Consider the following 57,671-nt stretch of genomic DNA (forward strand, 5'->3'; position numbering starts at 1 on the left):
AGCATTGGTGAAGGTTAAACTGGATTTATCTACAGTACCTTCGGTAGTTTTGTTGCTAGTTAATGGAATGGTGACATTGGCTGTTGGTTGGGTGTTGAGTACGACATTAAAGGTGGATGTTCCCCCCGCTTCGGTGGTGGTTAAGGGAGTAGTGGGGGTGATGGTAATTCCGGCTGTGTCATTGTCAGCAATTACTAGGGTTTGCTGTTGAGTCCCATTTTCCGTGCCGTTTGTGACTCCAGTGATATCTACAATGACAGTCTCTAGCCCTTCAGCAATCTGATCGTTGACCCCCGTAACCGTTGCTGTTCCACTGGTGCTACCTGCGGGAATGCTGATGGACGTGCTACTCGCTGTGTAGTCAGTCCCACCTCCCGTCGCTGTCCCGGCGTAGCCCAGGTTAACAGTAACAGCTTGAGTGGAAGGGTTTGACAAAGTGGCTGTCAGGGTTGCCGTTCCCCCATTTTCCGCTAGGGGGGAGCCAGTTGCGCCTAAGGTAACGCTGGGCTGGGTTTCATTGTCCGCGATGGTCAATACGGTCGTTGTTTGCGTTCCCAGAACGGCGTTGCTGCCAGCAGCCAGACTCAGATTAATGGTTTCACTACCTTCAAACGTGGCATCGTCGACAACTGGAATAGTAACTGTTTTGCTGCTTTCACCCACCGCAAAATTGACAGTTAATGGGAAACTGCTGCTGGTGTAATCCGTGCCGCTCCCAGTTGCTGTTCCTCCCGTAATGGACACTGTGGCAGTAGCTGCCTGGTTTAGAGCTCCCGTGCGGGTGAGGGTAACGGCATTGCTGGTTCCACTGTTTTCCACTGTACCATAGGTGGCAGCGCCAAACTGGATGTTACTAACGTAATCCGTTGTAGTGACTGCCACCTGACGATCTGGTAAAATATCAAAGCGATCATCACTAGCTGCATCGTTCACGCTAACCGTGATCTTGCTGTTTTGACTACCATCAACGATCCCATCAAAGGGTCCGGTGACAGTGACAATTTGCGGTACATTCCAGTTAGCAGCGGTAAACGTCAAGACACTCGCACTTAGGGTCACTTCGGTCGCGTCACTGGGAGTGAGATTGATCACAACATCGCTTGTGGGGGCTTCTGGCAACGCGACGGTAAAGATACCCGTTGTACCGTCTTCACCCACCGTTAATGTGGTGGGTGAAACGTCTAGTCCGGGGTTCAGGCTGGTATAATAATTAAGGGTCTGGCTGGCACCAGGAGTAAGAGTCCCTACGTCGAAGGTGATGAACATTGCCACATCATTAGTGCTGGTGTAGCCAGTTGCCTGGGGGCTGTCGTATGCTGTTGGATCATACAAGAGTGGGGGAGTAAGACCGGAAATACCAATACCAGTCCGCGCCCGCGAGTCGCTACTGAAAAAAGAAATAGGTGCGTTCGAGCCACCACTTAAAGTTGAGTAAGGCCCTCCTGGTTGCTCAACCGCACGCGCAGCCGCAAACCCCTGAGCCGCCACCGTCCCCAGGATCTCGTTGACTGTTGCACTAGATCCAAAAACATCAGACGTGTTATCTGGATCGAAGGAGCGCATGAAGCGAACAGAATCTAACGTTGATACGCCAAGGTTGGTTAGTGTGACGGTGTTCTTAAAACTTTTATCGTTGACATCAAACGAGATATTTTGAGTAACCCTGAGGTTCCCACCCAGGATGCCTACAACCTGAGCCGAGAGCGTGTTACCGACGGAGTTATTGATAATTGTTGTGCCGGTAAAGTTATTCGTACCACCACTTCGCGCCGCGGTTCCAGTCGTCGCCACACCCCCTATTTTATAACCGGCAACAAAGCGCTCTTCTGGGGTTCCGGGAAGGAAGTAATCGATCCGCAGATCCGTATCCGTACCGAAGCCATCGGTATCGGAAACCATGCCAATACCCGTACCGATCTTCCGACCGAGGAAACCAGTCGGAGTGGTTGCTCCCCCAAAAGCACCATTTGTAGCCAAACCCAGTTCAACAAAGTTGCCCCCTAGATAAACTTCTCCACCTGTGGTGGTGCTGCGAGCTCCGGGTAGGGCTAAAATTCCTCCATAATTATTCCGGGTCGTCTCATCAAAGACTTTAGATGCTGTAATTTCGCCTGTGCTAAATTCTAGCTCCCAGTCGCCCCCTAGAGCGGAGTTCCCCGTCAGGTTTTTACTGGCTCCGATCACCGCTCCTGTTACCTGACTTAGTTGATGAACAAAGCTTTCACCTAAAAAACCCTCTGCTACATTACAGCCATAAAGGAGAATATTTGGAGCATTCCATTGTTGTAGTTGAGTTGCGTAACGGTTGAGGGTCTCTAAACTCAGTTGTGTATTGCCCAGGTGGAGGCTGCCCGGACTGCCGTGGGAGATGATATGAACGGCTTCGACAAAATTAGAGTTGCCCAGAATTTGGGTAATTTGCTCCACCCCATCTCGTTTGGGATCAAGAACCACTGCTTCGATACCGGGAACGACCCCCGCCACGAGCATCTGGTAATCTTCAACGGTAGGGTCGATAAAGGCGATCGCTTTTTTGGTAGTCCCGACAAGGGCTATATCTTCAATCAAGGCTTGAGTAATTTGCTCGATCGCCCTCAAATTGTCATTGAAAATTACAACTTCAGCGGTATCAGCGTTTTGAATCAGGCTTTGATAGTCCTGTAGGTCGGAGTCTACGAAAGTGATTTGCTTGTTCATGTTTGGTACGTTCATAATTGCTGAAATCCTTGATATCTATTGTTGACATTCAAGTCTGGTCGGGGTTTTAACCCCCACCTCGCTTAAGTCCTCGCTATGAGAACTGAATAATTTATTAGTCCTATCGATCGAATAAATCGGGCTGTAAAAGTGTTAGCCCGTTCCGCTGGAGCATTAAATAAATAATCTGGAAACATCAAAGGCATTGCGCCGAATTAGTAGCTCGATGCTGTCCATAATCCAAGCGAGGTTTCTGACACAGCAGATAACTTTGGCTTCGGGAAATAGTTCCAGAATTAATGCCAATTTGCTGCATCACAGGCGATTGGTGTCGGAGATCACTTCTCGATCAGTTGGCGGGTGGTAATAAGCTGTGCCTGTTTTTGTTCAGGGGAAATGAACACGGAAAACTCATTGTCTTCGCTCACTTTCCAGCATTCGATCGACGGGCATCCCCAATAGGGGAAGTCATAGCGCTGTAAAACCGGGGGTTTTGTCGTAGTAGTGCAGCCAGTAAAGTAGAGCCTGAGCGGGGTAGTCCTGATATGAAGTAGGCTTTCACTGGCCTGGCGTGGGAATGAACGCCTATAGCTTAGATGCAACTTTAATGTATCCCCCTAAAGACATATCTTTTATAGCATATTTTTATTTAACATTTCGCAACACAACATCCAGGTTTACGATCTCTTTACAATCTAGACATCGTGGGTTGGCTTTCCCTATCTCTAATCATTGCTTCGGGCCCCTGCCTCTGTAAAGTCGGAAAAGTCGGATCGTAAAGTCGGAAAAGTCGGATCTTTGTCTTGGTGATGAGTAGATAATAAGGTTTACGATATCTTTACAATCTAGATATCGCTGGGTTAATTACTTAGCTATTTTAACCGCAGATATCCGGGGATATATGCGGATATACGCAGATGAAGAGATGTTATTTGATGAGTTCTTCGAGGGATGGAAAAAGCAATTTTTCGGCGCTCACTTTTTCGCAATCACAACCTTGTTGACTTGCGGATATTGCTGATACTTTTCCCAGCAGCAATTGGATGCTTTCGATTAGCAGCGGTAGAGTTAATAAAATAATTGATGCAGAGACTAGCAAGCTAATTAAGCCGTCAGCCCAATTCCAGTGCAGCCACGCTACGGCGATCGCAGCTAAAATTACTCCAGCCGACGAAAAAATGTCGGCGACTGCGTGCAGAAACGCGCTTTTGAGATTCAAGTCACCGTGACAGCAGGAATGCAAACAACAAGCATTGATCGAGTTGATGCTTAAACCGACTATGGCGGTAATTAACATTGGGAACCCTTCTACTTCGGGAGTTGGGGACTGCAAACGGGCGATCGACTCAGCAGCAATCCACAGGGCGATCGCAACTAAACTGATACTATTAATTAAAGCAGCAATGATTTCTCCTCGTTCAGGGATTGACGATTGTGCGATCGTACAATCTACGGATTTACTTTTGCGTTTGACTGAGGAGTACCAAGTCGCTGTCAAAGTTATTGCTAAAGCTGCTACATCTGAAAAAACGTGACCCGCATCTGCTAATAGGGACAAACTATGAGAATTAAGTGCAGCGATTAACTCTGCTACAAAAAAGCTGCTAAGCAATACCAATGCTGTTTGTAAAAGTCGCACTTTGCCAATTCTGGGATTTATATTCTCGCATTGTGCGGTATCCTTGGCGTTTTCAGAGTCAAAATTTTCCTTAACTAGAAATGTCATGCAGCAGCCCTTAAGGTTAAACTCGATTTTAAATTAAACATTAAATTAACTATCAATGACCGATTATATACCAAATCCGCACCAAGATCCGGAAAATTCGATCGCAAATTCCCCAAATTCTCAAATAAACGATCGTCCAATTAGCGACAATCACGCAAATATTTTAACAGGGGAATCTTTGGTTGATTTGCGGAAGTACGATCAATCAAAGTTTGATCGAGGAAAGCCTACTTGGCTAATTTTGCTTTGGTGGTTCGTCCAGGCGATCGCATTTCCCCTCACTCCACACCCTTTTAACGGCATCAGAAGCAGGCTGCTGCGGTTATTTGGAGCGAAAATAGGTCGCGGTGTGATCATTCGCCCCACGGCTCGTTTTACCTATCCTTGGAAAATTGCAATCGGAGACTACAGTTGGATCGGAGATGATGTTGTATTGTACAGTCTCGATCGAATTGTGATCGGCAAACACTGCGTCATTTCTCAAAAAAGCTACCTCTGCACCGGCACTCATGACCTTCAAGACCCAGCCTTTGGCTTAATCACAGCACCTGTGGTCATTAATAACGGCGTTTGGATTGCCGCCGACTGCTTCGTTGGCCCTGGTGTAGAAATCGGTGCTAACGCCTTAATCGGAGCTCGCAGTAGCGTATTTAAACATATGCCCGCTAGCTTTGTTTGCACGGGAACACCTTGTCGTCCCCGCTATCGGCGAGAAATTAACCAAAGTTCATAAGAGACATTGCATCGGGAAACTAAGCAGCTTGAATAGCTTGTGGCCGAATTGGAATTTCAATGACGAATTCTATTCCCTTTCCTTCTGTAGGCTGGCAGTATAATCTGCCCCCATGCTTTTCAACGATAATTTGGTAACTGATAGATAACCCCAACCCAGTTCCCTTACCGATAGGTTTGGTGGTAAAAAAAGGGTCAAATAGTTTCGGTTGTAAACTTTCGCAAACTCCCCGACCGTTGTCACTAATATGAATAGCAACCCAATTCTCGTGAATTACTTTTGTAGAAATTTGAATGCGGTTCGGGTGTTGTTTGATTTCTGCAAACGAACGCTGCTGATTAGATTCATCCAAAGCATCAATGGCATTGGAAATAATATTCATGAACACTTGATTTAATTGTCCGGCATGGCATTCTACTGGTGGAATGTGACCGTAATTTTTTATTATTTCAATCTCAGGATGCTCTGGTTTTGATTTTAAACGATGATGCAGGATGGTGAGTGTACTATCAATTCCTTCATGAATATTTACTGCTTTCACGTCTGCCTCATCTAGGCGAGAAAAGATTCGCATAGACTTGACAATCTCCTGAATGCGCTGCGTTCCTAAGTTGATTGAGTTAAGAACTTTTATAAAATCTTCCTCCACAAATTCTAGTTCTATTTCATCCATAGCTGCTTGAATTCGAGGGGTGGGATTTACATAATCTTCTTGATAGATGTGTATGATTTTTAGTAAGTTATGAGCGTACTCTTGGGCATAACCCAGATTGCCAGAGATGAAATTTATAGGGTTATTTATTTCATGAGCAATCCCAGCCGCCATTTGCCCTAACCCGGACATTTTTTCGCTTTGGATTAACTTAAGTTGCATTTGTTGTAAATCCTCGTAGGCTTGGCTGACTTCTCTAACTTTTTCCTCCAATAAGATGTTTTTTTCTTCTAATTTATCAGCAAGAACATGAAGCTTTAAATGCAGCTTGACGCGAGCTAATACTTCCTCCTGTTGGAAAGGTTTGGTAATATAATCTACAGCCCCAAGCTGAAACCCTTCAACTTTATTTGCCGTATCCGAGAGCGCAGTCATAAATATAATGGGAATCTGTTTAGTTTCTGGATTAGCCTGTAATCGACGACAGGTTTCAAATCCATCAATCTCTGGCATCATGACATCTAACAAGATTAGATCTGGGAGAGCATATTTGACTCGCTCTAGTGCCATCTTTCCAGATTTCGCGACCCGAACTTCAAATCCTTCCTGACTTAAGGCATCAGATAAGACACCCAAGTTGGCTGAATTGTCATCAACTATAAGAATTGTACCATTTGCTTTAATCTCTGAATTCATAAACCTTACTTGTAGGACTGAATAAACGTTAAAATCTCTTCGTCTTGAAAGTCCTTTGCCATCTGATGCAATCTTTTAGCAAAGGGAATATATTGGGGATCTATTTCTTCAAGTAATACCGCCTGCTTAACTATTTCTAGGAAATTTCCTTTCATAGCCAGTTCGTATAGAATTTCCATTTCTTTAGCTGGCGGCGCAATTAGCTCATCGGTGTCTGAGCCGATCGCCAGGGGATCTTCATTAGCTTCATAAACCCATTCTAAATCAAGATACTGTTGTAATTTTTGCAGGAGTTCCGTGGCTTGAACAGGTTTGGGAATAAAAGTGTTGCCTCCTGCTTCTAAACTTCTGTATTGATCGGCTTCAAATACGCTGGCAGAAGAGACAATAATGATGATGTCTTTGAAGTTGTCCGATTCTCTAACCCGCTTAATTAGCTCGAAGCCATCTAGTTCGGGCATTAGTAAGTCGGTAACGATTAAATCTGGCTGTACCTCCAGAATTTTTTCCCAGCCTTCCTGCCCATCGTTTGCTTCAGACACCTCAAAGCCGAGCGGACTGAGCAAATTGCTAACTACCGAACGGTTAGCCCATTTGTCATCAATAACCACAATCTTAGGTTGGCGGTCTTTGATGCCGATAATCTGGCCGCGATGGTCAATTTGAGAAGTTTTCACCCATTCATCGGCTTGAGATAGATTGACATCAAACCAGAAAATACTGCCAACATTCATCTCACTTTGAACCTGAATGGTACTGCCCATTAGTTCTACAATCCTTTGGCTAATTGCCAGTCCTAATCCCGTACCTTCCGTCTGCCGCCTGCGATCTCCTACCTGCTCGAAGGGCTGAAAGATAGCTTGGAGTTGATCTTGGGCAATGCCGGTACCTGTATCGCGTATTTCAAAGCGAATTTTTTCTTCTGTGGCAAAGCTGACTATAAAAGTAACAGTACCCTCATCCGTAAATTTAATAGCGTTACTTAAAAGATTAATTAACACTTGTCGCAAGCGTTTTTCATCCGCACGAATACCGATCGGGAGTTCGGGACTTGATGGAAAATGAAACTGAATTCCCTTTAGTTCAGCTCGGATACGACACATTTCTGCGACACCTTGCAGGAACGCCGGGAAATGAAAATCCGTAGGCATGAGTTCCACTTTCTGTGCTTCAATCTTCGACAAGTCGAGAATATCATTGATTAAGGTCAGTAAATGGGAACCGCACTGATAAATAACATCAATGCGCGATCGCTCTTCTTGATTCAAGGATTTGGAACGCTGAAGAATCTGGGCGTATCCCATGATGCCATTAAGGGGAGTCCGCAACTCGTGGCTCATATTGGCAAGGAATTCACTTTTAGCGCGACTTGCTGCTTCGGCTGCTTCCTTAGCTTTTGCCATTAGGAATTCTGCTTGTTTGCGATCGTGGATATCGCTGCAAGTGCCAACCCACTCCCGGATGCTGTCATCTTCATTCAGAATGGGTACGCCTCTAACTTGAAAATAACGATAGTTTCCATCCGCTGCGCGGATTTGGTATTCTATGTCATACAGGGTTTTCGTTTGCGCTGCTTCCATCCACACCTGAGCGGTTCGTTCGCGATCGTCCGGGTGAATTGCATCTAACCAGCCCAAACCAATTACCTCAGCTTCGGTTTGTCCGGTGTAAGCTCTCCAACTCGGTAGATCCGGGCATCTTCCTTCACCATCCGCTGTCCATACAATTTGGGACGTAGCAGCGATTAGCGAACGATAGCGTTCTTCGCTTTGTTTTATAGCATCTTCGGCTTGTTTGCGATCGTGGATATCGGTGCAAGTGCCAACCCACTCCCGGATGCTGCCATCTTCATTCAGAATAGGTACGCCCCTACCTTGGAAATAACGATAGTTTCCATCCGCTCCCCGGATTCGATATTCTATGTCATACAGGCTTTTCGTTTGCACTGCTTCCATCCACGCCTGAGCGGTTGATTCGCGATCGTCCGGGTGAATTGCATCTAACCAGCCAAAACCAACCACCTCCTCTACGGTTTGTCCAGTGTAAGCTCTCAGAGTCGGCATATCCGGGCATCGCCCCTCAGAATCCCCTGTCCAGACAATTTGGGACGTAGCAAGGATTAGCGAGCGATAGCGTTCTTCGCTTTGTTTGATCGCATCTTCCGCTTGTTTGCGATCGGTAATATCTCGCACCACAGATAACGCATACAGCTTGTCATCCTGCCAATAGGGGGTTGCTGTAACTTCCACATCAATGCACTTGTTATCCTTGTGGACATCAATGGCATGACAGAAGAACTGCTTACCTGCCTTCACAGTTTCTAAGAAGTCCACAAATAGGTGGTAACTATCTGGGTGTATGAAGCCTCCAGGTGGTAGTTGAGCGAACTCCTCATAAGTGTAGCCGTGGATTCTGGCTTGCGCCGGATTGATGGCGACTACTTTTCCGGTTTCTAGTTCTGTGATGATAATGCCATCGTTCACCGACTCAAAAATACTGCGATACTGAGTTTCTTTATGTCGCAACGCTTCTTCCGCTTGTTTGCGATCGGTAATATCTCGCGTTGTGGCGATGAGGCCGAGGATATTGCCATTAGCATCCCGCCAAGGAGCTTTTGTAGTTAAAAAGGTCCTAGGGGTTTCATCATGAGAGATATCTTCCTCGTAACTCTCAGTGATTCCTGTTGCCATGATTTGACGATCTTTTGCCATCATTTCACGGGCAGCGTTAGGCAGTAATTCCCAATCATCTTTGCCGATGATTTCCTCACTTGGCTTGCCCAAGAAGTTTGCCAAATTGGAGTTAATGGCAACATAACGCCCTTCTCGATCTTTAACGACAATGAAGTCGGGTGTACTTTCCAAAATAGAGTTTAGCAGTGCATTACGATCGCGCAGAGCTTCTTCAGCTTGTTTGCGATCGGTAATATCTCGTGCTATGGCGATCATGCCGAGAATATTGCCCTGAGCGTCCCGCCAAGGGGCTTTTGTCGTTAAAAAAGAAGTGGTGATCTTACCATTAGAAACATCTTCTTCGTAGGTTTCAGTAGTGCCTGCTTCCATGATCTCGCGGTCTTTTGCCATTATTGGAACGGCAGCAGCAGGGGGAAGGAGTTCCGAATCATCTTTACCCAGGATCTCCTCAATGGGTTTACCGTAAAAGGAGGTTGCCCCATTGGAATTAAGGGCAACATATCGGCCTTCCCGGTCTTTAACAACTATTATGTCTGGCGTACTTTCCAAGATAGAGCTCAGCAAGACGTTGCGATCGCGCAGCACAGCTTGCTGTTCGCGCAGAGCTTCTTCAGCTTGTTTGCGATCGGTAATATCTGTATTAGCTCCAATCCATTCGCGAATTGAACCATCCGCGTTCAGAATTGGTACACCACGACAACTCATGTACCGATATTCGCCGTCATACCGGCGCATACGTAATTCATCTTCATAGAGCGAGCGATTGGCCACGGCAGCCGACCATATACTACCAACATGAGCGCGATCATCTGGGTGCATGGCATCTAGCCAGCCCCATCCTTTATACTCCTCAAATGTCTGTCCTGTAAATGCACCTAAAGTAGGTTGTTCGCTGGCTAATTCGCCATCAGCATTACCGATCCAAATAATTTGAGCGGTAGCTTCGATTAAAGAACGAAATCGTTCTTCATTTTGTTTGAGGACATCTTCTGCGTTTTTGCGATCGCGAATATCCCGCGTAATAGTGGCAATCCCTACCGGTTCATTAGTCTCTGGATGTCTAATCAAAAATAGGGTGTAATCTACCAGGATGGGTTGACCTGTCTGGAAATGTCTGAAGCGAAAATCACTCCGCCAACTTCCCTCTTGCATTATTGCCGGCATAATAAACTGCTGTACGAAGTCCAAATCTTCTGCCATGAAGAAGTCGGTCATGTGTTTGGTTCGGGCTTCCTCCAAACTACTGAGTCCCACCAAATCCAGACCCGCCTGATTCACTAGCATCGGGCGACCATCCATTGAGGCCACGCCAATAAAGTCACGGCTATTCTCGATCGTTGTAGCGAGCAATTGCCGTTCTTCCTCTGCTTTTTTGCGATCGCGAATATCCCGCACAATAGTGGAAATAAACTCGACTTCACCCGCTGCGGTTTTGTGAACGATCAAAACCTGGGAGACTGGAATTTCTTCCCCATCGCGTGACAAAAACAGGGTTTCACCTGCCCAACTACCCTCTCGCAAGGCGCTGGGAATTATTTCGTTGTGGAACTTTGCTTTTGCCGAGGGAGCTAATGCAGAATCTATAGTAAACGGAGCTCGTGCTTCCTCTGGGGACATCCCCAGCATTTCCTGTCCGGCTTGGTTGAGATAGACGCTATGCCCAGCCGCATCCACAACTCCTACTAAGTCGGAAGTTGCTTCCAAAATTGCCGTCAGTCGTGCCTGCTTTTGTTCTGCCCGCTTGCGATCGGTAATTTCAATCACAAGGGCACCAACACCAAAAACCAGGTCATTTTCGTCCCGCAAAGGATAGTAAGATGCTTGCCAGTAGCGCAGGATGCCCGGTTGTCTCGGAGTTTCACCCACTACTTCATAGTCGAGAATTGGCTTGCCCGTATCCAGAATTTCTTGCAAAATTGGTCCCAGAGTCGCAGCCAATTCTGGCAGCACTTCACACAGCGACCTACCAATATGATCTGCCACACAAATGCCATTGAGCTCTGCCATAGCTTCGTTAATTTGGACGTACCGGAGTTGGCGGTCTAAAATCATCAGTCCGGCATTCGCTGCAGCAAAAAAAGCCTCGAAGTGAGCCTGTCGCAATACCTGTGCTGTTGTGTTCTCTTGCTGGGGCGGTTGGTTTTTATGTGGTGGGAATGTGCTCATGTTGGCTCGTGCATTTCAGCTATAATTTTAGAACTTCTTTCCAAATACGGGTTCGTAAGGTTTTCCTTTTTTCCTATTTGGGTACTGAATAAAACGTTCAGTAGGGCGACAATTAGGCTTTCAATCGGCGATATATGTATCCCTGGCGACAATATTTCCGTTAATTCTTCGGATGTATCGCCAAGCAGTTCTATTGCTCATCAATTCTATTCCTAATCAATCCTATGGGTAGTACATTGGTGACAACATAAGCTAGGGAAGTGTTTGTCAATCAGCAATTATGCTCAGCATTTACTCAGATTTGGGGGGAAACTTAGATGTGGGCGATCGAGCAATCATGGCGATCGCCATATTGATGACCACCTACCCCCAAATCGCCAATTTTCCACTCCTCAACAAGCAGTATTTTCAGTAAAATTACGGATTGACAAATGCGATTAAATTATAGTTTGTCCCCCATGTCAGTAGAATGCCAAGTATTCTTGGAACGTTATCAATTTTAGCTAGATGCGTTAAATTTTCACTTAGATATACACAAGAGGGACGCAACTGGCAGAGTAATAGCAATATCTCTCCCACCAGTCAAAATCATTGTAATACTTGGATATTTGACTTGTCCACTTAAATAGTCATTGAATAATCCCTGCTTAAGTTGATAACGGGACTTCACAAAAAAATAGTGGAGAGTATGATAAACTCGAATCGAGTTAATGTTGACTAAAGTTAGTAGAGCGATCGCTTTAACAATAGATGAGTCGGCTCTCTGATCGCGAAAAAGTGGCACACTAACCACAGGCCTGCGAAGACCAGGTATCCGAAAAATTGGCAAGAGGGATAACTGCGTATTATGAGGAACCACATCTCTATCTAACGACTTCACTTTTTTACTCTAAAAACAGGTTAAAATTTATGATAACTATCTCAGTATTGTATTTTGACATTGGGTACTGAGAACTTTATTTTTTACTACTTTCCTTAAAAAATGACCACACAAAAAACCTTCTTCCCTGAATTTAAATTGAATACAATCCCCGAAGAAGTATTGACACAGATATCGCAAATATTTACAGCTACCCTATTTAAAATAGGTGAAAATCCAGTATCGTTGCAGTCACTGGTGGAACTGATTGTATTGTTTATGGCTATCCTTGTCATAGCACGCTCTTTTACAAACTTTCTTAAGGAACGCTTGCTAGTCAGACTGGGAATTGACGAGGGAAACCGGGAAGCGATCGCAGTAATTATTGGGTATTTGATAGTAGCTTTGGGGGTGATAGTCGCCATCCAAAGCATCGGTTTCAACCTCGCTTCTTTTGCAGTAGTTGCGGGGGGATTGGGAGTCGGAATTGGCTTCGGAATCCAAGATTTAACAACTAATTTTGTCAGCGGCTTAACGCTGCTTTTAGACAGACCTGTGAAAGTCGGAGACTTTGTGGAATTAGAAGGATTAATGGGAATCGTCAAAAAAATCTCGATTCGATCTACCATCCTCCAAACCACTGAGGACTCAAGCGTCATAGTTCCCAACAGCAAAATGATTAGCAACAAAATTGTTAACTGGAGTTACGAAAACTCCCTACTCTGTCTGCGAGTTCCCGTAGAAGTAGCCGAGAATAGTAACCCGCTGTTAGTGACAGAAACTCTATTAAATATTGCTTACAAAGAAGCAGGAGTTTTGTACGAACCGAATCCGAAAGTATTGTTTGTCGAGTTTGGTGATGATAGTTTTAAATTTGAACTTTTAGTTTGGACGGACAAGCCGACTGAAAGAGAAATAATTAAAAGTTCTTTAAATTTTGCAATTGAATACAATTTCCGCCACCAAAAGATAGAATTTCCGTTCAATGACAGAGAAATTTATTTGCAAAACCCCGAAGTTCTGTTGTCAATGTTCAACAAAAAAGAAACTGCAATTGACCTCCCGAACAGTTACTCGGAAAATGAGCCAAAACCGCCAATTTTTGCAGAGAAACTGAAAAAGCCATCGTCGCTTAGCTGTTTGCTGCGAGAGGTGGAATACTTTGAAAATCTGACTGATCTTGAATTGCGGCAATTGATTGAAGTTGGATACCGCAAACGGCTGCGATCGCAAGAATATTTGTTTCACGAAAACGACCCCGGAGATGCTTTTTACATGATTCTTTCAGGTTCAGTAGAAGTTTTTGTAGAAGCTATTGACAAACATCTGAATAACCTCGGTACTGGTCAGTTTTTCGGGGAACTTTCTTTGATGTTGGGCATTCCCAGAACTGCTTCGGTAAGAGCTTTGGAAGAAACAATTTTGTTTGCCATCAATAAAGAAGGTTTCCAAAAAGTTTTAACGGAACGACCGGATTTATCTGAACAGATTATTCAAGAAATAGTCAAACACAAAGAAGAACTCCACGAGAGACAGCAATTATTGCGAGAAATGGAATTGGTAGATGCAGCAGAAGAGGAGGAAAATCCTGTAGAATGGGTGAGAAAACGGCTAAAAAATCTATTTAGCGTTTGAAATAATTTCTATGACGCGATTTATTCACGATCTCTTTGCCAAAGAATTTCTGGAAGAGTTGCTGTCCCCGATTGGAACGGTTAATGTCGGCCGCGATGTGACTTCGGAAGTCCGAGAAATCGATGTTTACTTCACTCCCAGCACCGCAATTCCCGAATACTCAGAAACCCTGGGATTGTTGGGAAAAATGGCAAGCACAACTGCAATTTTTGAACCGTTTCGCAATCCGGCAAACGTCAGCGAAATTTGTAGCTGCCTGGGCAAGTTATTGGACGTGCGAGGTGAATTGGAGCGAAAATTTAGGAGAGAAAATACTCGCTATGATGATGCTCAGTTACCCAAACTGTGGATTTTGATGCCCACAGCATCGAAAGCATTGGTAGATAGCTTTAATGCGATACCAGACACAGAGAATTGGATGCAGGGAATTTATTTTTTCGGTGAATCTTTGCGAACTGCAATTGTGGCGATTCACCAGTTGCCAGAAACTCCAGAAACCCTGTGGTTGAGGATTTTGGGCAAAGGGGGAGTGCAGCAAAGGGCTATTTCCCAATTAAGCGCTTTAGCAACAGACGATCCGTTGCGGATTATCGCGCTAGAATTGCTGTATCGGTTACAGTCAAATTTAGTAACCGATGCGCCACAAGAATTAGAGCCAGAAGAGCGGGAGTTAATTATGGCCATTGCACCACTTTTTCAACAACAAATACAAGCAGCACAGCAACAAGCTAGAGAAGAAGGACTAGAAGAAGGACTAGAACAAGGGCTAGAACAAGGACTAGAACGAGGCAGACAAGAACAACAGCGCTTAATCTTAGAAAACTTTCTGCGAGTTAGATTTGGAGAATTAAGCCCCAAAATGACTGTTTTTCTATCTCCAATATCCAAGTTGGCGGCGACAGAATTTACAGTGCTGTTGCTGGCAATCTCAATGCTGACAGTTGATGAAACAGGGCGCGAAGCAGCGGTTAAATTGTTAGCTGAAAGTGCGTTGCAAATGCGATCGCCTGAATTGGGTGATATTCTGCCTACAGCCGTTACTAATTTATTGGCATTGCCTGTGGCAGAATTGACATTGTTTGTAGAACAACTGCCACAGTTATCGGCGGAGGAATTGAGGGACAGGTTAGGAAAAACACCTGACTAAAACCTGCGATCGCAGCCATAAAGGGATCTCGCTCTTTATGGCATTTAAATCATTCTCAAATAAAATTCCTAGATTCTGTCGATCGCACTTAGGAATTGGACTGCGGGCCTAAAATCAAGTGCAGCAGACCATCGATCAGTCGATCGCGCTCCATTGGGATAATCTCTTTACCGTGCATCATATGCTGCATTAACTGAAAATATACCAAAGCTCCGATAAAAATCCGCGCAGTGGCCTCGGGATCGGGCAATTTTAACTCTGGATGCGATGCCAAATATTCCGCTAGCCGCTCGATACCCGGTTTAGCTAAGTTTTTCACAAAAGTCTGCGCTAGCTGGGGAAAACGCCCTGATTCGGCAATCACTAACCTCACAAAATTGAGATATTCTGGTTCCTGGGTCGCCTGATCCAATATAGTTGTGGCAGCGAATCGCAGCGCTACGGCCGGCTCTTCATCCAGAACTGTAAAATGGACTTTTTCTCGCGCCAGCCGCTGTACCAAAGCCGCGAATAATCCTTCTTTATCTGCAAAATAACTGTAAACCGTGGCTTTGGAAACTCCGCCCGTCTTCGCTACCTTGTCCATACTCGTCCCCGCGTAGCCGTGGGCTAAAAATTCTTGCATCGCACCTTGCAGGATTTGCTCGCTCTTGTCCCCTCCTGCTGCGTCTGCTTCGATCGGTTTTGTCCTTGCCATACCTTGCTTCTGTAATTTTTATTTGGGCTCTTGACATCATTATACTAAACGGTTTAGTATTAAAAGATATCGGAACTAAACGGTTTAGTATTATTTTCTCACAAAGAGGTATGTCATGGTACACCAACCAACAGCGGAGGGCTTATCCTCAAATCCATCCCTAGTTAAACAACTCCTAGTTGTGGCAGCAGTAGCAACCCTGGGGGCAGCAGGAACCACAGGCTACACGATCTGGCGATCGCGCATACCCGATCCCAATGCAGTAGCCGCAGCAGCAGCCGTCGCAGCATCCCAATTAAGGACTGTTACAGCCTTGGGACGACTGGAACCCAGAGGAGAAGTAATTAAAATCTCTGCCTCCGGTGCCGCGGAAGGAAACCGGATCGATCGACTTTTGGTGAAAGAGGGAGACACAGTGAAAACAGGCCAGGCGATCGCAATTTTGGACAGCCGCGATCGCCTGCAAGCCGCTCTCGACCAAGCTCAAGAACAAGTGCGCGTCGCCGAGGCAAACCTAGCAAAAGTCAAAGCTGGAGCCAAAAACGGCGAAATTCAAGCCCAGAAAGCAACTATTAGCCGCCTAGAAGCCGATCGCAGCAACGAGATCGCAGCGCAACAGGCGATCGTCAGCCGCCTAGAAGTCGATCGCAGCACCGAAATAGCAGCGCAACAAGCCACAATTGCCCGCATCAGGGCCGAACAGCAAGGGGAAATTCAAACTCAAAAAGCCGCAATTGCCCGCCTACAAGCCGAACTCCGCAACGCTCAAAGCGAGGATCGGCGGTACTCCCAACTCTATGAACAGGGAGCAATTTCCGCCTCAACTAGCGACAGCAAAAGCCTCGCCGCCGAAACAACTCAACAGCAACTCAACGAAGGAAAGTCAAAACTAAATCAAATTCAGGAATCCCGCCAACAGCAGATTAACGAAGCCCAAGCCAAATTGAATCAAATTCAGCAATCTCGCCAACAGCAAATTAACGAAGCGCAAGCAAAACTCAGCCAAGTTGAGCAATCTCGACAACAGCAGATTAATGAAGCGGTGGCAAATCTCGATCGCATCGCCGAAGTGCGTCCCGTTGACATAGCAGCAGCCGCCGCCGAAGTCAGTTCCGCTGCTTCAGCAGCCAAACAAGCCAAAGCCAATCTGGATCTAGCTTACATCCGTGCTCCCAGAGACGCCCAAGTCCTGAAAATTCACACGCATCCGGGCGAAAGGGTAGGAAACGACGGCATTGTCGAACTCGGACAAACTCGCGAGATGCTGGCTGTTGCGGAAATCTACGAAAGCGATGTGGACAAAGTACGCCTCGGACAAACCGCCAAAATTACTAGCGATGCTTTGACCGGCGAATTGCGGGGAACAGTCGAACATATTGGTTTGCAAGTGCAGCGGCAAAACATTGTTAACACCGATCCTTCTGCGAATATTGATAGTCGAATTGTGGAAGTAAAAGTGCGCTTAGATGAAGCTTCCAGCCAGAAAGTAGCGGGATTCACCAATTTACAAGTCAAAGTGGCGATCGGGGAATTTAAAGATTAAGAAGACTTAAACCGCCGGGTCGCTTTCTTCAATCCAAAATCACCAATCTAAAATCTAAAATCCTATGCTTGGACTCATCCAACCCTTACAACAATTAAGACGCAGAACTTCCCTCGGATGGCTGCAACTGAGCCACGACAAAGGGCGAATGGCCGTTGCAGTAGCAGGAATTGCCTTTGCTGACGTTTTGATGTTCATGCAGTTAGGCTTCCAAAATGCGCTTTACACCAGCAATACGCGGCTGCATCAAGCCTTGGAAACAGACTTAGTTTTGATTCACCCCCAAGCGCGAAATTTGATTAATTTGTCTTCCTTCCCCAGGCGCAGATTGTATCAAGCAATGAACGTACCGGGTGTGAAATCAGCCGAGCCGCTTTACGTGAAAATTGCTAACTGGAAAAATCCCGAAACTCGGCGCGAAACGTCGCTGATGGTGGTGGGTTTCAATCCGAATCACCCTGCGTTTGCGCTTCCCGAAGTCAACCAAAATTTGAGCGCGATTAAATTGCCAGATACTGTGTTGTTCGATCGCGCTTCTAGGGGAGATTACCAAGGGACGATCGCGCAACTCGATCAAGGAAAGTCTGTTAAAGCTGAGGTCGAGCGGCGCAAGATTACCGTCAGCGGTTTATTCACAGTTGGAGCATCTTTTGCCGCCGACGGTATTTTGATGACTAGCGATCAAAATTACCTGCGCCTGTTTGCGAGACAAAACGCCGCGAGTGTTAATGCCGGGTTAATTCAACTGCAACCGGGTGCTGACCCCGTGGAAGTTCAACAAGTTTTGAAAGCATATTTACCGCCGGATGTCAAGGTATTAACCAAACAAGAATTTATCGATTTTGAGAAAAACTATTGGGCTAAGAATACTGCGATCGGCTTTGTGTTTAATTTAGGCGTCGCGATGGGTTTTGTAGTTGGTGTCATTATTGTTTATCAAGTTCTCTCAACCGATGTCAGCGACCACATGGGAGAATACGCTACTTTCAAAGCGATGGGTTACCGCAATGTTTATTTACTGGGAATCGTTTTTGAAGAAGCTCTAATTCTTTCCGTCCTTGGTTTTTTGCCGGGAGTAGGAGTCTCTTTCGGACTCTACTCTTTAACTCGCAAAGCTACAAATTTACCCCTTTATATGACGCTGATTCGAGCGGTTGCAATATTAATTTTGAACGTGATTATGTGCACTATTTCGGGATCAATTGCCACTCGCAAACTGCAAGCAGCCGATCCAGCAGATATGTTTTAAGGGGAAATGAACAATAGAGTTTGAAGGACGCTAAATTCTGGTTATAAACCTCTTTCTAAGACTCGGCGGTTGAAACCGCTACTACACAAAGGAACGCCGCCTCTGCGGACTAAAGAATAAAGGGTGTATTAAAGCCAGATTTTGTATAAACTCCTGACTAACGACAGATTTTTTGTAATCATTCTCTTGTTTTTTCTCTGCATTCTCGACGAAGAAAGCGGTTTATTCTTAAATCTCAAACCTCAAACCAAGAAGTTATGAATTCTACTACTCTCTACCAGACAACCAACGCCTTAGAGATTCCAGCACCTATAATTTCCGCACACCAACTCGACCACTACTTCGGTCAAGGTCAACTGCGAAAACAGGTACTTTTTGACATTAATCTCGAAATTAAAGCAGGTGAAATTGTGCTAATGACGGGGCCTTCCGGTTCGGGAAAAACTACGCTTTTAACTTTGATTGGCGGGCTGAGATCAGGTCAATCGGGAAGTCTCAAAATTATCGGTCAAGAAATGTGCCATGCGAGTGCAGACCAATTGGTAAAGGCGCGGCGCAAAATTGGTTATATTTTTCAGGCGCACAACTTGCACCGCAGTTTGACGGCGCTGCAAAACGTGCAGATGGGTTTGGAAGTTCACGGGAATTTGTCGCGTTCCCAAATGCGCGATCGCTCTGCAAAAATGCTAGAGTTAGTGGGACTGGAACAGCGGATTAACTATTATCCAGATGATTTGTCGGGAGGGCAGAAACAAAGAGTTGCGATCGCCCGCGCTTTGGTCAGTCAACCGCAAATTGTTTTAGCTGACGAACCCACAGCCGCCCTGGACAGCAAATCCGGTCGCGAAGTGGTGAATTTGATGCAGCAACTAGCCAAAGAACAGGGTTGTACTATTTTGTTAGTAACCCACGATAACCGAATTTTGGATATTGCCGATCGCATCCTTCACATGGAAGATGGAAAATTAGCCTAATTTTTAAATTTCCCCAGAATAGACATCACCCATAACTCCCCCATTTTCAATTTTGGATGTCAAAATTTAAAGCCGAAAACTTGCCGATATTTTAATATTCGCACTCACTACAATCCTAACACCTCACTCCTCCCCTGTCAAGAGGTTTTTGATAATTGCTCCCTGATTATTTTGAGTGATTGCTAACTGGCTAAAGCTCAAACCTCCGGTTAGTGCGATCGCCTCCATGTGATGGCCTAGCCTATAGTTTCTTCCCCAGCAATTTTACAAGAAAGAGCTACTCTTAAAAGCAGTTGGATTCACATTATAAACCAATCCCAAGTAGTCATTCCCAGATTTAATCGCCGTTGCAGTTAGAGGCATCACCCCATCTACGATGACATTAACCGACTCAAAGGTTAGTTGACTGAAATTGGCACCAATCAACTTGATTTTATCGTCGGCAGTAGAGAAGTCAGTAATCACATCAGCTTGAGATGGGTCAGTAGCCGTATATTGTAAGACAAAGGTATCAGGCCCCAAGCCACCGGTGAGTACATCGAAACCTTGATCGCCCCATAACTTATCATCCCCATTCCCACCAATCAAGACATCATTTCCCTTCCCCCCGTGTAAGAGATCATGATCATTGCCACCAATGAGAGTATCATTGTCATTATTTCCACTCAAGAAGTCATCCGCATTACCACCAGAAAATTGGTCCGATCCTTTACCCCCAAAAAATTGATCGTTCCCATTACCACCATCAATGGTATCAGCGCCTCTGTTACCATGAATCGTATCATTACCGTCACTTCCCGTCAAGTTATCATTACCTGATAACGCGAATATCGGTTTGCCAAAGGCTGATTGTGGGATACTGGTATCATCATCATCAGTCAGTAGATTGTTGCCATCTACTTCTTGATTTTGTGGTAAATTAGTTGGTTCACCGCGATCGATATTACTGACTGATGGCGTGTTAATGGCGATCGTTATGGGTGTCGGTGTCGGTGTTTCTGTGGGAGTTGGTGTCGGTGTTGGTGTTTCCGTTGGTGTCGGTATCGGTGTTTCCGTTGGTGTTGGTGTTTCCGTTGGTGGTGTCGGTGTTTCTGTGGGAGTTGGTGTCGGTGTTGGTGTTTCCGTTGGTGTTGGTGTTTCCGTTGGTGTTGTCGGTGTTTCTGTGGGAGTTGGTGTCACCGTTGGTGTCGGTGTTACCGGTGGAATTGGTATGGGCGTTGGTGGGAAAACCGGCACCGCAATATTAACGTTAAAACTCCCTAAACTGGTAGCCGCATTGAAATTGCCAAGACTATCTTTAACTTGACTTGCTTGCAACTCAACAGTATAAGTTCCATTGTCAGTATTATCCCAACTTCCCCGAGGCGGAATAAACGAATAAGTTGCTGTCCGAGGCGTACCATTACTATTAGTATCGGCACTGACAAATTTGGCAGGAATGTCACCGCCAGACCAATTTATCAAAATATCAGAACTGTCCAAACTTGTAACATCGACAGCATTATTATCGCTGAAAGTAACTGTCAAACTTTGACTGGTTCCTCCGGCTGTCGTAATATCAGCAACAGGATTTATGGTGACGGTGGGTGCAACGGCATCGACTAATACGCCTGTGGTGCTACCGACGCTATTTAAAGTTAGGATCGCGTTGGCCTTGGTGGCATTTTGAATGGTAGCATCCGTGGGTAAAGTTAAGGCCGTACCAACTGTGATGCCGTCGGTATCTAGGTTGCCAGAAGCAACAGTATAGCGGAAGGTATGGGTGGTGGCAGAGGCTCCTGTACCATTGAGGGTAGCGTTGAGGGTGCCGCCAGTATCTAGAGTAATCGGTAAGTTGGCACCGCCAGTGATGGTTACGGGTTCGTTGAAGGTAACGGTAAAGTCCAGGTTTTCTCCAACTCCATAGGTGTTATTGGTGGGTGCGCTGACACTGGTGATGGTGGGGGCGGGGTTGACGGTAATATTGGCAGTTTCGTCAGCCACGCTGAATACGCTGGATGTGCTGTTATTGGTTAAGTCTGCTCCTGTGTCTGCGGTGCCGCCGTTGGTGCCGGTGATTTGGTCCCAGGCTTTGAAGGTAAAGGCGTTAGTGACAGTACCATTGTAGCTGGCATTGGGGACAAAGCGGATTTTGGTATTGGCATCGGAGGCTAGGAGACGTGCATTGATGGGCGAGGCGGTAAATGTATTCCAAGTTGTGCCATCAGTGGTGTATTGCCAAGTGCCGTTAGTTGTGTCCACGCTGGTGATCGCGATGCCTTGTTTGGCATCGGTGTCACTGTCGGTGATTTTTGTTCCCCCCAGATTCGCGATCATTGTGCTAATTAGTGTGCCGGTACTGGCGCTGTCTCCTTGGTTTTGGGCGGTGAGGGTGGGGGTGCCACTGGTATCTAATAGGGGGGAGTCGTTGACGAGGACGTTGATGGTGATGGGAGTGCTGACACCGCTACTGTCTTTGGCGGTGTAGGTGAAGGTGTCTACGCCGTTGAAATTGGCGTTAGGGGTGTAGAGGATGTTTTTTTTCGGGTCGATCGCGATCGCATTGATGACAGAACACCCAAACGGGTTAGCTGTGGCGTTAAAGGTAGTATCAACCGCCCCAGTAGTCGGGTTGAACTTCGCAACCTTGGCAGATAGGCTCATGAAAGACCAGCCACCAACTATGGAGTTGTCACTGCTATCGAAAGCGATCGCATTGAATTGAACACCCACATTGGGGTTAAAGGTAGTATCAGTCGCCCCAGTAGTTGGGTTTAACTTCGCACTTCGGAAGGGAGGATGACCGGCGTGTAACCCCCCGGAAAGCCAGCCACCGACAATGAGGTTGCCACTGCTATGGAGGGCGATCGCCGTGACAATCCAAAAACCCGCATCATTGGGGTTAAAGGTAGTATCAGCAGCCCCAGTAGTGGGGTCTAACTTGGCAATGTGGTTGCGAGTTTGGTCACCGATGGTGGTGAAGTCGCCACCGACATAGGGGTTTCCACTGCTATCGAGAGCGATCGCTCCGACCTCACGATTCGCATTCGGGTTAAAGGTAGTATCAGCAGCCCCAGTAATCGGGTCTAACTTGGCAATGTTGTTGCGAGATTGACCGCCGATTTGGGTGAACCAGCCACCGACATAGGGGTTTCCACTGCTATCGAGAGCGATCGCCCGGATCAAATTATCCGCATTGGGGTTAAAGGTAGTATCAGCAGCCCCAGTAATCGGGTCTAACTTGGCAATGTGGTTGCGAGTTTGGTCACCGATGGTGGTGAAGTCGCCACCGACATAGGGGTTGCCACTGCTATCGATGGCGATCGCCCGGACCCAACCACTCGCATTGGGGTTAAAGGTAGTATCAGCAGCCCCAGTAATCGGGTCTAACTTGGCAATGTGGTTGCGAGTTTGGCCACCGATGGTGGTGAACTCGCCACCGACATAGGGGTTGCCACTGCTATCGATGGCGATCGCGTTGACAGAAGGAGAATTATTACCATCCGCATTCGGGTTAAAGCTAGTATCAACAGTCCCATCAGAGTTTAACTTCGCAATGGAGTTGCGAGTTTGACCGCCGATGCGGGTGAAACTGCCACCGACATAGATCGAATCACCAATAATCGCGGTGCCGTGGCTAGGGCCGGTGACAATACTATCAACACTGAGTCTGCCGGTTCCCGTGTCGTTCGCTAAAACATCGATCGCGGTGGAAGTAGGGATAGCAGTAACATTGATGGCTTTGCTATCTGCGGTGCCAGTGAGTCCGGCTAAAGTGTAGTCATAATTGGGAAAATTCAGGGGTTGGGTTTCAATTTCCCCAAATTTCACTTCTAACTCCCCGTCGCCGCCAAAGGCCGCAGAACCTGTTAAGTCGTTAGAAGCTGCTACATCTGCGCCTGTTATTTCGCTGAGATGTTTGACAAAATTGAGGCCAGTTTCTCCCGCGCCCACATCGCATCCATATAATAGGATATCGCCGTTTTCAGTTAGGGCATTTCCCCACTGTTTTATCTGACTGCTGAAATTTTCTAGGTTATTCTGATTGAGTATGTCAGAACCGAGTTTTAAACTACCTTCGCTACCGTGGGAAAGGATGTGTACGGCTGCAACATCTTTTTGATCTGCCAAGGCTTGAGTAATTTGTGCGATCGCGCTCGAATTTTCATTTAAAATCACAATTTGAGCGGAATTGACATTTTGAATCAGGCTTTGATAATCTTGTATTGACGAGTCAACGAAAATGATTTCCTTGTTCATGGTAATCACCTATTGGTTTTTGTTAAGTCTAGGACTTACACATTCAGCGCAATTACCCACAATAAATGAGGCTTTTGGTGATCCCAAAAGCCGAGAACAACGAAATCTCGGATCAGTGCGTAAGTTCTAACTCATTCACTGCAAAAGTTTTTGCTTACCGGATGATTATTTCATCTAATCAATCACCACTTTTGCCTACTCAGTAAATAATTATGCTATACTGCTATTCAAGCATTTACTACAAAATCAAGAGTGATTTATTTACTTAAATTCATGAAATTTAAATTATCTTAAAAGAGTTTGTAAATATTAATCCATTAGTGTTCAACAATGACGATCGCACCGGAGGGAAAGGAAGCGGCTGGCGGCTGGGTGCGGTGATTAATTCTCGGATTTTCTCAATGCGAGCAAAACATAGGTGCTCAGCCAGAAACCAACAGAATCTAGGCTTTTTGGCGAATCTTTGATCGCGCAATGGGACTTTACTGTACGAACGCCTCTATTTAAGCTCAAAATATCAACTTTGGCTAGACAATTTGCTAGCTGCGGGTGGGCAACATCCAGGTTACGATCGCCTATATATTCCAAGAATCGGCTATACTACAGGAGATATCGACATTCACGATATCGCAGTAGATAAAAATCATCAAATCATTACTCTCTGACGTGCAAATAATTCCCGCAGCGCCAAAACCAATGGCTTTAGGTTTTCCAACGGAAGAAATTGCTCAGTTAGTTACGTTGGAATTTTTACCGCAGATGGCATATTTGGGAATTTTTACGGCAGATGGTAGCGGATATACGCAGATTAACGCAGATAAATGTTGATTGAGGACGAAAGTCCTCACTACCAACCTGACTTTTAACTTATGAAATCCACTAATATCAGCACGACAACTAACAAATTACCGATTTGTGAGCCTGTAATTTCTCTGCACCAACTCGACCACTACTTCGGTCAAGGTCAACTGCGAAAACAGGTACTTTTTGACATTAATCTCGAAATTGATGCAGGTGAAATTGTGCTGATGACCGGGCCTTCCGGTTCGGGAAAAACTACGCTTTTAACTTTGATTGGCGGACTGCGTTCAGGTCAATCTGGAAGTCTCAAAATTCTCGGTCAAGAGATGTGCCATGCGAGTTCAGATAAATTGGTAAAGGCGCGACGCAAAATTGGCTATATTTTTCAGGCGCACAACTTGCACCGCAGTTTGACGGCGCTGCAAAACGTGCAGATGGGTTTGGAAGTTCACGGGAATTTATCGCGTTCCCAAATGCGCGATCGCTCTGCAAAAATGCTAGAGTTAGTAGGACTGGAACAGCGGATTAACTATTATCCAGACGATTTGTCGGGAGGACAGAAACAAAGAGTTGCGATCGCCCGCGCTTTGGTCAGTCAACCGCAAATTGTTTTAGCTGACGAACCCACAGCCGCCCTGGACAGCAAATCCGGTCGCGAAGTGGTGAATTTGATGCAGCAACTAGCCAAAGAACAGGGTTGTACTATTTTGTTAGTAACCCACGATAACCGAATTTTGGATATTGCCGATCGCATCCTTCACATGGAAGATGGAAAATTAGCCTAATTTTTAAATTTCCGAAGAATAGACATCACCCATAACTCCCTCATTTTCAATTTTGGATGTCAAAATTTAATCCCAAATTGCCCAACCCCAATCTAAACTCGTCCTTGAACTTTTGACTAATTGCTAACAACCAATCCTTGCCGGTAAATCCCCAAATTTTGCAGGTACATTGCTTCGAGTTTGGGCATCGATGATTCTACAGAACCGCCATAACGCCGAAAAGAAGGCCAGATGTAAGCGAGTTTTCTGACTGCTGACTCCAATCGACCCGCTTCTATATCTTCTAATGCACCTTTTTCTCGGATTAACTCTATAGCCATCAAATCTTGATTTTCTGGGCTGAAATCGGGGACGCCAAATTTTTTGGCAAATCTGTCCCAAGTGGTGCTGAGAAACTGATATCGCCCCGCTGCGTCGGAACAGAGTTTTTTGCCGTAGCGACGGCCGCACCTCATTTCTCTGGGATGATCTTGAAAGCTGACAAATTTCGTGCCGGTGTACTGGGTGCGGTAGCCGTCGGGGCTAGCGGTTCCTTCGGCGGCGGCAATCGTGTCGAGAAAGGCTTTGACTCGACGTTCGGGGCTGATGCTATCGAGTCTGCTATCCTGTCTGGGATCTGGTGAATTCAGGGTTGCTGTTTTGGGCGATCGATCGCGATCGATGTTATCCTCTCGTTTGTCTGGTGAATCGAGCGCCGCCACTTCCGGCAGGCGTTTCGGGGCGGGCGAGCTTCCTGCCGAGACCGATTGTCCCCACAGCAGCCTCGGCGTCATTCGACCTAAGAAAAAGCACAAACAGATTAAGAAACCCCAAGAGAGTTGAAAACGAAGGAGTTTGGAGTGATTCCGGCGCAGAACCGGCCACCGGTGAAGGGGGAGTGTTGCGGGCAAAATTTTCGTTTGCTGGCCGAAGGCGAACAGCGATTTCAGCGCTAGCAAGGTTTGCTGGTAGAAACGCGGTGGAAGTTTCCGAGCTCTCATCGCTGCGGCGAAAGTCTCCACATCTGTCAGAGTAACTTGTGCCAGCGGTTTTGCGACAAACACTCGAAAATGGTTGGCCGCCTGCCAGCTAAAGCGCCGGTTGCGGGGGGATTTGCGGTTTACCCACAGGCGAATTAGCTCCATGTCTGACATAGGGAGCAGGTGGCTTCCCAGATGTTTTGATGCGTACAAAAGTACCTCCTGATATCAGTTCAGGTTGAAATATCCCAGTTTGTGGACTTGAGATTGGTTTCACCGTTGAAATTGGGGACTGGCAAGGAAACAAATCTCTTTCGGGGCGATCGCAAACTTCAAATTTTTCGGTCATCACCGAAGGGCAGCGATAGGGATCAAGATAAACTGGTTTCAACCATATCCAGTGATACTACTAAGTGTTCGCCCGGTCAAGTTCACGGGCAGATTTGGCGATGGGTTGAGTCTAAAATTTAGTGATTCGACAGGCCTCGCCGTCCCAACTGACATAGGTTTCAAGGTACTGGCATCCGGCTGGCTCAAAAGCGAGCGATCGCATTTTTGTCTATCTAATATTAAGAATTCTACCGGTGTTTGGACCCGGAGGATTCCTCAGCTTGAATGCTGAGCAAATTTTTGCGTTTTGCCAGCATCAGGGAACCGTAGCGGTTAGCCCAAACTTGAGTAAACTCAGCACCTAAGAAGAGAATCTGAGCCGAATAATTGATCCAAAGTAAGATAATCACGAACGAGCCAGCAGCACCGTAGGTAGAGGCAATACCGCTACCACCTAGGTAAACTCCAATTAAGGATTTGCCGATCGTAAATAGCACTGAGGTGATGGCGGCGCCGATCCAAACATCATTCCAGGCAAGATTGACATCGGGCAAAAGTTTGTAAATTAAGGCAAAAAGCAGCGTAACTACGCCAAAGGAGAGAGCAAAGTCCACAATCTGCCAAATGCCGACTGGTAAGTGCAGCAAGCCGTTCAACCAATAGCTAACGGCGGCTAAGATGGCACTAATTACTAAAGATACTAGCAGTAGAAAGCCTATGCCTAAAATCATTGCAAAAGACAATACGCGATCTTGCAGAAATCCCCAGATCCCGCGTCCGGGAGGCGGTGAAACATTCCAAATAGTATTGAGGGCTTCTTTGAGATTAGTAAACACATTGGAAGCCCCCCACAAAAGTGTAGCGATACCGACTAAAGTAGCAATCATTCCCGACTTTGGTTCGGAGGCTTTGAGGATTAGTTCTTGGACGGTTTCGGCGCCATCTTTGCCGATTAAGCTTTGGAGTTGGGCGACGATTTGACCTTGGGCTGCGTCTGCACCAAAGACTAAACCGGCGATCGCAATTACGATAATTAGCAGCGGGGCCAGGGAGAAGACTGTGTAATAGGCTAGGGCGGCGGCTAAGGTTGGGGCTTTATCTTCTTGCCATTCAGTAAAAGTTTCTTTGAGCAGCGATATGACTGTTTTTAATTTCACGGCATTTGGTTTCCTTATACTTTAAGTATAAGGAATTATACAAGGTTAAGAGTTTTTTAGCCTCAGCCACAAGATAGATTTATCGATTAGCAAATTCGGAAGATTATTTTTATGTCAGATTCCCACACAACAGTTAACAACACCGAGGTAAAAATGTCCAAAAAAGCAATTTCTTGGGCCAAAATGAGCGCATTAGTAGCGGTGGTCAATTTTTTGCTGGTGCTTTTCCATTTCAGTTACCTTCAGTTGCGTCCTGTTTATCAGAGCTATTTTCCGGGGTTAGTTAAAATTTATGACCCGATTAAAGGCATTGATTCGAGTTTGCAAAATCCCGCATATTTGAAAAGCGCTGACCAGTTTTGGCGAATAGATACGTTTTTTATTTGTTTTTTTGGTGCGGAATTTTTGATTAAAAGTCTGTTCCACACCCGCCGTAAACCGGGGGTAACTTGGTTTAATTTTGTGCTGAGGCGCTGGTACGAAGTGTTTCTGGTGATCCCGATTTGGCAGGGGTGGCGGATTCTGCCGGTATTGGTGCGGCTGCACAAGTCGGGTTTGGTAAATCTCGATCGCGTAGTTGCTCAAGTTACCTACGAACCGGTGGCTTATTTAGCCAATACGATGTCGGAATACATGATGGTGCGGTTTATCAATCAAGCTAAAAGTTCGATCAAACAGGGCGACGCGGCGCAGATGTTGCTGGCGCAGCAGCCGTACCTTCACGTCAATCAAGAAAATACGATCGAACAAATTACCAAGCGGATTTTGGATCTGACAATTTACAAAGTTTTGCCGCAAGTGCAACCGGATTTGGAAGATTTGCTGCACCACAATTTGGAAACAACAATCAAACAGTCGGATTTCTATCAAATCCTGCAAACTTTCTCTCCGATTAACATTTTGCCGACGGAGATGACGGAACAGTTAGCGAATTATTTGGCTCAAACTGCTGTTGATGTGGTAGCTACTACTTATGAAGACGATAAAGGTAGAAAAATTCTCGATAATTTCAGCCAAGAATTTAATCAAAGTTTGCGGCGGGAATTGCAAGATGAGAAAACTCTCGCGGAATTGCAGTCGCTGCTGTCGGATTTGTTAGAAGAAGTGAAGTTGAATTACATTCAAGGCGGGTTGAAGTCCGATCCGGTGCAGACTTTTACGGAAATTAACTCGCTCCGGGGAGTAAGGGAGAGTTGATACAGCAATGAGTTGCCGTGTTGTGAATTAGATTCTTTTTTTAACTCACATCTTGCACCATTGTCAAGAACAGGCAAGATGCCTGTTCCACAAAAAAATCATCTCTTGTGGAACAGGCATCTTGCCTGTTCCTAAACAAGTAATTGAGAATCGTGCAATATCTCAGTTAAAACGAACCACGAAGACGCCAAGGGCGCGAAGGAAGAGAGGAAAAAGAGTTCACAAGTTCTACGGGTAAGGTGTGCCTCGGCGCACCTACGAATAAGGGTAGTGGGGATATCCGAAATGTCGGGGAATAAAGCTATCTGAATCCAAGCTAAAATAAAAGAATTAAGCTAAAACCTCTATCATATTAGATATCTATCTTGAACAACCTTACTTGCCTGGAAATAGAAGTCGCTCAAACAATGCTGAGATTAGCAATGTTGGTGGGCTTAACACTTTTAATTGCCTTTTTTGTGGCGTCAGAACTAGCATTAGTATCAGCCGATCGCCATCAAATCCGCCAACTTGCCCACTTGGACGATCGCCCAACCGCTAAAACCGCCGAACTCGTCCACCAAGCTCAGAACAACATACCGCATTACCTGTCTGTGACTCAAACTGGCACAACAGCAGGGAGTTTGCTGTTGGGTTGGTTGGGTGAGGGAGCGACTGTACACTGGATCGAACCGTGGATCGACAAATTGCCGATCGGTCATTTGCCGGCCGTGCTGACTGCTCATTCGATCGCAGTTCCCGCAGCTTTTATCTTAGTAACTTACGTAGAAATAGTCTTAGGAGAACTCATCCCCAAAGTATTAGCAACCCACGCCCCAGAACGCACTGCTTTGCTGCTGATGCCAGCCCTCGAACTCTGCTCAAAATTACTGTGGCCGCTGCTAGCAATTCTCAACGGTACCGTGCGGCTGCTGACTGGTTGGATTACCAGTAAAGAGTCTCAACCGCTGCTGTCACCTTCCCAGGCCACTCTCGTCCAAAAAGATGCTCATTCGGCACTAATTTCTGGCCTATGGGAAGTGACAGCAGTGAACGAAAAACTAGGGTTAAACCTGCCAACTAACCAAGCTTACCAAACAATCGCCGGATTCGTGATCCACAATTTAGGTAAAATTCCCAATCAAGGCGATCGGCTATTGTGGGGTGAGTTGGAAATAGAAGCAGAAAATGTAGTAGAAGGCAGTTTAGAAACAGTGCTGCTGCGTCAGGTAACTCGTCCCTTGTTTGAGACTCAGCAGCCAGAACTTGTGTTAAATTGAATTACTACGGCTAGGGACAATGATTTCTCCAATCTTTCTCTTCCCTTCTATTCTCTTCCTTCGTGTCATAAGCGTCTTCGCGGTTCGTTTCCATCCTGAGATTTGAGATTAGCAACTAATCCCAAATCTCAAAACCTGCGCCTTTCATCACCCAACAGCCACCTTAACCGCACCCCCAGCCAACTGCTCGTAATCCTCCAACAACCACGCAGGCAAACAAGTCTTCGCATCCTGAACCCGCAACTGTCCAGGGCGACAATACAGCATCGCCGCCAACAAATTATTCACAGCTTGAGGCGTTCCAAACCCTTTACTCAACTCAACAACCAAGGACTTAAAAAACGCGCGCTCGCTCTCATTCTGCGGCTCGTTAATAAACCCGCTGCCCAACATTGCTTTGTAACCCTTGCCAAAATCGCTCCGGTACAAAACTTCTACTTGTTCGCCGGAAACGCTCAGCCACAAATCGGCAATTTGCTTACGAATTTGTCGCAAATCTGCTATTACCAATTCAGCCGTAGGGTCAATTTCATAGAGATTGACGGCAGCAGTTAATTCATTGAGAAACTGCGGCATATAATCTTGTTTGACCACTGTTTGTTCTGTGGTCGCAAATGCGCTTTCAAACACCTTTTCATAATCTTCAAGCAACCACTGCGGCAAGCGGGTGCGAGCATCGGGAACCCGCATTTTACCAGGAACAAAATACAGCATCGCCCCCAGCAGAGCATTGATAGCTTGAGGCTGCACCAACCCTTTGCTCATTTCAGTCAATTTGTGCAAAAACTGCTGTTCGACTTCAGTCATCGATTCTGCTTGCAAGCCGCAGCTAAGAAGTGCTTGATATCCCTTGCGAACTTGTCCTAGGTAAAAATTTTCTAGTTTCTCTGAAGGAACAGTCAGCCAAAAATCAGCCATTTGTTTTCTGATTTGGCGGAGTTCCAAAACTACCGATTCGTCTGACGGATCGATGCGGTAAAGATTGACGCATCCTAACAGTTGATTCACAAATTGCGGCGATTGAATGTATTGAGCGAGCAAGTCAGAAGTTGAATCAGACTTGACGGCGGCTTCACTCTCAAAAACTTGTTCGTAATCCCCAATTAACCAGTGCGGCAAACGGTTGCGAGCGTCGGGAATTCGCATAGTTTCCGGCGGGAAATATAGCATCGCGGCAAGCAAGGCGTTGACAGCTTTGGGATGGACTAATCCTTTGCTAATCTGGGTTAATTGCTGCAAAAACATTTGTTCGCTTTCCATCATCGGTTGACGTTGGAAATCGCTCTTTAGCAGAATTTGATAGCTGTTACCTGAAGCACTTTTGTAGGCGGTTTCGAGATTTTCCGTGGGAACGTTCAGCCAAAAATCAGCGATTTGTTTGCGGATTTGACGCAGTTCGGATATTGCTGAGATGTTTGATGAGTTTCGTTGGTAAAGCTTGAGGGCATTCGAGAGCATCTCGCCCAAATCTGTCTGCTTGGGAATGCTATCCTGTAAGCTGCGGGATGCTTCCAGGTGGCTGGCTTGCCATTTGCCAAAGAGTTCTTGGAATAATTTGCCGATCGCCCCAGAGTATGCCACACTGTCAAAACAAGCCGGATTAGCTTGCATTTTCTGCTGAATTTCCTGCCGATAGCGCTGCCGGAGTTCAGGATTAGTGCCGAGAGTAACTGCTAGTTGAATGTAAGATGCTTCGCTATTGGCAATTAAATCGGGCATAGAGAGCGATCGTACCACCGCAGCCCCCATTCTCGATCGCAAAGTATCGCCATCCCTAACCACAGTTGGAAGTCCCACCTCTAACGGATCTACAAGCGAAGTAGTCCCCGCATAGGGATAGGAATCCAAATAAACATCTCCCAACTTCAAAACTTCTTTAACATCCGCACGGTTAGGAAAACTCTTCAACACCCGCAAACGATTACTCTCAATGCCATACTTAGCAAAAACGGCTTTCATATTATTTACAAAAGCCCCCCCAGGATAATGATTAGTCCAGCTAGGGCCGAAGGGCATTAAAAACAGCACCGAATTAGGAACAGCAGCAATAATCTTTGCCCATGTTTCCCTTAACTCCGGCAGTAGCTTATACAAATTAGCACTTGAAATAAAGACAACCGATTCCTCGGAAATGCCGATACTATTTCTGGTGAAATTAATGTTAGGAGTGTAAGGTTCGAGGGTATAGCTAAAACAGCAGCCAGGCCCGTCAATAGTTGCTAATTCCTCGCGATAATGCTCCTGTCCTTCAGGTGCAGGTTCCATCAACTTACCAGCAATGTAATAGTCAATGTGTCTAATTCCTGTGGTAACGGGAGAATTAAAACAGGTAGTTTGTACCCGCGCCAATCGATGCAGCGCCAGTAAACTAATCGGATGAGTAACCGCAGTAATATTGGTAGCAATCAGCAGAATATCTAAATCATCAGCGCGGATTGTCTGAACTTGAGTTGGCAAGTCATTAGACAGTTTAACCAGTCTGTCAGCGCGACTCTGACAATACTGTTCTAGTTTATTCCCGTCGAGATTGAGAGCGTATAAAATAATTTCAAATTGCTCTCGATTCAGATATTCAAAAGCGGGTAACGTGGCGAAAGTTTCCGTCATCGCCGCAAAATGTTTAGTCAGGACACCGAGGCGAATTTTCTGCCTGTTTGCAGGTCGAGCCGGAAAAATGCAATCAATCGCAGCCCCACGATTTTTCACGGCATATTCAATAATATCTGCCCGCTTTGTGTAGATATCCTTGAGATTTTTACTGTTGAAGTACAGAGGAATAAAGTTAGCACTTTGAGTGAAAAACCAAGCGATGTCCTGCCAAACTTGTGAGTTTGGGTTCTTGAAGATATTGCTATGCAAATAACTGACCCATCCCTGGACATACCGGCAATAATTGTCAGCCTCTCCTATTTCTTGAAAGAGAGTAGGCGCAGCAAACATAAATTTGAGATAGTCGTTGACAAACCAATTAGGTATAGCTGCCTTTTCATAGTTCAGCAGTAACTGATCTGCACGACGATAGAGGGCGGCTGCCAGTAGGTAGTTAATATCTTTGGGAGTTTTAACTCCCTGGGAGAGATGTGCTGCTAGTTGATCGATAACAGTCTTTTCGGCATCTGTCAGCGCTTCATCTTTGATATTGCTGTTTAGCAGTAGCTGCTGCGCCTTACCAGCATCACCGCCATAGGCATTTGCCACTTGTTCTGCAGGCAGATTCAGCCAATAATTGGCAAGTTGCTGCCGGGATTGGCGGAGGTTAGCGAGGTTTACTTCATTAGCTTGGTCTTTTTGATACTCTCCCACATATTGGGACAGCAAAGTTAAAAATTGTTCGGGTTTGTTAAATTCCACTAATTCATTAGCAATTAAATTGCCGTGTTGCTGCAAAGTTTGCTGTGACCAACGCACTTCTTCTGGTTTGTAAAGTTGAGAGTGTAGGTGAATAATTGTGGCTCTCATTAAGTCTAATTTTGGGCGATCGCCTGCCATTTTTTGGGTTCTGCTAGAGCCGTCGCCGTGCTGCCTGTAATAGAGATAAGGCTTAGGTAATCGATCGCCTAACCAGCCTTTTTTATAGGCAGAAATCCAAAATTCCCAATCTTCGCATCCCAGCTTCATCACTTTTTTCAACCCGCCTACTTGCTCGTAAATCTCCCTTCTAAAGAGCGAAGTAGCAGGGGCTTGATTGTCTCTCAAAAACCGATTAGCATCAAAGTCACCGTGAACAACTAAATCGCAGTTTGCTCCGAAATGTTGCACATCTGTATAGACAAAACCAACCTTGGGCTTTGCTAATAAAATTTCCACGCACTCCTCTAAAAATTTGGGATGAATTTTATCATCAGCATCTAGGAATAAAATAAACTTTCCTGACGACTGCTGAACGCCAAGATTTCTCGAATCAGCGGGTCCCGTGTTGGGTTTATCTATGAGGCGAAGCGATTTTTGAGGATACAGTTTAATTAAATATTTTCCGAAGTTGCTGGTATCATCAGTGCTGCCATCATTGACAATGATGCACTCCCAGTTTGGATAAGTTTGACTGACAACACTTTCAACAGCTTCTCTGAGTAAAGTTGCGTGATTGTAGCAGGGAATGATTACGCTGACGAGTGTTTCTGCGGAGGTGCGGAAGGGCATGGCATTTAGTTGTGATGGAGAGATTGAAACAGGTAATGTAGTGGCTGGTTTTACACCTCGGCTGGTGATCCCATATTCATCCCATATTTGCCGAGTTTCTTGCTGCGATATTGGCGATGAATGTTCCAAGCCTTGTGGATTTTCGCAGTACAAGCCGAGAATTTCTGGCAAGTGGACAATATTTTCGCTTTTGCCAATCCGCAGCCAAAATTCGTAATCGCCAGCAGCCGTAAATTCGGTTCGGAAATAGCCGTATTTTTCGTGCAGCGATTGTCTCCACATCGGCTGGGGGCCAATAATGCAGCGCCGTTCGAGTTCGCTGTAGTCAAAGGCTGGCCAATTCCAGCGCTTTTCTGCTTGGGTTTTGACAAAAGTATCGTTGGCTGTGCTGGTGATTAATTGGTCAGCATAAACCAGACTTACTTCGGCATTTTCATCCAAGTATTTCGCCATGATTTCTAGGGCATCGGGGCGGTGTCTGTCATCGGTATTAGCATTAGTCATGTAAGCTCCGCGCGACATCTTAATGCCTCGATTCCAGGCTGCATATAATGTCTCGCGTTCAGAAGTGCGATCGTACACAATATTCGGATATTTCGCTTGAAATTCCCGCACAACAGACTGTTCATTTTCTTGGGAACCGCTGTCAATTACTATGATTTCGAGTTGACCTTGTTTGTACAGCGTTTGCTCTACCAAGTCCTGCAAGCAGCCGCGGATAAATTTTTCGGAATTGTAAGTAGAAACGATCGCAGATACTTTAAAAGCTGACGGGACAGGCTGGGAGTTCTCACCATTCCCTAATTCCCCCTGCAAGGCTGCATCAGTTGGCTGTTGAATGGAAGCATTCTCCGAATGTGCGCGCTCAGCTACTTGAACCAAAACTGAGCTAACAATTGCAGCCATTTTCGACCACGAAAACTTCTTAGCTTGCTCTAACCCCGCCACAATTAATGAGTTGCGGACACCGGGATTCTGTATTTCGCCCAAAGCATTGACAAGCCCAATAACATCATCCCCGTTTACATAAACCGCTGCTTTTCCTGCTACTTCAGGAATCGAACCGTTTGGACAGGTGATGACTGGACAACCGCAAGCCATTGCCTCAAGGACTGGCAACCCAAAGCCTTCATATTTCGACGGATAAACTAACACGGAAGCACCAGAATAAGCAGCTCTCAGTTCGCTGTCGCTTAGTTGCAGCGTGTGGACAGTATTCCCAGAACAGTACAATTCCAGCTCTGGTTCTAATATAGGTTTGCCACCTGCACAGACTATATCAAAGTCAAACTTGTTGGCAAGTTGAGAAAAGGCTTTGAAGAATAATATCCCGTTCTTGTAACCATGCCAGCCTACCCTTTCGCCTACCAAAAGAAAATAGGGCTTGGTAATGCTGTATTTTGACTTAAAGCCTGAAATTTCTTCTCTATCGGCTGGCGAAAAATTGGCATCAATGCCACAGTGCGCTACAGCGACAGAACTTGAAGGAATATGAGGAAAAACCTTAACTAAATCGCGGGCTGTATTTTCGGAAATGGTGATGTAAGCCCAGGCATGGCGGATACCGTTATGCTTTTCTCTCCACTCGGGATGACCAATATTTTGTCCCATCAACTCTGGGATCATGTCATAGGCCATGAATACCGATGGCGTTGAAATTGGTGTCGTGTAGTAAGTAGAAATAAATAAATCGGCTTTTTCTTCATCGCAGATTTGTTGGAGCATCGCGCGATCGCGATCGGTATTACCATAATCGTAAAGAGGAATAGTTCGATAACGGATACCGGGAATTCTTGGGGCAGTTCCGTTTCGATCTAAAATGATAACATTTTGAGCAAACTTCGTATTGGCCCATTCTTGCCAGAGGGATTTCCAAACGCGAGCAATGCCTGTATTATTATGTTGAAAAAATACACCATCAACCAGTATTGTTAACCCGCTTCGCGAGTCACCATCCTCTTCTATTTCAGAAGGCGGTATCTTTGCTTCTTGTTGAATATTAGTAATTTTTCTACTAGCTTTTAAGAAGTCTTTCGGTAAAAACGACTCCTTATTAACCGCCGCTAATTCTCCTTTTGCCAATTGCTCAAATAAATCTTCCGGCAAGTGTTTTTCTGTTAGTAAATGAAGAGACGAACCATTTGAGTAGAAGTTGAGATTAAACTTGGCAGCAAGGATTGAAAGAGATTTAGCTGTATAAAGAGAAATGTGCTGACCTTCGTGAAGCACATAGTACCACCATTCATTAGGTTTAGGATTGCTTTGTGGCAGCAATTCTGTACTCAGTAAAATATTTCGGGAAATCTTTAACAATTCTTCCAGCTCATCTATGGGGTGAACCAGATGCTCAAATACTTCAAATGCCGTGACTAATTCAAATTGGTTATTTGCGGCTGCATCAATCTCAAATCCTTGAGCAAATATATTTTGACAAAACTTGTCTAGCCAGTAAAAGTCAAATCCCGCATCTCTCATCAGCCTGACAAATAGACCATAGCCACCGCCGTAGTCGAGAAATCTTGCTTGATGATTAAAGAAGTTAAATAATAAATTTTTGGTTATTTGTGAAAATGACAAATTTCTGAACGCTAAGCCTACATCACTGCTAGCTATTGGCTGAGAATAAGCTTCGTCTAACCAGTAGGGTTCCTCAGTTTGAACAAATCCGCAGTTTGAACATTGAAAATAATCTACATCATATTTTCCCATGACTTTACCCTGGGCAAAATGATGGGAATCGGATTCGCAAACTTTGCATTTCAGGGGCATATGATATAGTAAATTCTTAACTTGAGAAAGGAGAGATTGATGATTCCATCGGTCTATAGTTAGCTGCCTAATATCTGGCAAATAAAAATGGGGCATTCCATCTTTCTCATTTACTGAGCTATAGATGCGAACCTTTTCTTGCCTCTGCGATTCACTTTTAATTAATAAGTCTAAATGATACACGCACAAGTCTAACAATCTTTCGCCCGGTTTCGTGAGCCCGTGAATGGTTTCGTGAATCTGACCGCTATAAGTTAGAGACTGGTTATATCTAAATATCCGGCGCTGCCAGTCAGGATAATGGGGAGGGCTTGATACATAATGATTTTTGCTAAAGGGGCTAATCCATTTACGAGTAATCCAAAAGTTATCTGTTTTTGCGGTACTCCCATTTAATTTTAACTGCTGTAGGAAGTCTAAAGTTTTTTGATCTATAAATTCATCGGAATCAATTACCAATACCCAGTCTGTTTTAACTTCTTGTAAGTAAATATTTCGTTGCTGAGAGTGATTTTCTGGCCACGGTGAATGTATAATTCTAGCTCCATAAGAGGTAGCTATTTGACAAGTTGAGTCTGTGCTGCCGCCATCAACTATTATTAATTCGTCATAAATTTTTCCCAGAGATTCCAATGCTAGAACTAAAGTTTTTTCGGAATTTTGCACCATCATGCAAACAGAAAGGGTTTGTGTTGAGGAGGGTAATGACATACCACATTGAAGGTTTTGGGAATCACTCTCATTAGAGGTTTGAACCACAGCCTTCCCATCGCTTACTTTCTCCCTGGAATCCTCCTGATTACTTGTCTCATTTTGTTCAGTTTCATTAGTTGCCAAAAATAATGATGCTGGCTTTTCTTTTTCGGGTTTTTCCAAAATAGCAAGAATACCGTTGTTAGTAAATTGAGTTCGACCCGGATAAAGCTTTTCTAAATTTTGTTGAGTATTGTTTTCGATTGGGATTAAACCAATAGGTTTTAGCCGCTTTACTATGAATGAACTTTGGTTGATAAATTCTACATAATCTTCAGTAAAAAACCGATTAATGTGGGGAGCGTTGTACACATAATATGCGATCGCATCTGCTGTTTCCTTATCGGTATGCTGATACAAGTAACGGCACAGTTCTGGGGGTCTCATCAGTAAATGTCCCCAGGGCGGAATCGGAGAATTCTGAAAGTTGAAAGTTTTTCCCTGGTTAGGTTCAGTTATGGGGGGTAAGTGATGGCCGTCATGAGCTGACCAAATTGGTGTAAATATAGAAAATAGCTGACCTCCGGGCTTCAGAGCCAAAAACATTTTTTCTAAAGCTAAAGGAAATTTATGGATGTGTTCAAAAGCAGCGATTGAGAAAATTAAATCGTATTTTTGGTAGTACGCGGGAGGTAATTCTTCGATGTAGCCCGCAAAAAAGTTATAATTACTCAGCTCTCTCTCGGTAAAACCAAAAGCAGAATAGTCTACTTTGCCAAGCTTAGAACCTTCAGCAGCACTGGCAACTCTATCTAGGTAAACTTCAAAATCTGGGGCTTCTAGGGCAGACCACGATTTAACATTTAGATAATCTAGTACAAACTCTTTAGGTAAGCTTCCCCCTACTTCGAGAACATCCTTACCTTCAAATCCAATAATTTGTTGACACAAATGAGCAAAGGGAACGTGATAGCTGAGGTTGAACTTTGCTTGACACTCTGAGATATTAGATTCAGTTAATTTTTGGGTCATCTATTAACCTCCGTTGGCACCTTAAATTTTAACTATTAGCTCTATTTTTTTCCTTCCCTTTGCTGTCGCGCCTGGCCCAACAGCGCCTTATAATCAGCTCTGTTAGGATTTAGCTTCACCAACTTCTCCAAAGGCTCGATCGCCCCACCTTATTATTCATCTGCAACCGCACATTTGCCAATCCCTCCAGAGCCGTCTGATTCTGCGGTTCCCGCTGCAAAACCGTCTCATATCCCCGTTCCTGGGCCGCCAGCAAAGATTCCTGAGAAACTGCTACCGGAGCCGATTTTTGTTGGTGCTGGCTGCTCAAACCGCTACTGAACAGACTCACAACACCAAAAATCGCAGAACCACCAAAGCCAACCATTGATACTAACGCAAAAATCTGCTTAAGACGATTTTTGGTAAACACACTTGGCTTCTGGGTCAGTCCTAGTTTACCTTAACAGTTTAAGAGAACTTAGGCTTAACTACCAAATAAACCGGGTTTTTCCCTCCAATTAAAGACTAAAGTGCAGTATTTCCGTCAAAAAACCTGGTTTCTGCGTTCAGGACTATTTAATCGAAAAAGGGATTAACGCGATCGCCACCACTTTTTATAATCTTGACAAATTACATTTTATAGTGTAAAAAGATACCCAAAAATTAGGACAACACCCCAATTAGCTGACGCCGCCCAGGGCAGTTCCGTTCCCGCGACCTCAGACCGCCGCAGCATGGCCGGGATTCCTCACCACACAAAAACAAGTTACAATTACGTTAAGATTGATGAACATAAATAAAAATTCCCAAATCACAGGGACTAAAAATTAGGAGGATCGACCTCGGTGAATAAACGGTGGAGAAACGCTGGCCTGTACGCACTGCTGGCTATTGTAGTCATTGCCTTAGCAACGGCTTTTTTTGACAAACAGCCCCCAAGCCGCGAAGTTTGGAAGTACAGTCAATTCATTCAGGAAGTCGAAGGCAAGAGAGTAGACAAAATAAATATCAGTTCCGATCGCAGCAAAGCCCTGGTCACAGCCCAGGACGGCAACAAGGTACTCGTTAACCTGCCGAACGACCCAGAACTGATCAACATCCTGACCAAAAATAACGTAGATATTTCAGTTCTGCCTCAAAGCGACGAAGGCTTCTGGGTAAAAGCCCTCAGCAGCCTGTTCTTCCCGATCTTGCTTTTGGTCGGACTGTTTTTCCTGGTGCGGCGCGCCCAAAACGGGCCCGGCAACCAAGCCATGAACTTCGGCAAATCCAAAGCTAGAGTCCAAATGGAGCCACAAACTCAGGTGACTTTCGGCGACGTGGCGGGCATCGAACAAGCCAAGCTAGAGCTCGCAGAAGTCGTGGACTTCCTGAAAAATGCCGATCGCTTCACCGCAGTCGGAGCAAAAATCCCCAAAGGCGTACTGCTGGTCGGCCCTCCCGGAACTGGCAAAACCCTGCTGGCAAAAGCAGTGGCTGGAGAAGCAGGCGTTCCCTTCTTCTCGATTTCCGGTTCAGAATTTGTGGAAATGTTCGTGGGTGTCGGTGCTTCCCGCGTCCGCGACTTGTTTGAACAAGCTAAATCTAACGCTCCTTGTATCGTATTTATCGATGAAATTGACGCCGTAGGCCGCCAGCGGGGCGCTGGTTTGGGCGGTGGTAACGACGAACGGGAACAAACCCTGAACCAGTTGCTGACCGAAATGGACGGCTTTGAGGGCAATACTGGCATCATTTTGATTGCTGCCACCAACCGCCCCGACGTGCTCGATGCGGCGCTGCTGCGTCCGGGTCGCTTCGATCGCCAAGTTGTGGTCGATCGCCCCGACTTCGGAGGTCGCCTAGAAATTCTCAACGTTCACGCCCGCGGCAAAACTTTGTCCAAAGACGTGGACTTGGAAAAAATCGCCCGCCGGACACCCGGTTTCACAGGTGCGGATTTGTCCAACCTACTCAACGAAGCAGCAATTTTAGCCGCCCGTCGCAACTTGACCGAAGTCTCGATGGATGAAGTCAACGATGCGATCGACCGCGTGCTCGCTGGGCCGGAAAAGAAAGACCGCGTGATGAGCGAAAAGCGCAAAACTTTGGTAGCTTACCACGAAGCAGGTCACGCTTTAGTCGGCGCGCTGATGCCCGATTATGACCCCGTGCAGAAAATTAGCATTATCCCCCGCGGCCGCGCTGGCGGTTTGACTTGGTTCACACCCAGCGAAGATCGGATGGATTCTGGCTTGTATTCTCGGTCTTACTTGCAAAATCAAATGGCGGTAGCTTTGGGCGGCCGCATTGCTGAAGAGATTGTCTTCGGCGAAGAAGAAGTAACAACCGGTGCGTCGAATGACTTGCAGCAAGTGGCAAGAGTAGCGCGGCAAATGGTGACTCGCTTCGGAATGAGCGATCGGCTAGGCCCTGTAGCTCTCGGTCGCCAACAAGGCAATATGTTCATGGGTCGCGATATTATGGCTGAACGGGATTTCTCTGAAGAAACCGCAGCGACGATCGACGATGAAGTGCGTTTGTTGGTAGAACAAGCTTACCGTCGCGCTAAAGATGTACTCGTCGGCAACCGCCATGTCCTTAATGCTTTGGCAGATATGCTAGTTGAAAAGGAAACTGTGGATGCTGATGAATTGCAAAATTTGTTAGCTAATAGCGATGTGAAAATGGCGACGATCGCCTAATCAATTTTGGATTTTGGATTTTGGATTTTAGATCAAATCTAAAGTTGGAAATCAATAATTGGGGTGATTCTGGGATTGTCTGGAATCGCCCCGATTTTTTTTTGGTTAAGTGCGATCGAGCGATTTTAGATTTTAGATTTTGGATTTTAGATTTAATCTAAAGAATGACCAAGCAATCAGACATTAAACATACCCTTTTCCTCAAGCTGGCGCTTAACTTCTTCCCAGGGAACTCTTGGTTCCTCTTTTCTATATTCAATAATCCGACAGTCCTCAACATCCTCCCAGATATCGTCTGGGTACTGGAAGTCAAGCAGCACCGGGACTTTTGAGCCTTGCGACTCAACTAATATCAAATCCGTTGGCATCGGAATTATTCATCTCTCTCTTCCCTTTCTCTGTATCCTCTGTGTCCTCTGCGGTTTCATCATTCCGATACAACAGGAATTGATATAAAAACTGAAAGTCTGTCGGTTCGCCGCATTCCGCCAGCACGTCAGCTCAAAAATATCTGTGGTTTTTGAGGTCAACAATTGCAGCGGTTTTGTTGCCTAGATTGTCCGTTAAAAATTGAACGCCGCACATATTGTAATTGGCCATATATCGAAGTTAGCAACCTGTATTAAAATTAGAGGCGAGTCACAATGATATGAGTTTACAATTTGGGAGCCTTCCCAAATCTAAAATCTAAAATCTAAAATCTAAAATTGTATGAATCATCAATCTTGGTTGACACTACTAAAAAAACACCGCGCGATCGCAGTCATCCGTTCCTCAGAAAAAGAACTCGCTTGGCAGATGGCATCAGCGGTAGCAGCAGGAGGAATCCAGTTTATTGAAATTACTTGGAATACCCACAAAGCCGCTGAATTAATTGCCGAACTTCGCTCCGAATTCCCTACTTTTAGTATTGGAACTGGCACTTTATTAAACTTAGAAGAGTTGCAGCAAGCAATAGATTGTGGCGCTCAATTTCTATTTACACCCCACACCGATTTAACTATGATTAAAACAGCAGTTGACGCCGGAGTGCCGATCGTCCCCGGTGCTTTTTCTCCCACGGAAATTGTCACCGCGTGGCAAGCGGGCGCTACCTGCGTTAAAGTGTTTCCGATATCGGCTTTGGGAGGCGCGGCTTACCTGAAAAGCTTGCAAGGCCCCCTGGGAGACATTCCTTTAATTCCCACTGGCGGGGTGACGTTGGAAAATGCCAAAGTATTTATAGACGCCGGGGCGATCGCCGTTGGTTTAGCCGGAGACTTATTTCCTAAACACTTAGTGGAAAATCGCGATTGGCGGGCGATCGTCCAAATTGCCCAAACTCTCGCCCAAAACTTAACAACTTGTTAAGTCCAGTTTCCAAATCCAACATTTCAAATCTAAAATCTAAAATAGGACAAGCCAATCTAAAGTCTAAAATCTAAAATCTAAAATCTAAAATAGTACGAGGTGTGAGAAATGAACAGCATTATCAACTCAACTTACTTCCGTCGCGCGGGAACTTTCTTTGCCGGCTGCGCCCTCACTTTTGCTACATTCTGCGGCGGTTCAATGACCGCATTTGCCAGCGAACAGCACAACATAATTGCCAATAAAATTATGTTGTTGCAGCAATCCAGCGAACGGTGGATTGAAATAGATTTGTCAAGACAAAGGTTAATAGCGTGGGAAGGAAATACACCCGTTTACGCGGTAATTATTTCCAGCGGCAAATCATCGACTCCCACTCGCACCGGAACCTTTGCCGTTGAAACCAAACACCGCGTTACTAGAATGACTGGGCCGGACTACGACGTGCCCGACGTTCCCTATACAATGTATTACGACGGAGGCATGGCAATTCACGGCGCTTACTGGCACAATTTGTTTGGCAATCCCGTTACTCACGGCTGCACAAATGTAGCTGTCAATCACGCTAAATGGCTATTTGAATGGGCTTCGGTGGGAACACCTGTGGTGGTGCACAAATCTCAGGTTTAGGGAATTGGGAATTGGGCATCGGGCATCGGGCATAGTCGAACATTATTAGAACTTATGCAGCGGTGGTCAGAAACCGGGTTTTTTTGGGAAATACTGCGTTACAGCCGTAGATTCGGTCAAAAACCCGGTTTATTCGATCGGAGTTCATCTGTTGTGGTTTTTTTAGCTTGCTTACTTCATTACTGCCTTCAAGCACAATCCCAATTGTATAAGACTTTACTAAAATCTAATTCTCTGAGTGCTGAGTCATCAATAAAAAAGTTACCTACACCACTGTCTCCCCACATGATATCTACTGTCTCATTGCAATCGGTATCCATTTGCAATAGAAGAATGTCTGCCTTTTGTTGTCGATCGGATTTACTACTATATTTTCTTACGTCCTCTTGTGTAAAATCAGGATAACCACCTATTTTATGACCAACGGGTTGCGATATTTCTAGGTACTCATCCCAAATTTCAGGGTTCATAAATAACTCATGGATTTCCCCGCCTAAAAGTTCGGTAAATTGGTAGTCATTGGTACTAATCGGCGCATATTTTTTAGTAAATTGCAAGCAGCAACAGCCCTGAACAGGAAAATATTCTGGTTCCGGCAAAAAATCATAATTGGTAATAATGTTTTCAACTTGGAAGTCGGGCTGAGGAAAATAGATTATTTTGAATTTTTGTTCGACGGCGGGATTATCTAGATTGGCGTAATTGCCGAAATCTAAACCATATAGGTCATCGTCGGCTATATAAAACTGCAAAATTCCCCGATCGGGAAAACCATCTAAAGGCGGTATTTCATCAAAGTTGAGTTGCGCTAGCAAAAATAAATATTTACCGTCAGGTGTTTTTGGATACTCAAAGCCTTTAGGTAAATAAGGAAATCCCCCAAATTTACTCTGCCACCAATTAACGTCATCATTATTGGTTTGAATTTCGATGTAAGGTTTAATGGTAGCTTCGATTCTGTCGCGATACTTTTCTAATTCTGGAGAGAGTGGAAATTCTAGTTTGTAGTTCATCTGCTTTTAACAATTTGTTTTGAACGCAATCCGTAGGGTGCGCCGAAGCGCACCTTACCTGTAAAAGCTATTCTTAACTTAGCTGCACCACGGGTTTATCCTCTAACAAAGTTTCATTTGTCAGCAAATCTTCCACCGTAATGCGTAAAAAGCGCTGTTCGTCAACGCGGAAGAAGATTTTGATGCGATCGCTCCCCGGATACCCAGGTGGCGTCAATTGAGCGATGCTGCGGGCTCCTTCTTTATCATTTAGGGGCTGTACCGATGTTTGGCCCGCGAGTTGGCGAGTAATTAGTCTGTCGCCATCAAAATATATCTCCGTGCCGCCAGTTTCCGCTCCCAATTCGCCGATAATTAATTCTATACTTGGCTGACTTTCTAAAGAAGCTCCCAAGACTAATTCTACGGGTTCGCTCATCGGATAAGACTGGCCGGATTTGATTAAACTGTGCCAACTGTGGCAATTGTCGCGGCGGTTCCAGTAGCGAATGCCGTAACTGTGATAGAGAAAATCTTTGATTTCTATGCCTTGACTCAGTTGCAGAGCACCTTGGGCGATCGCCTCAAAGGGTTTGTCGCAGCGAATTTTTGCCGGATCGAAATATTGCTGCACCCAACGCCCGACAGCGGGAATTTGTACAGTACCGCCAACTAGCAAAACTGCATCGATATCGCCAATTTCTAAGCCTTGGCGCCGCGCTTGCTGCAATACTTGATTCATGCAGTCGTCTAGTTTGTCAAAAAATTGATGTTCCGCGAGGATAGATTCAAAACGAGTTCTGCCTAATTCTAATTCGTAACTCTCAAAATTTTCGTCATCAAAATAAACCTCAACAGCCTGATTTACTAAAGACAACTGAATCTTTAACCGTTCTGCTAATCTCGTTGTAATCGGAGATTTTGCCAGCCCTTTTGTTTGAACAAAATAGTCAACTAGCCAATTATCAATATCAGAACCGCCTAAATTTTGTCCGGCTTTAGCCAAAACCCGGGCAACTTTTGTTTTTTGCGCTGAAGATTCAGCTAATAACTTTTCGCCCCACTTAAGAATAAAACCGAGGGGCTTTTTGTCGGCGGAAGCGTCCAAACGCACTAAAGAAAGGTCTAGAGTGCCACCCCCGAAATCAATGACTAACAAATTTTCGCGATCGGCTAAACCGTAACCCAAAGCAGCCGCCGTAGGTTCGTCCAACATCCGCACCTGTTCTACTTGCAGAGATTGTGACACTTTGCCCAACCAATGGCGGTAAGCTTCAAAACTATCTACCGGCACAGTAAAAATCAAAGAGTCGATCGGCAAAGGCAGTTCGCGAATTGAGTTTACAATTTGGCTCAAATACCACTCACCTACTTGTTCAAAAGTAATAAGTTGCTCGTCAATTTCCGGCACAAAACCCTGAACTGAAGTGCCAATTCCCCGCTTGAAATTGCGGAAAAACCGAGAATCTCCACTCAAATCAAGGCCTTTGTCGCGGACTTGCTGACCGAGTATGACTTTACTTTGAGCAGCGTCCTCAACGTAGAGTAAACTGGGAATTAGGGGCGGATTTTGAGCCGAGATTGCCGACAATCCCGGTAATTTCAAAGTTTCGGGCTGCTGGAGGACTTGATTCCAGCGAGCGACGACGGTGTTGCTAGTTCCAAAATCAATTGCGATCGTCATTCAGCCAAAATACACAGCTACTAGGGATTAGATTATATTATGGTATTTAGAGCCGCAAATGCAAATATATTCTCAAATTGTCCTTGAATAAAGATTTTGTTACAACCGGAACAGCTTTCGCGGCGGAGTCTTCAATTTTGTGCAACTGCATATTTTTATTTGCAACAAATAAGCGCCACTTTTATAAGCGGCACAAAACTCATACCCTTCTAGATTTTATATTAAAAATTTGAGAATGACTAACTGCATAAGGGTTGGGAATTTGGGCATACAGTTGCATTGTTTCTTGAAAAGGGTATAATCTCTCCGTCGTCGCAATTTTTTACCTTTGGTATTAATCCAATTTTGTAATGAAGCGTGAAAAATGTTGGACATGGGCGATCGCAACTCAGCACTATTGGCTTTAACACTGCTTGTCCCTGCAGCTAGTATCGGTATCATAGCAGCCTTGTATATGGCCCCTGGAAGCTGGGGACAAACACTGTCAGTCTTTTGTCAAGTTTGGTTGTTGGTTTTTCCGATCGCGTGGTCTGTTTTTGTCGATCGCAAAAAGCTCAGTTTATCCCTGCCCAAGCGCCAAGAATTGCTGGCTGGATCTATTTGGGGAATATTCATGTTTGCGGTAATTCTGGGTATCTATAGCCTTTTCGGTCAGCAGTGGATCGATCCTGTAGTTGCTAAAGAAAAATCGTACCAATTAGGTATTAGCAGCCCTACTATTTACTTGATTGTAGAAGCATATTTTGTGCTAGTTAACTCGCTGATTGAAGAATTTACTTGGCGGTGGTTTGTCTGCAACAAGTGCCAGATTCTCATACCGGGCACAAAAGCAATATTTCTGAGTTCGCTATTTTTCACCCTCCACCACATTTTTGTAATAGCAGCTTACAGCGACTGGCAGGCTGTGCTATTAGGTTCATTAGCTGTCTTCGCCGCCGGGATAATTTGGTCGCACTCTTATGTGACTTACCGTTCGCTTTGGTCGAGTTATATCAGCCACGCGATCGCAGATTTAGCCCTAGCAACTATTGGTTGGCAAATTCTCTTTAACTAGCTGCTTTTTCAGCGACAATCGCAGGCAATTCTACAGTAAAAATTGACCTTTTGCCCAACTCACTCTCCAGATTAATCTCTCCCCCCATCATCCCGGCGGCGTGCCACTGCCACGGGCGATAATGTACCCTGATAAATTTTAAGATTCGGCAAGGTATATGTGGCTATAGCTGCGGTTGATGCCAACTAGCAGCGACAAGTGTTTGCTGGCATTGATGCTGATTGTACTGAGCTCTTGACTGATGCTGTGCAATAATCGACCGTTCATATCTTCCCACCGGAAGATGCTTTTCGTTAAGGCATCTGGTTTTAATTCTAGGTTGGGTTTTGCTGGCGATCACATAATTTTAGCTGCTTGAAAAGTGGCCAACATATCGCTACAATCATCGGCGGCCGGGCCCCAACAGCACACCGATTGTCATCTGGAATTGCAAACTTAGGAAAAATGATCCTTTCATAACATGAAATTTTTTGTACGCGAAATCGTTTGATACATACCACGAAGTTGCTGCTACTGCTTAGGAGTCAAGGTTTGCACCATATAGGCGGCTCAACCTTGAGTATTCCTTTGATCTTTCTAGGATAATTTGATAATTTGCGTAGGATCTTTTTTACGGTAATTACTTAGACAGGAATTGGGCAGGAACGCTACATATACTCTGCCCCGCAGTGGCAGTGTCTTTTGGGAACTTTTTCATGCGATCGCCTTTTATTAACAAATTTAAAACTCAGGCAGCTAATTAAATTTATATCGGTGAAACTCTATGTTCTGTAGCACGATTGGGAAACCTATTTTTTCAAAAAGTGGACGCCTCAACCAGGTTTTTTCAGGAACATACGACAACTGAGGGCTAGGGATATCGCTTGAAAAACAGGGTTTCTCCCCTCATTCGCGCGTTCACAACGGTCATTCGCGCGATCGCGCCCCTGCTGGTATCTGAGAAAACCACCATCTCTGAATCTTGACCAAATAGGATATTGTATCAAGCAATACCGACAGCACAGTTACCCAAAAACCACAACCAATGATTGGTATTTAGCTCTGTTGGTTCAATGAGGCAATCAACATTCTCAATGTAAGAATTCCCCTCTTGAATCGAGTATAAAATTTTGCCAAAGGCGATGTCTGTCTACTGCATATTGTTGTTAATGCTACCTTTATCCCCCACATTAAAAGTTTGCTGATATTCGGTTTCCCGTACATCTCTATCTGTTTGATCGTAAATGATGTTATCTTTAACAGAGCGTGTTGTCTAGCTTGGTGTTTGTCGCGAACAAAGCTCCTATTTGATGAGGAATCTATCTTCAGGAGGAACTTTCGCTGACCTGAAAATTATCCCTCTAGGAACTGTTTCGCGATCAAATCAATCCTTATCATCAATGCAATGACAGTGATATTTTGGCAGATAGATGTTGGGGTGTTGCGAACAGTCGATCAGTTGGATTCTATGTAAACACCAGGAAAGCGGTAATTAATATTCACCCGCCCCTCTTTCCTTTTGGGCTCTAATATCAGCGCTGCTAGCAGCGCCGAGAGCGAGTTAAAGTCGTCAGCGGGACTTAAAAATGAAAATCACCTTTGTTCTTCCTACTCTGTCTCTGACTGGTGGAATACGAGTAATATCTATTTTCGCAGAACTTTTGAGAAAGCGAGGACACTCCGTGTTCGTCATCTCTGTACCCACTCCCCAGCCGAGTATGCGCGAGCAAGTCAAGTCGCTGCTTCGGGGAGGGGGTTGGATTTCCCCACCTGAAAATGAACCCTCATTTTTCGATAACTTAGGTGTAGAACACAAAATTACCGATCGCTACCGCCCCGTAGAAGACAAAGATGTACCTGACGCTGACGTAGTAGTTGCCACCTGGTGGGAAACCGCCGAGTGGGTAGCCAAACTCTCTCCTAGCAAAGGAGCAAAAGCTTATTTTATCCAGCACCACGAAATTTTTGACTATCTACCTCAAGGAAGAGTAGAAGCAACTTGGATGCTGCCCATGCACAAAATTACGATCTCTGAGTGGTTAGTTGAGCTAGCTAGGACTAAATATGGCGATGACCAAGTTTCCTTAGCTCCTCCTAGCGTGGACAGCAAACAATTTTACGCCTGTCCTCGCAACAAACAATCGGTTCCTACAGTGGGCCTAATGTACTCTACAATCTACTGGAAAGGAACCGACATCGCCCTCAAAGCTTTTTCCATAGCAGCAGAAAAGATCCCCAACTTGCGTCTGGTTGCCTTCGGTGTAGATGCCCCATCCTCGGAATTGCCCCTACCGGCCAATGCCGAGTATGTAATTCAACCCGACCAAGACAAAATCAAAGACTATTACAGCAAATGCGATGCTTGGCTGCTGGCGAGCCGCTCAGAAGGCTTCGGCTTGCCAATTATCGAAGCGATGGCGTGCCGCACTCCCGTCATCAGTACCCCAGCAGGTGCTGCTCCTGAAATTTTGAGCGGCGGTACTGGCATACTTGTAAGACCAGAAGATCCCCAAGAAATGGCAAAAGCCATAGAGTCTATCTGTCAGTTGCCAAATTCCAAGTGGCAAGCCATGTCTGAAGCCGCCTATGCCAAGGTAAACAATTATACTTGGGAAGATGCCACGGCTCATTTTGAAGCGGCATTGAAAGTTGCTGTAGACAAATCTAAAAACCGCGAGGTTAACATAGATTGCTTTTCTCCCTACTATGCGGACAAAAAAATTCTGGTTGGATGCTAAGTGCCGCGCTGCCATTTGAAATTCGGCGCTACGGGCGTTTTCGGCGCCGGATTCTGGGGAGAAACTCAATATCGTTTGCTGGGGTGCTTCTGCTACAAATAAAATCGCCTGTGTCCTGTTTTCTACGCAGCAGTCTCGACACGAATTCTGACCGCAGCGACGACGGAATACAGGTTATAAATTGATCTGCCCAAATCTTAACTAGAGGGCAACGGAGGTTTTAAGGCTGGCTCCGTTACCGGTTAAACTTGTCTTGTCATCAAACATCTCCCGATTTGTAATTGGGAAAAGTCCCTGACGACAAAGTTAAGATCGGCTCGACTATCGAGTTACGATCACCTCCAGCACAGATCCGCACCCCGCAGAAAAGCCAAAAATAGGCTGGTAAGTGCGAACTTGCTGTTATGGAGGAGTTTTAACCAGTATCAATCTTCAGCATCTATTCATGAAAATTACTTTTGTCCTTCCTACCCTGAGCCTTACAGGTGGTATGAGGGTGTTATCTATCTACACAGAACTGCTGCAAAAGCGAGGACACAAAATATTTATCGTGTCTATGCCCGTGCCGCAACCAACTTTGCTCCAACAATTGCGATCACTGCTGAGGGGTAGGGGTTGGCTGTCCGCTTCCAAGACACAAAAGTCTCACTTTGACAAAGTGGATGTCGAAAGTCGAGTTCTCGAAACCAACCGTCCAATTACCGACCTGGACGTACCTGATGCCGACATTATCATGGCTACTTGGTGGGAAACTGCCGAGTGGGTGGCAAAACTCTCTCCCAGCAAAGGAGCGAAAGTATATTTTCTCCAACATTATGAGGCTTTTGACTACGTACCAAAAGGTCGAGTAGAGGCAACTTGGCGGCTGCCGATGCACAAAATCGCTGTGGCCCAGTGGCTGGCCGACATAGCTCGGAATGAATACGGCGATTTGTCTGTATCTCTCGTCCCTCCTACGGTGGACACCAAACAGTTTTACGACCCCCAGTCGCGAGCGAAGCAGCCGCGAGGCAAGCAATTAGTTCCTACAGTCGGGATGTACTATACTACAACTCCTTGGAAAGGCTGCGATATTGCCCTGAAAGCTTTGTCTATAGCTGCTAAAAAAATTCCTAACCTTCGTTTAGTTGCATTTAGTTCCGGCGACGATAGTCCTCTTCCCCATTTAATGCCAGAGGATACTGAGTATAATAAGGAACCTACTCAAGACCAACTAAAAGAATTTTACAGCAAATGCGATGCTTGGCTGTTTTCCAGCAGATCCGAAGGCTTCGGCTTGCCAATTTTAGAAGCTATGGCTTGTGGCACTCCAGTGATCGGCACTCCTGCTGGTGCGGCTCCGGAACTACTTGCTGGCGGGGGTGGCATACTTGTCAAGCCAGAAGACCCAGAGGATATGGCAAAAGCGATCGAGCAGATTTGTCAGTTGCCTGATGCCGAATGGCGCGCAATGTCCGAGGCAGCTTTGGAGACGGCAACAAATTATACTTGGGAGGATGCAACTAATCTCTTCGAGGCCGCACTGTACACTGCTGTGGAACGTCAGGCACAATTAACGAACAAGATGTAAAATTGAGGTTGATTTAAAAGAGTGGGGTTGGGCGATCGTTTAATCGAGAATTTTTATCGGGCAATTGGAGTTTTCTTTCTACAATTTTACTGCCAAAAAAGACCTATGGTTGCATTAATCCCACTGGCTATGTTCGGCTTTATTCCAGTCGTTTGTTACCTGTTTGTGAGGTTTCCGGCTCAGCGGGCGGTAATTATAAGTTTTGTAGCAGCGTGGCTTTTTTTACCGCAAGCTTCTTATCCCATCCCCTCATTGCCACCGTATACCAAAATCTCTGCAGCTTGCTACGGGATTTTGCTGGGGACTCTGATCTACGATACTGCGCGCCTCACCTCTTTTAAGCCCGGTTGGCTGGACGTGCCAATGGTAATTTACTGTTTGTGTCCAATTATTTCACAAGTTAGTAATGGTGGCAGCCCGATTTCTCCGACTATCAACCAAATCGTTACTTGGGGTCTGCCTTATTTTTTAGGACGCTTGTATGTGGGTAGTTTAGACGGGCTGCGACAATTGGCGATCGGGATTTTTGCAGGTGGGTTAGCCTACATTCCTTTTACTTTAATTGAAGGGGTTAGGGGCCCAATTCTGCACCAAATGATTTACGGCGTCAATGCCTTTGAGGACTGGGGTCAAGCAAGGCGTTTGGGGGGGTGGAGACCAGTAGTGTTTATGCAGCACGGTTTGATGGTGGGCCTGTGGATGATGACAGCCGCCTTAATTGCTGTTTGGCTGTGGCAAACTGGGACGCTCAAAAAGTTTATGGGCCGTAACATCAAGACTTTAGCAATTATATTAACTATCGCTTTTTTCCTGTGCCGTTCTACTGGCGCCTACAGTTTATTTGGAATGGCGTTGCTCGTATTATTCTCTGCCAAGTTTTTTCGCACCTCTTTGCCCTTGCTCTTGATAATTGGATATATAGTGTTTTATCTGTACATAGCTGCATCGGGTCAATTTTCGAGCCAAGACGTGGTTGCATTCATTAATCAAATATTTGGCGAAGAACGAGCCGCCTCTTTGAAGTTTAGATTTGACAATGAAGAGATATTGGGGGAAAAGGCGCGGCAAAGATTTATGTTTGGCTGGGGAGATTCCGGCGGAAACCGCGTGTATAACGAGTTCGGTGATGATATCTCGGTCACCGACAGCTTATGGATTATTGCATTTGGCATCAACGGTGCAGTCGGTTTAGTTAGTTTATTTTCTTCAATGTTACTTCCGGTTATCGTCTTTTGCTTGTTCAAATATCCCGCCAGAACCTGGTCTAATCCCAAAGTAGCCCCTGCTGCCACCCTGGGAGTAGCCTTAAGTATGTACGTGTTTGACTGTGTTTTGAATGCTATGACTAACCCGATTTTTGCGCTGATTGCTGGAGGAATATCGGGTCTCGTCTTAAAAGCTCCAGAAAGTCTTAAGGCTAAGAAAACCAGTTCGCCACCAAGAAGACAGGCGCTGGTTCACCAAAAATCAGGATGATTTTCCTGAAGGCGATCGCTGCTTCACTGCAAGCTTGACACTAGCTTGCCTTCCCTGGAGACAAAAACTAAAAAATCTACCACTTTTGGATGAAATCCAGTTCGGAAGTTGCCAGATATTTTTCACTAGGTTAAACTCTTAATCTCATAAACTCTTTTTTTTTACATTCATATGCAATGCTTTAACAAGTATTAGCACTGGATGGCTTTTTACTTGAAACTGTGTTGCGACTTATAAACTTAAAAATTGGCTTTATACACTTTTTCTAAAACGAGCTGATTCTTTACATAATCTTTAAAAATCCTCACTAGACAGGCAGGGTGTAGGAGGATATACTGAGAAAAGTATGTTCACTGAAGCACCCAGGTAGTTAAAACACGAAACTGAATTGTGGGTTATAATAGTTTGGGTTGTAGTTTAATATAAAGCGGGAAGGGCATCATAAATGAAAACAGTTAATTTATTGAATGTCTCGATAGATAACTTGTCAATCACAGAGTTATTTGAAAAACTCGAGTGCGAAGGTGGTGTCGTATTTACACCCAATGTAGACCACTTGATTAAGTTGCAGTATGACCGCGACTTCTATGAAGCTTACAATACATCTACTTATAGAGTCTGCGACAGTCAAATATTGATGTATGCCTCCAAGTTTTTGGGTACTCCTCTCAAAGAAAAGATTTCTGGTTCTGATTTGTTCCCTGCATTTTATATGTATCACAAAGATAACGAGAAAATTAAAATATTTTTGCTAGGAGCGGCTGAAGGTATTGCTAAGAAAGCCCAGGAAAAAATTAACCAAAAAATTGGTAGAGAAATAGTGGTTGAAGCACTTTCTCCTTCTTTTGGCTTTGAAAAAAACGAGGAAGAATGTGAAACAATAATTGACGCGATCAATAAATCAGGAGCGACTGTTCTCGCTATAGGAGTGGGAGCGCCCAAGCAAGAGAAGTGGCTGGTTAAATACAGGAGCAAATTAACACACGTCAAAATTTTCTTAGCCGTAGGTGCAACCATTGATTTTGAAGCTGGTTGCAAAGCCAGAGCTCCCAAATGGATGAGCGAAGTCGGCATAGAATGGGCGTACCGACTGTTAAGTGAACCGAGAAGGTTGTGGAAAAGATATTTGATTGAAGGTCTGCCTTTTTTCCGGTTAATCTTAGAACAAAAATTAGGGTTTTATAAAATGCCTTTCATGGAGAGCAAAACCAGCCAGCTAGAATGGAAAGGTGGCTCCTAAAAAGGTGAGCGACCAATCTCTAGCATAAATTAAGCTGAGTATCGGAGAAAGTGGGTTTGACTTTAAGGTAAGACTGATGCAATCTGTGGATAGTCCGATCGCACTTTCTCTCAAAATAATTCATTTTTGCTTTCAAGTCCAGGTAAAATCGGAAAGAAACCTTTTGTGGAAAATCCTAATTAGGGATGCAACCGATGAATCTGCCTTCTTTCTTGTGGTTGTGGAAAATAGCGGCTTGGTCAATGGGTGTTTCCCTGTTGGCTTACTTGTTACTGGCCGTTACTGGAACGTGGATGTTTGCCGCTAGGAGTACCAAACAACCGCGCCCAAAATGGCTGCGTCCCTTTCATTTAGCCACTGGTGCGGGGATGGCGACTTTGGTAATTTTACTGCTGGGAATTGGTGTAGTCGGTACGCTAGGATACTACGGCAATTTGGGTCACTCGGCTCATTTACCGGCGGGGTTAGCTGTTGTGGCTTTGGTGTTGGTTTCTGTTGGAAGCGGGCTGCAAATTGGCCCTAAACATCCTTGGGCCCGCCCCCTCCACATCGGCACTAATTTGGCCTTGTTTGGGGGATTTGTGACTGTGTTGCTCACAGGATGGACGATCGTACAAAAGTATTTGCCGAAAGTTTGAAACCTGTCTATTTGACCTCAAACTATACCAAATATCCAAGGGAAAACATATATATAACATATATATAAGGTGCGCCGCAGCGCACCCTAGGTTTAATTTTTTTGCGTGAGTCCGCTTTTTGTGATGAATTCTAAAATATGTTGCGCGGTAATCTGTGGCTTTTCTAAGTGGGGAACGTGCCCGCAGTCGGGTATCCAAATTAGTTGAGAATTTGCGATCGCCCTGGCAAACTTTTCCGCATCCGCCGTCCCCAAAATCCGGTCTTGTTTTCCCCACAAAATCAGCGTTTGCTGCTGAATTTGCGATAATTTTTCCCCAAAACCTCCGTAACCGCCGCTTTTGGTAAACGCAATTAAAGCTTGATTCCAGTTGGGCATTTCCAAGTGCAAAGCAGCACAAGTTTGAGCGTCTTGAGAAGCCAAATTTTTATCGAAATAAGCATTGACGCTAATTCGCTGGCGAATTTTGGGATTGCGTAAAAATGAAGTTGCCAGATATCCTAAAGGAGGAATTAAAAACTTTCCCTTATTAGAACTGATGGCAAAACCTGCGCTATCTATTAACACTAATTGTTTTACAGCTTCTGGATAATTGAGAGTGAAATCAATTGCTGCTGCACCTCCCATTGAAGCACCGACTAAGATTACAGGCTGCGAAATTAGCGTTTTCCAAAAATAGTAAAGGTGACTTTCAATTGCCCTCGCGCTGAATGCCAAACCAGCCGATCTTTCTGTAAACCCGAAACCCAATAAATCAACCGCCCAAGTTTCATTTTTGACCGCCAGCAGTGGCAACAGGCGGCGGAATTCAAACAAGGAACTGTCGAAGCCGTGAATTAGCAAAATTGGTGTGTTGCCACTGCCTTGGCGCACATAGGTTGTGGCAATTGGTCCAGAAGATAGGGGAGTTGTAATTGCTGCTTGTTGAATGCTTTGGGCTAAGGCAATTGAGGTAGATTCTGTAAGTTGTGCGATCGATTTTGGCAGAAAACTTGCTGGCATAATTCTTGATAAATTGTGAATCGGTAGGGGCGATGCCACTCTGTCCGCCCTAACATTTAAGTATATATGCTTGCTCGATCGCTATTTTAGGAGTTCGGGCGAGTCATTAAAATTCGATCGGTACTCAGTATCCTTCAGCCCCGTCTAAGGCTGAGCTTGTTAACCAGATGTTAAAATATTTTATAATCGTTGTCAATAATTCCTGTTTAATCTACCCTTACCTTCCTCTGCGTTAAGACCGTCTCTGCAGTTTATTCACAAAAACTAATTGACAAATCCAATAAAATTAGCCTACCATTTACTCAAACATCTGAATATATTTTAAATATTTTTTACAATTATTCTAAAATCTTAAAAAGAGACTGAGGATAACTCAAACTCCATAGCTCAAAATCCTAGCCAATAAAATTGGCAGCATGGACGGTGACAACTGCGCCAAAAAAGTCGAAGCCTGTATGCAAAAATTGCCAGGAATTACGGAAATTAATCTAGTATTTGCCACATTAAGTTTCGGTAAATTGAACAAGGAATAGCAAGCTTCACCTAAAACTTAAAATTTAAAATTGCTTGGTGGCTGTGTACAGATAGCCAAAAGTTCAGGATTTTTTCGCCCACTTGTTCTGGATAGAAGTGGTGAAAGAAATGTCTACCGTCTTGACATTCCCAAAGCCTATCGCCTTTTTTAAGAAATTTCGACCAGCGACGCATGACAACAGGAGATACCAGAAAATCTGTTTTGCTGCTGCATATTAACAAAGGTACTTCTACACCTTCATCGTGGGAATTACTAATCCTAAATAAGGAGTGAGGACAAGGAGAACAGGCTAAGTCATCCTCAAAATATGATATAAATTTTTGATTAATAATTTGATTTTGGCATCCCAGCATATCGCCTACTATTTGATTCAAAACTTGTTTGCGACTCCGGGGAAAAGCTGAAAGATACGTATAGTAATGTGCTTGCCAATTAATAGCAGATGGCAAACCCACAGATAAAAGTCCCAAAGAACGTACTTTGTGAGGATAGCGGCGCGCATACATTAAACCAACTAATCCGCTGGTACTGTGGCCAATGAGATGAATTGGGCGATCGCGCAATGTTAAAAAATCGTGCAAAAGTTCAACAGCCATATCTCAAGAACAAGCTTCGTCTTGAGTTTGTTGGTATTCCCATATCTGCACTGGTACAGAATCATTTAAGTAGGAAAGCAGCGATCGATCGAAGAATTGCAAACTCGGGCTTACACTTAACCAAAGTACGTCATTTGAACTAAACTTCATTTATTTTAAGTTGGATATCGAGTTATTCACAATTATAATTTATAGCCTTTCTCACAAATATGAGGTACTATAGGGCATAGGGCATACCTCACTTTTTTGAGAACCGCTGTATTTGCTAAATTTTGGGGGCGCGTTGAGTGCGTAATTTGATTTTCGCACATCATCTAATTGCCAAACCCGCCCTACCGTGAAGTCTACAAGCTAAATTCTCTCTTGAGTTGAGATACCCAAGATTTGATGCGCGATTCCGTCAGATCGGATTGGTTGTCTTCATCAATAGCAAGACCCAAAAACTTGCCATCAACTACAGCTTTAGACTCATTAAAATCATAGCCATCTATCGGCCAATAACCAACTGTTTCACCGCCCTGTTCAGAAATCTTTTCAGCCAAAATCCCCATTGCATCCATAAAATTATCCGGGTAGCCTTCTTGGTCGCCAGTTCCCACATAAGCTACTTTTTTGCCACTAAAATCAATATCATCAAGTTCAGGCCAAAAGCCTTCCCAGTCGCTTTGCAGTTCGCCGATATTCCAAGTCGGAC

40 protein-coding genes (1 of these 40 running past the window's edge) are annotated in these 57,671 nt (G+C 45.1%); 21 read left to right on the forward strand and 19 right to left on the reverse strand.

Going from position 1 to position 57,671, the window contains the following annotated elements; genetic code table 11:
• The 3 genes from QUA07_RS21215 to QUA07_RS21220 all read right to left on the reverse strand — a co-directional run.
• Positions 1-2,712, reverse strand: a 2,712-nt coding sequence (locus QUA07_RS21215; RefSeq protein WP_333328846.1) for a DUF4347 domain-containing protein, incomplete at its 3' end; no start/stop codon positions are given.
• Between the two features lie 409 nt (positions 2,713-3,121).
• Complete coding sequence (locus tag QUA07_RS30110) at positions 3,122-3,259, reverse strand: sulfotransferase (protein ID WP_445305906.1); 138 nt, start codon at positions 3,257-3,259, stop codon at positions 3,122-3,124.
• 366 nt (positions 3,260-3,625) lie between these two features.
• Positions 3,626-4,423: a cation diffusion facilitator family transporter gene (locus tag QUA07_RS21220; protein WP_333328848.1), complete on the reverse strand. Its 798-nt coding sequence runs from the start codon at positions 4,421-4,423 to the stop codon at positions 3,626-3,628.
• 55 nt (positions 4,424-4,478) lie between these two features.
• Here QUA07_RS21220 and hpsU point away from each other — a divergent pair, with 55 nt between their 5' ends.
• Positions 4,479-5,156: a hormogonium polysaccharide biosynthesis acetyltransferase HpsU gene (gene hpsU / locus QUA07_RS21225; RefSeq protein ID WP_333328851.1), complete on the forward strand. Its 678-nt coding sequence runs from the start codon at positions 4,479-4,481 to the stop codon at positions 5,154-5,156.
• Between the two features lie 19 nt (positions 5,157-5,175).
• Here the strand turns inward: hpsU and QUA07_RS21230 are convergent, their stop codons facing one another.
• Both QUA07_RS21230 and QUA07_RS21235 read right to left on the reverse strand, forming a co-directional pair.
• Positions 5,176-6,504, reverse strand: a complete 1,329-nt coding sequence (locus QUA07_RS21230; RefSeq protein ID WP_333328854.1) for a response regulator — start codon at positions 6,502-6,504, stop codon at positions 5,176-5,178.
• Positions 6,505-6,509: 5 nt separating this feature from the next.
• A complete protein-coding gene (locus QUA07_RS21235) occupies positions 6,510-11,363 on the reverse strand; it encodes a PAS domain S-box protein (RefSeq protein ID WP_333328856.1) in 4,854 nt (1,617 codons plus the stop codon).
• A gap of 280 nt (positions 11,364-11,643) precedes the next feature.
• Here QUA07_RS21235 and QUA07_RS21240 point away from each other — a divergent pair, with 280 nt between their 5' ends.
• From QUA07_RS21240 to QUA07_RS21250, 3 genes are all read left to right on the forward strand, one after another.
• Positions 11,644-11,778 carry a hypothetical protein gene (locus tag QUA07_RS21240; protein ID WP_333328859.1) on the forward strand — a complete coding sequence of 45 codons (135 nt, stop codon included), beginning with the start codon at positions 11,644-11,646 and terminating at the stop codon, positions 11,776-11,778.
• A gap of 567 nt (positions 11,779-12,345) precedes the next feature.
• Positions 12,346-13,857, forward strand: coding sequence for a mechanosensitive ion channel domain-containing protein (locus tag QUA07_RS21245; RefSeq protein WP_333328862.1), 1,512 nt, complete (start codon positions 12,346-12,348; stop codon positions 13,855-13,857).
• Between the two features lie 10 nt (positions 13,858-13,867).
• Positions 13,868-15,004, forward strand: a complete 1,137-nt coding sequence (locus QUA07_RS21250) for a flagellar assembly protein H (protein ID WP_333328865.1) — start codon at positions 13,868-13,870, stop codon at positions 15,002-15,004.
• A gap of 88 nt (positions 15,005-15,092) precedes the next feature.
• Here the strand turns inward: QUA07_RS21250 and QUA07_RS21255 are convergent, their stop codons facing one another.
• A complete protein-coding gene (locus QUA07_RS21255) occupies positions 15,093-15,701 on the reverse strand; it encodes a TetR/AcrR family transcriptional regulator (RefSeq protein WP_333328868.1) in 609 nt (202 codons plus the stop codon).
• A gap of 115 nt (positions 15,702-15,816) precedes the next feature.
• On the opposite strand from QUA07_RS21255, the gene QUA07_RS21260 reads away from it, so the two are divergent.
• The 3 genes from QUA07_RS21260 (at position 15,817) to QUA07_RS21270 (ending at position 19,467) form a co-directional block, all read left to right on the forward strand.
• Positions 15,817-17,244, forward strand: coding sequence for an HlyD family efflux transporter periplasmic adaptor subunit (locus QUA07_RS21260; protein WP_333328870.1), 1,428 nt, complete (start codon positions 15,817-15,819; stop codon positions 17,242-17,244).
• Between the two features lie 64 nt (positions 17,245-17,308).
• Entirely contained in the window at positions 17,309-18,493 is a 1,185-nt protein-coding gene (gene devC / locus QUA07_RS21265) for an ABC transporter permease DevC (protein ID WP_333328873.1), read from the forward strand.
• 257 nt (positions 18,494-18,750) lie between these two features.
• A complete protein-coding gene (locus QUA07_RS21270; protein ID WP_333328876.1) occupies positions 18,751-19,467 on the forward strand; it encodes a DevA family ABC transporter ATP-binding protein in 717 nt (238 codons plus the stop codon).
• 264 nt (positions 19,468-19,731) lie between these two features.
• Here the strand turns inward: QUA07_RS21270 and QUA07_RS21275 are convergent, their stop codons facing one another.
• Positions 19,732-23,706, reverse strand: coding sequence for a DUF4347 domain-containing protein (locus QUA07_RS21275; protein WP_333328878.1), 3,975 nt, complete (start codon positions 23,704-23,706; stop codon positions 19,732-19,734).
• A gap of 536 nt (positions 23,707-24,242) precedes the next feature.
• Here QUA07_RS21275 and QUA07_RS21280 point away from each other — a divergent pair.
• The 3 genes from QUA07_RS21280 to QUA07_RS21290 are packed head-to-tail and all read left to right on the forward strand — an operon-like array spanning position 24,243 to position 25,292.
• Positions 24,243-24,371, forward strand: a complete 129-nt coding sequence (locus QUA07_RS21280) for a DUF4915 domain-containing protein (protein WP_333328881.1) — start codon at positions 24,243-24,245, stop codon at positions 24,369-24,371.
• 31 nt (positions 24,372-24,402) lie between these two features.
• Positions 24,403-24,534 (forward strand): hypothetical protein, encoded by a 132-nt coding sequence (locus tag QUA07_RS21285; protein ID WP_333328884.1) that lies wholly within the window; start codon positions 24,403-24,405, stop codon positions 24,532-24,534.
• Between the two features lie 41 nt (positions 24,535-24,575).
• A complete protein-coding gene (locus tag QUA07_RS21290; protein WP_333328887.1) occupies positions 24,576-25,292 on the forward strand; it encodes a DevA family ABC transporter ATP-binding protein in 717 nt (238 codons plus the stop codon).
• Between the two features lie 116 nt (positions 25,293-25,408).
• Here QUA07_RS21290 and QUA07_RS21295 read toward each other — a convergent pair whose 3' ends face one another.
• Together QUA07_RS21295 and QUA07_RS21300 are read right to left on the reverse strand one after the other, a co-directional pair.
• Positions 25,409-26,425: a glycoside hydrolase family 104 protein gene (locus tag QUA07_RS21295; RefSeq protein WP_333328890.1), complete on the reverse strand. Its 1,017-nt coding sequence runs from the start codon at positions 26,423-26,425 to the stop codon at positions 25,409-25,411.
• 404 nt (positions 26,426-26,829) lie between these two features.
• Complete coding sequence (locus QUA07_RS21300) at positions 26,830-27,738, reverse strand: YihY/virulence factor BrkB family protein (RefSeq protein ID WP_333328893.1); 909 nt, start codon at positions 27,736-27,738, stop codon at positions 26,830-26,832.
• 111 nt (positions 27,739-27,849) lie between these two features.
• Between QUA07_RS21300 and QUA07_RS21305 the strand changes: the two genes are divergently transcribed.
• Positions 27,850-28,935, forward strand: a complete 1,086-nt coding sequence (locus QUA07_RS21305; protein WP_333328896.1) for a hypothetical protein — start codon at positions 27,850-27,852, stop codon at positions 28,933-28,935.
• Positions 28,936-29,300: 365 nt separating this feature from the next.
• Complete coding sequence (locus QUA07_RS21310) at positions 29,301-30,194, forward strand: CNNM domain-containing protein (RefSeq protein ID WP_333328899.1); 894 nt, start codon at positions 29,301-29,303, stop codon at positions 30,192-30,194.
• A gap of 147 nt (positions 30,195-30,341) precedes the next feature.
• Here the strand turns inward: QUA07_RS21310 and QUA07_RS21315 are convergent, their stop codons facing one another.
• Together QUA07_RS21315 and QUA07_RS21320 are read right to left on the reverse strand one after the other, a co-directional pair.
• Positions 30,342-38,828 carry a glycosyltransferase gene (locus QUA07_RS21315; protein ID WP_333328901.1) on the reverse strand — a complete coding sequence of 2,829 codons (8,487 nt, stop codon included), beginning with the start codon at positions 38,826-38,828 and terminating at the stop codon, positions 30,342-30,344.
• A 115-nt stretch (positions 38,829-38,943) separates the two neighbouring features.
• Positions 38,944-39,240: a hypothetical protein gene (locus QUA07_RS21320; RefSeq protein ID WP_333328904.1), complete on the reverse strand. Its 297-nt coding sequence runs from the start codon at positions 39,238-39,240 to the stop codon at positions 38,944-38,946.
• A gap of 415 nt (positions 39,241-39,655) precedes the next feature.
• Here QUA07_RS21320 and ftsH3 point away from each other — a divergent pair, with 415 nt between their 5' ends.
• Positions 39,656-41,494, forward strand: coding sequence for an ATP-dependent zinc metalloprotease FtsH3 (ftsH3, locus tag QUA07_RS21325; RefSeq protein ID WP_006633639.1), 1,839 nt, complete (start codon positions 39,656-39,658; stop codon positions 41,492-41,494).
• 176 nt (positions 41,495-41,670) lie between these two features.
• On the opposite strand, the gene QUA07_RS21330 is transcribed toward ftsH3, so the two are convergent.
• Positions 41,671-41,862 carry a hypothetical protein gene (locus QUA07_RS21330; protein ID WP_333328907.1) on the reverse strand — a complete coding sequence of 64 codons (192 nt, stop codon included), beginning with the start codon at positions 41,860-41,862 and terminating at the stop codon, positions 41,671-41,673.
• Positions 41,863-42,205: 343 nt separating this feature from the next.
• Here QUA07_RS21330 and QUA07_RS21335 point away from each other — a divergent pair, with 343 nt between their 5' ends.
• Positions 42,206-42,844, forward strand: coding sequence for a bifunctional 4-hydroxy-2-oxoglutarate aldolase/2-dehydro-3-deoxy-phosphogluconate aldolase (locus QUA07_RS21335; protein ID WP_333328910.1), 639 nt, complete (start codon positions 42,206-42,208; stop codon positions 42,842-42,844).
• Positions 42,845-42,952: 108 nt separating this feature from the next.
• Positions 42,953-43,474, forward strand: coding sequence for a L,D-transpeptidase (locus QUA07_RS21340; protein ID WP_333084709.1), 522 nt, complete (start codon positions 42,953-42,955; stop codon positions 43,472-43,474).
• 188 nt (positions 43,475-43,662) lie between these two features.
• Here QUA07_RS21340 and QUA07_RS21345 read toward each other — a convergent pair whose 3' ends face one another.
• Together QUA07_RS21345 and QUA07_RS21350 are read right to left on the reverse strand one after the other, a co-directional pair.
• Positions 43,663-44,487, reverse strand: a complete 825-nt coding sequence (locus QUA07_RS21345; protein ID WP_333328913.1) for a DUF1963 domain-containing protein — start codon at positions 44,485-44,487, stop codon at positions 43,663-43,665.
• A gap of 73 nt (positions 44,488-44,560) precedes the next feature.
• Positions 44,561-46,150 (reverse strand): Hsp70 family protein, encoded by a 1,590-nt coding sequence (locus QUA07_RS21350; protein ID WP_333328916.1) that lies wholly within the window; start codon positions 46,148-46,150, stop codon positions 44,561-44,563.
• A gap of 364 nt (positions 46,151-46,514) precedes the next feature.
• Between QUA07_RS21350 and QUA07_RS21355 the strand changes: the two genes are divergently transcribed.
• The gene (locus QUA07_RS21355; RefSeq protein ID WP_333328919.1) at positions 46,515-47,204 is read left to right on the forward strand and encodes a type II CAAX endopeptidase family protein; all 690 of its coding nucleotides are present in this window, start codon (positions 46,515-46,517) and stop codon (positions 47,202-47,204) included.
• A gap of 138 nt (positions 47,205-47,342) precedes the next feature.
• Here the strand turns inward: QUA07_RS21355 and QUA07_RS21360 are convergent, their stop codons facing one another.
• On the reverse strand, positions 47,343-47,471 hold the full coding sequence (locus tag QUA07_RS21360; protein ID WP_333328921.1) for a hypothetical protein: 129 nt from the start codon (positions 47,469-47,471) through the stop codon (positions 47,343-47,345).
• Positions 47,472-48,769: 1,298 nt separating this feature from the next.
• Between QUA07_RS21360 and QUA07_RS21365 the strand changes: the two genes are divergently transcribed.
• The 5 genes from QUA07_RS21365 (at position 48,770) to QUA07_RS21385 (ending at position 54,845) form a co-directional block, all read left to right on the forward strand.
• Complete coding sequence (locus QUA07_RS21365) at positions 48,770-49,921, forward strand: glycosyltransferase family 4 protein (RefSeq protein ID WP_333328924.1); 1,152 nt, start codon at positions 48,770-48,772, stop codon at positions 49,919-49,921.
• Positions 49,922-50,366: 445 nt separating this feature from the next.
• A complete protein-coding gene (locus QUA07_RS21370; RefSeq protein WP_333328927.1) occupies positions 50,367-51,491 on the forward strand; it encodes a glycosyltransferase family 4 protein in 1,125 nt (374 codons plus the stop codon).
• 105 nt (positions 51,492-51,596) lie between these two features.
• Positions 51,597-52,967 (forward strand): O-antigen ligase domain-containing protein, encoded by a 1,371-nt coding sequence (locus QUA07_RS21375; protein WP_333328930.1) that lies wholly within the window; start codon positions 51,597-51,599, stop codon positions 52,965-52,967.
• Positions 52,968-53,412: 445 nt separating this feature from the next.
• Complete coding sequence (locus QUA07_RS21380; protein WP_333328933.1) at positions 53,413-54,207, forward strand: WecB/TagA/CpsF family glycosyltransferase; 795 nt, start codon at positions 53,413-53,415, stop codon at positions 54,205-54,207.
• 194 nt (positions 54,208-54,401) lie between these two features.
• On the forward strand, positions 54,402-54,845 hold the full coding sequence (locus QUA07_RS21385) for a DUF4079 domain-containing protein (RefSeq protein WP_333067855.1): 444 nt from the start codon (positions 54,402-54,404) through the stop codon (positions 54,843-54,845).
• 92 nt (positions 54,846-54,937) lie between these two features.
• Here QUA07_RS21385 and QUA07_RS21390 read toward each other — a convergent pair whose 3' ends face one another.
• From QUA07_RS21390 to fldA, 4 genes are all read right to left on the reverse strand, one after another.
• A complete protein-coding gene (locus tag QUA07_RS21390; protein WP_333328935.1) occupies positions 54,938-55,846 on the reverse strand; it encodes an alpha/beta hydrolase in 909 nt (302 codons plus the stop codon).
• 543 nt (positions 55,847-56,389) lie between these two features.
• Entirely contained in the window at positions 56,390-56,977 is a 588-nt protein-coding gene (locus tag QUA07_RS21395; protein WP_333328938.1) for an alpha/beta hydrolase, read from the reverse strand.
• A 3-nt stretch (positions 56,978-56,980) separates the two neighbouring features.
• The gene (locus QUA07_RS21400; RefSeq protein ID WP_333328941.1) at positions 56,981-57,127 is read right to left on the reverse strand and encodes a hypothetical protein; all 147 of its coding nucleotides are present in this window, start codon (positions 57,125-57,127) and stop codon (positions 56,981-56,983) included.
• A 194-nt stretch (positions 57,128-57,321) separates the two neighbouring features.
• Positions 57,322-57,671: the 3' portion of a flavodoxin FldA gene (gene fldA / locus QUA07_RS21405; RefSeq protein WP_333328944.1), read on the reverse strand. 163 nt of this gene lie beyond the right edge of the window; only the last 350 of its 513 coding nucleotides appear in the window; its start codon lies off the right edge, out of view — the gene reads right to left on this strand; it ends in the stop codon at positions 57,322-57,324.

The organism is Microcoleus sp. T3_A4 (assembly GCF_036700465.1).
Taxonomy (GTDB): Bacteria; Cyanobacteriota; Cyanobacteriia; order Cyanobacteriales; family Microcoleaceae; genus Microcoleus.

Excerpts from the sequence above, each read along its gene's own strand:
- QUA07_RS21220 (WP_333328848.1), bottom strand. The coding sequence starts at position 4,423 with ATGACATTTCTAGTTAAGGAAAATTTTGACTCTGAAAACGCCAAGGAT.
- hpsU (WP_333328851.1), top strand. The coding sequence starts at position 4,479 with ATGACCGATTATATACCAAATCCGCACCAAGATCCGGAAAATTCGATC.
- QUA07_RS21230 (WP_333328854.1), bottom strand. The coding sequence starts at position 6,504 with ATGAATTCAGAGATTAAAGCAAATGGTACAATTCTTATAGTTGATGAC.
- QUA07_RS21235 (WP_333328856.1), bottom strand. The coding sequence starts at position 11,363 with ATGAGCACATTCCCACCACATAAAAACCAACCGCCCCAGCAAGAGAAC.
- QUA07_RS21240 (WP_333328859.1), top strand. The coding sequence starts at position 11,644 with ATGCTCAGCATTTACTCAGATTTGGGGGGAAACTTAGATGTGGGCGAT.
- QUA07_RS21245 (WP_333328862.1), top strand. The coding sequence starts at position 12,346 with ATGACCACACAAAAAACCTTCTTCCCTGAATTTAAATTGAATACAATC.
- QUA07_RS21250 (WP_333328865.1), top strand. The coding sequence starts at position 13,868 with ATGACGCGATTTATTCACGATCTCTTTGCCAAAGAATTTCTGGAAGAG.
- QUA07_RS21255 (WP_333328868.1), bottom strand. The coding sequence starts at position 15,701 with ATGGCAAGGACAAAACCGATCGAAGCAGACGCAGCAGGAGGGGACAAG.
- QUA07_RS21260 (WP_333328870.1), top strand. The coding sequence starts at position 15,817 with ATGGTACACCAACCAACAGCGGAGGGCTTATCCTCAAATCCATCCCTA.
- devC (WP_333328873.1), top strand. The coding sequence starts at position 17,309 with ATGCTTGGACTCATCCAACCCTTACAACAATTAAGACGCAGAACTTCC.
- QUA07_RS21270 (WP_333328876.1), top strand. The coding sequence starts at position 18,751 with ATGAATTCTACTACTCTCTACCAGACAACCAACGCCTTAGAGATTCCA.
- QUA07_RS21275 (WP_333328878.1), bottom strand. The coding sequence starts at position 23,706 with ATGAACAAGGAAATCATTTTCGTTGACTCGTCAATACAAGATTATCAA.
- QUA07_RS21285 (WP_333328884.1), top strand. The coding sequence starts at position 24,403 with ATGGCTTTAGGTTTTCCAACGGAAGAAATTGCTCAGTTAGTTACGTTG.
- QUA07_RS21290 (WP_333328887.1), top strand. The coding sequence starts at position 24,576 with ATGAAATCCACTAATATCAGCACGACAACTAACAAATTACCGATTTGT.
- QUA07_RS21295 (WP_333328890.1), bottom strand. The coding sequence starts at position 26,425 with ATGTCAGACATGGAGCTAATTCGCCTGTGGGTAAACCGCAAATCCCCC.
- QUA07_RS21305 (WP_333328896.1), top strand. The coding sequence starts at position 27,850 with ATGTCAGATTCCCACACAACAGTTAACAACACCGAGGTAAAAATGTCC.
- QUA07_RS21315 (WP_333328901.1), bottom strand. The coding sequence starts at position 38,828 with ATGACCCAAAAATTAACTGAATCTAATATCTCAGAGTGTCAAGCAAAG.
- QUA07_RS21330 (WP_333328907.1), bottom strand. The coding sequence starts at position 41,862 with ATGCCAACGGATTTGATATTAGTTGAGTCGCAAGGCTCAAAAGTCCCG.
- QUA07_RS21335 (WP_333328910.1), top strand. The coding sequence starts at position 42,206 with ATGAATCATCAATCTTGGTTGACACTACTAAAAAAACACCGCGCGATC.
- QUA07_RS21340 (WP_333084709.1), top strand. The coding sequence starts at position 42,953 with ATGAACAGCATTATCAACTCAACTTACTTCCGTCGCGCGGGAACTTTC.
- QUA07_RS21345 (WP_333328913.1), bottom strand. The coding sequence starts at position 44,487 with ATGAACTACAAACTAGAATTTCCACTCTCTCCAGAATTAGAAAAGTAT.
- QUA07_RS21350 (WP_333328916.1), bottom strand. The coding sequence starts at position 46,150 with ATGACGATCGCAATTGATTTTGGAACTAGCAACACCGTCGTCGCTCGC.
- QUA07_RS21355 (WP_333328919.1), top strand. The coding sequence starts at position 46,515 with ATGTTGGACATGGGCGATCGCAACTCAGCACTATTGGCTTTAACACTG.
- QUA07_RS21360 (WP_333328921.1), bottom strand. The coding sequence starts at position 47,471 with ATGAACGGTCGATTATTGCACAGCATCAGTCAAGAGCTCAGTACAATC.
- QUA07_RS21365 (WP_333328924.1), top strand. The coding sequence starts at position 48,770 with ATGAAAATCACCTTTGTTCTTCCTACTCTGTCTCTGACTGGTGGAATA.
- QUA07_RS21370 (WP_333328927.1), top strand. The coding sequence starts at position 50,367 with ATGAAAATTACTTTTGTCCTTCCTACCCTGAGCCTTACAGGTGGTATG.
- QUA07_RS21375 (WP_333328930.1), top strand. The coding sequence starts at position 51,597 with ATGGTTGCATTAATCCCACTGGCTATGTTCGGCTTTATTCCAGTCGTT.
- QUA07_RS21380 (WP_333328933.1), top strand. The coding sequence starts at position 53,413 with ATGAAAACAGTTAATTTATTGAATGTCTCGATAGATAACTTGTCAATC.
- QUA07_RS21385 (WP_333067855.1), top strand. The coding sequence starts at position 54,402 with ATGAATCTGCCTTCTTTCTTGTGGTTGTGGAAAATAGCGGCTTGGTCA.
- QUA07_RS21390 (WP_333328935.1), bottom strand. The coding sequence starts at position 55,846 with ATGCCAGCAAGTTTTCTGCCAAAATCGATCGCACAACTTACAGAATCT.
- QUA07_RS21395 (WP_333328938.1), bottom strand. The coding sequence starts at position 56,977 with ATGGCTGTTGAACTTTTGCACGATTTTTTAACATTGCGCGATCGCCCA.
- QUA07_RS21400 (WP_333328941.1), bottom strand. The coding sequence starts at position 57,127 with ATGAAGTTTAGTTCAAATGACGTACTTTGGTTAAGTGTAAGCCCGAGT.